We start from the raw sequence: 47636 nt of genomic DNA, 5'->3' as shown, positions 1-47636 counted from the left end.
GGACGGGGACCGGGCGTTGGTCGGCTTAACCCGCCGCCAGGGTTATCCGTAAGGGGCGCGGCTCCTGGCCTGGAGCCGCGCCCTTTCCCTGTGCCCGTATGCCGCCCTACGACGGATTCGCGCCCCGGTGCTCGGCCACGATGCCGAACCGGCGGTGCTCGGGCGCCGCCGAGGCGACCTCGCGCACCGCCGAGACCGAACCGACGACCTGCTCCTCGGCAGGCTCGCCGAGGTCGCCGAGTTCACCGAGATCGCCGATTCCGTCGAGTTCATCGAGTCGTTGCAGGTCGGCCGCGGAGACCAGGGCGACGAGAGGCTTGCCGTGCCGCGTCACCACCACGCGCTCACCGCCGTAGACCACGCGGTTGATCAGTTCGGCTAGCTCGGCGCGGGCTTGCGTCACCGGAATCTCGTAGGCCATGCCCCCCAGTTTACGGAGCGGGGCTCGCGGACGGCGGGTCGGCGGAACAAGCATCGACGAGCTAACGTACGTCCTGTACATTTTTTACAGAGAGCCCCGCCCTGCGCGAGGAGGCGCCCGTCATGCACCGCCCATCCGCCCGACATGTCCTGCCCGAGTTCACCGAGCGCACCGGCTACGGTCACAAGACGCTCGATCCCTACGCGAAGCTCCTGGAGGAGCGGATCGTCTTCCTGGGCACACCCGTGGACGACATCGCGGCCAACGATGTGATGGCGCAGTTCATGCATCTCGAACACCAGGACCCGGACCGTGACATCTCGCTGTATCTCAATTCGCCCGGCGGTGCCTTCAGTTCGATGACCGCGATCTACGACACCATCCAGTACGTGCGCTGCGACGTGGAGACGATCTGTCTGGGGCAGGCCGGTTCCATGGCGGCGGTGCTGCTGGCGGCCGGCACGCCGGGCAAGCGGCTGACGCTGCCCGGCGCCCGGATGACGATCCGTCAGCCGTCGCTGCCCGAGCCGGTCGAGGGACGGACCAGCGATCTGGCGATCCAGGCGGCGGAACTGGCGCGGGTGCGCACCCGGCTGGAGGAGATGCTCGTACGGCACACCGGGCGGCCGCGGGACCGGGTGAGCGCGGACATGGAGCGGGATCTGGTGCTCACGGCGCCCGAGGCGCTGGAGTACGGGCTGGTGGACCGGATCGTCGGCAGCCGCCGGACGTCGGGGACGGGGTGAGCCGGGGATGCTGCCTCCCGAGTATCCGCCGCTGCCCGCGCTGACCCGCGCGGAGGGCGAGTTGATCGACCGTTATCTGGACGCGGTCGATCTGCTGGGCCGGATCAATCCGGCACGGCCCGGCGACACGTATCGCGCGCTGCGGGCCGCGCAGGCGCTGGTGACGAAGGCGGCCGAGCTGCGTGACGCGCTCGCGCTGATGCACCACCGGGGCGAGTCGGAGCTGTCCTCGCCCACGCTCGCGCGGGCGCTGCGCGTGCTGGACGGTGAGCGCCGCACCGCGCGGGTCTCGCTGCCCCCGCGCTCCGACAGTTGAGGCGTCGACAGACGCGTGCGCGGATTCGTCCGGCTACTCGGAACGACGGACTCCGGTGTCAAACGGACCAAATGGCTTACGTCCATTCGGCGTATCAGATGGTCATTTTGCCGAACCGGCACGCTCGCCCAACGCGCCCCCGACGGGGCGGAAGCGAGGGCTCCGGTGCTGGTCCGGGGCTCGCGCGCACCTTGACACGCGTTCGCACACCAGGTTGTCCACCCGAACGGATGAGTGGTGAGTAACGCCACAAATCCCCGATTCTATTGGGTTTTTAGGTCACGTGTAGGTGAAGATCCCTGACTGACGACAAGACCCCGCCACCGCGGCGGGGCGGTCCGGGCGGACGCCGAATCCTGCCGCCGCCCGGATGCCCGGTCGACAGGAGTGGATCGGCAGGAGTGGAGGACCCAGGCACGACGGGTCGCCGGAGCGCAGTTCGGCTTCGAGCGGTCCTTGGGGTGAAGCCGTCTTCGGGCGGCCGGGCTACTTCGCCAGCCCGAATCCGACAGGTCATCCTTCACAGGCGGCTGACGAAGGGTTGCGCATGACCGCGCTCAATCGTGTCCCGTCGCTCATGGCACGGGCCGGTACGGCCTCGGCACTGACGCTCGCCGCCGTCGGTGGCTCTGTCATGGTTCCGGGGTTCGCCTCGGAGGCATCGGCCGCCACACACGCGACCAAGGCACTCCAGGTCGCCGCTTCGAAGAAGGGCTCGCCCTACAAGTGGGGAGCCACCGGCCCCAACCGCTTCGACTGCTCAGGGCTGACGCTGTACGCGTTCAACAAGGCCGGCAAGAAGCTGCCCCGTACGGCCGCCCAGCAGTACAACAAGACCAAACACATCTCGGCCGGCAGCCGCAAGGCCGGTGACCTGGTGTTCTTCCACTCCGGCTCCTACATCTACCACGTCGGCATCTACGCCGGTAAGGGCAAGATCTGGCACTCCCCGAAGTCCGGGGACGTGGTCCGGCTCCAGAAGATCTGGACCAAGAGCGTCTGGTACGGCCGCGTGAAGTGACGCCCGCTCCGCGGGGCCGCCTCCTCTGCGGCACCGGGCCCCCTCGGGCGCGGTGCCGGGGGGCGGCCTGGGCGGGGCGGGCTGGCCGAGGGTGCGGTGGCGCCGTGCGGCGGGCCTTGCTGCTGAGGCTGCGGTGACGCCGTGCGGCGGGCTTGCTGGCCGAGGGTGCGGTGACGCCGTGCGGTGGGCTTGCTGGCCGAGGGTGCGCTGACGCCGTACGGCGGGCTTACTGGCCGAGGGTGCTGGGGCGCCGGGGGCGGTCCGGGTCGGCTGAGGGTGCCGTGATGCCGTGCGGCGGGCCTTGCTGGCTGGGGTGCGGTGGCGCCGTGCGGCGGGCCTTGCTGGCTGGGTTCGCTGACGCCAGGGGCGGCCCGGGGGCGGCTGAAGGTGCCGTGATGCCGTGTGCCGTGCCGGGGGTGTGGGTCGCGGTGACGGTGTGGGCTTGCCTGCGGCGCGGTGCGTCGGCGGGGTGTGGCTGCCCTGCCGGGGTGCGGTCTCGCCAACGGGGTGAGTGCGCCTAGGGTCTGAGGCTGCCTCAGGGGCACGAGGTGCACCTCGATGCCCTGAGCGCTGATCGGGTGTGGCTGCCCGGACGGTGTGGCGATGGCCACGAGGTTCGCTGCCGGGTGGGCTGAGGCCACCTCAGCAGGGTCCGGCAGCCGCGACGGCGGCAACCGAGTGAAGCGACCCCGGCGGGGTGGTGAGGGCGTCTCTGACGCGCCGTCACTGCCCGGGGGTCGTCCCCGACCCCGCGCGGGGCGTCGGCGGCCGGCGGCGTGTGACGGCGCCTCACCGAGCCGCCGACGGGCGCGCGGGGGCAACCGGCCGTGCCCGAGCCGCCGATGGGCACGGGGGCAATCGCCCGGGTCGACCTCGCTTGAGAGCGAAGGCAGCAACACGGCTCGCCCCGTGGGCGCGGACCAGCAACCCGGCGGAACGAATCCGGCCCGGGGCAGCGCCACGCCGTACTGGCATGACGGGCCCGCGGCCGCTGGCACCAGGGCCCGGCCCAGGGGCGCGGACCAGCAACCCAGCGGAACGGCCCCGACGCGGGGCGGCGCCACACCGTACGCGCATGACAGGCACGCTCGGGCCATCTACGGGCCCGCACCGCCGGCACCACGGCCCGCCCCGAGGGCGCAGACCAGCAACCCCGCCGACCGACCTCGGCCCGGGGCGGCTCTACGCCGTACGCGTATGACAGGCACCCTCGGGCCATCTACAGGACCGCACAGCTGGCACCACGGCCCGGCCCGAGGGGCGCGGAACAGCAACCCGGCGGAACGAACCCGGCCCGAGGCGGCCCCACACCGTACGCGCATGACGGGCCCGCACACGGCTCCGGCCCCGCAGAAGCCGCCAGCGGCGTAGCCCGTCACGCCGGGTGGACCTGGCGGTCCGTCGACGGGTGTCGGACGGGCAACGGCCCGGGCGTGACCGGCCTCGCCCCGTATCATCGCAGCGCCGCTCAGGCGGGCAGGCGCCCTGGCGGCACTGCCCAGGGCCGAGCGCCCCGGCAAGGGCGACGCCCGCGTTCGCCGAGCGCAACGGAGGCAACACGCCGGATCGGCCGCTGGCCTCAGGCGACACCGTGCACCTCCAGCCACGCCCCCTCGGCTCATCCGCCCCGCACGGGCCACGCGGCGCCCAGCGACACGCCCGTACGGGCTTGGCCGCGCCCCGCACCTGGTTTCCCGGGCGGGCAGCGCACGGGCGCTCCGACGGCTCGCCCTGGCCGCTGCGAGGGGTCCCGGGTCGTGGCGCGCTCCCGCCGGTTCCGGACCCCACCGCGCCCCTGCCACCCACATCCCCGCCAACCGTCCACCCCACCGATCCGCACCCTTGCCGACCGGCTCGGCCCTCGTCCCTGCCAGCCACTCCACCCACATTCCCGCGTACTGCCACCGCCACCTCCCGCCGAAACGTTTCCTGACCGTCCGGCGGCCCGAAAACAGTCGTCCTTCAGCGAGCCTCGGACTCCCCGCGAAACGTTCCCTCCGGTTGGCCTTGTGCCGTGGTGACCGGGCGGGGCGGGAAGGGCCAGGGGAGTTCGATGGCGACCGTCTTGCCGCCTTCCGGGGTGGGGCGGACTCTGAGTTTGCCGCCGGATTCGGCGGCCAGCCAGCGGATGATGACCAGACCGCGGCCGTTGTCCTGCTGGACCGCGGCGGGGAGGCGCTTGGGGAAACGGGGGTGACTGTCCGTCACACCGATGCGGAGCAGCTCGTCGCGCTCCAGTTTCAGGTCCACCGTGAAGGTGGGTGACTGCCCGAACGTGTGTTGCACGGCGTTGGTGGCGAGTTCGGAGACGATGAGCCGGACGCTGTCCGCGAGGTCGCTGTCCGGTGGCAGCCCCCATTCGGCCAGGGTGTCGACCGCATACCCTCGGGCCCCGGAGACCGAGGCGGGATCGCTCGGCAGAGTGACGGACGCTTCCAGAAGATCTGCCATGGCGACATCGTCCCTTTCCCACGGGACCGCAGTCCGACACGAAGCGGATGGTTCGAGTACGGTCCCGGACTGGTGCTACATCGCCAGCCTGCCACTAGCGCGCCGGTCTAGGCGGCGATCCACCAGGATATGCATATATCTGTCGCTCAATGCGGTGAACTCTGCGACGGCAGAGCGTATTTGGGCGACCCGGAAGGAGTAAGGAGTACCCCATGCAGCACGGTCCCGCGGTGCGCCGCCGGAAACTCGGCGCAGAACTGCGTTCCCTGCGCACCCGCGTGGGGCTCACCAGCGGTGAGGCGGCCGGTCTGGTCGGCTGGCACCAGTCGAAGGTCAGCCGGATCGAGACCGGCGCCAGCGGGGTGAAACCGGCCGATGTGCGGTTGCTCCTGGACGCGTACGGCGTGCAGGACCCCGACCTGCGGGAACTGCTGGTGGTGCTCGCCGGTTCGGAGGAGAGCGGGCGGCATCACTGGTGGCACGCCTACCGGGGTGTGCTGCCGCCGACGTACCGCGATTTCATCAGTCTGGAGTCACAGGCGACCGCCATGCGCACACTGGAGACCTCGGTGATCCCGGGGCTGCTCCAGACCCGGGAGTACGCCCGCGCGGTGACCCGGGCGGCCGTCGAGGGACAGGACGACCAGCGGCTGGACGCGCTGGTGGAAGTGCGCCTGGCCAGGCAGGACGTCCTGCACGGAAGGCCGCCGCTGGAGCTGAACGCCGTACTGGACGAAGCCGTGCTGCGGCGGGAGGTGGGCGGGCCCGGGGTGATGGCGCGGCAGCTCGCGCGGCTCGCGGAGGCGGCGCGACTGCCCCAGGTACGGCTCCAGGTGCTGCCGTTCTCGGCCGGTGCACATGTCGGCGTCACAGGCCCTTTCGTTATTTTCTCATTTTCGCGCACTTCTGATCTGGATGTAGTCGTTCTCGACCACTTGACTAGTAGCCTCTATCTGGAGCGGAAAGAAGACCTAACGGCCTACAGCGAGGCATTCAACACCCTTCGGAGGCACGCCCTTTCACCCGAGGACTCGTTGGATCGCATCGCCGGTATAGCCGGGATAAGTGACGGCTCATATGGCGCATAGGGAGGCACCATGACCGCACTGCCTCGACACGTACTGTCCAGTGACCGACTGCACGGCGTGCGGTGGCTGCGCAGCAGCTACAGCACCGGCGCGAACAACTGCGTCGAGACGGCCCGGCCGCCCCGCGGCCGCTGGGCCGGACTGCTCGCCGTGCGCGACTCCAAGGATCCGGCCGGACCCGCGCTGCTCTTCTCCCCCGAGAGCTGGGCGGGCTTCACGGCCGCGTTCCGCTGATCACGGCGGCACCAGCACCACCAGCACGTGATCTACCGCACCTCCGCTCCCGGGCGGCGCCCGGCCGTGGTCCGCCGACTCAGGGCCGCGTCTCGCCGATGACCCGGACGGCGTGCTCCACCTGTTCCCCGGAGAGGTCCGCGCGGGCTGTCAGCCGCAGCCGTGAGACCCCGTCGGGCACGGACGGCGGGCGGAAACAGCCCACGGCCAGCCCGGCGGCACGGCAGTCGGCCGCCCACCGCACGGCCCCCTCCGGGGACGGCGCCCGTACGGACACGACCGCCGCGTCGGGCCGTACCGCCGCCAGTCCCAGTGCCGTCAGCCGCGCGTGCAGTTCCGCCGCCACGGCTCGCGCCCGCGCCGCCCGCCCGGGCTCGCGGCCGAGCAGCCGCAGGGCCGCGAGCGCCGCGCCCGCCGCCGCCGGGGCAAGGCCGGTGTCGAAGATGAAGGTCCGGGCGGCGTTGACGAGGTGGTCGATGACCGGGGCCGGTCCGAGGACGACGCCGCCCTGACTGCCCAGCGACTTCGACAGCGTGGCCGTGACGACCACGTCCGGCGCGCCCGCGAGGCCCGTCGCGTGGGCCGCGCCCCGCCCGCCCTCGCCCAGCACGCCCAGCCCGTGCGCGTCGTCCACCACCAGCCCCGCCCCGCGCTCCCGGCACGCCTCGGCGAGGCCGGCGAGCGGCGCCGCGTCGCCGTCGACCGAGAACACCGTGTCGGAGACCACGACGGCGGGCCCCGCATGGGTCCGCAGCGCCTTGGCCACCGCGTCCGGATCGGCGTGCGGGACCACCTGGGTGGTGCCGCGCGCCAGCCGGCAGCCGTCGATGAGGGAGGCGTGATTGCCCGCGTCGGACACGATCAGCGTGCCGTGCGGGGCCAGCGCGGTGACGGCGGCCAGATTGGCCGCGTACCCGGAGGAGAAGACGAGGGCCGCCTCGAAGCCGCAGAAGGCGGCCAGTTCGCGCTCCAGGTCGGCGTGCAGGGCGGTGCTGCCGGTCACCAGACGGGAACCGGTCGCGCCCGCGCCCCACGTACGGGCGGCGCCGGCCGCGCCCTCGACGACCTCCGGATGCCGTGCCAGCCCCAGATAGTCGTTGCTCGCCAGGTCCAGGAGCGGCGAGTCGGCGGGACGCGGACGCAGGGTCCGCACGAGCCCGGCCCGGCGGCGCAGCAGCGCCTGCTCGTCGATCCAGCCGAACGCCATGGGCCCTCCGGGATCTGCACGGGTAGACACCCGGGTATCCACCCGGGTATCCACCCGGGTGTCTACGCGGGTGTCTACGCGGGTGTCTGCACGGGATTTTGTAGGCAGTGAACAGACCCTAGCCGTACCATCAGCCGCCCACTGTGTGGCAATACCCACACGTCCAACGCGTCCCTTTGTACGAACTCTCCTTGGCCGGGAGTGCCTCCGTAGGCCAGGATCGGGCCTCATGGACCTGCTGAACACGCTGGTGGACAAGGGGCTGCGGCGCGAGCTGCCGACCCGCGAGGAGGCGCTGGCCGTTCTCGCCGGCTCCGACGACGACGTGCTCGATGTGGTGGCCGCGGCCGGGAAGGTGCGCCGGCACTGGTTCGGGCGGCGGGTGAAACTCAACTATCTCGTCAATCTCAAGTCCGGCCTGTGCCCCGAGGACTGCTCCTACTGCTCCCAGCGGCTCGGCTCCACGGCCGGGATCCTGAAGTACACCTGGCTGAAGCCCGACGAGGCGTCCGCCGCGGCCGCCGCGGGGCTGGCGGGCGGCGCCAAGCGGGTGTGTCTGGTGGCGAGCGGGCGCGGTCCGACGGACCGGGACGTGGACCGGGTCTCGCGGACCATCAAGGCCATCAAGGACGAGCACGAGGACGTCGAGGTGTGCGCCTGTCTGGGGCTGCTCTCCGACGGCCAGGCCGAACGGCTGCGCGAGGCGGGCGCCGACGCCTACAACCACAACCTGAACACCTCCGAGGCGACCTACGCCGACATCACGACCACCCACACGTACGCCGACCGGGTGGACACCGTGCGCAAGGCGCACGCGGCCGGGCTGTCGGCCTGCTCGGGGCTGATCGCGGGCATGGGCGAGTCGGACGCGGAGCTGGTCGACGTCGTCTTCTCGCTGCGCGCCCTGGACCCGGACTCGGTGCCGGTGAACTTCCTGATCCCGGTCGAGGGCACGCCGCTCGACAAGGAGTGGAACCTGACCCCGCAGCGGTGTCTGCGGATCCTGGCGATGGTGCGGTTCGTCTGCCCGGACATCGAGGTGCGGATCGCGGGCGGGCGCGAGGTCCATCTGCGTACGTTGCAGCCGCTCGCCCTGCACCTGGCCAACTCGATCTTCCTCGGCGACTACCTCACCACCGAGGGCCAGGCGGGCCACGCCGACCTGGAGATGATCGCCGACGCCGGGTTCGAGGTGGAGGGCGCGGACCAGGTGACGCTGCCGGAGCATCGGGTGGCCGGCGGGGGTGGTGGCTGCGGGTCGCAGGGGGGTGGTGGCTGCGGGTCTCACGAGGGTGCCGGGTGCGGGTCGTCGCACGAAGGTGCCGGGTGCGGGTCGGAGGCGGGCGGCGGGGGCGTGTGCGGGTCGCACGGGAGTGCCGCGCCGGTCGGGGCGCAGGCTCAGCCCGGTGAGGTCCGTACGGACCTGGTCGCCGTGCGCCGCCGAGGCGCGGGGACGGATCTCGCGCCCAATGCGTGAGCCGACGGTGCCGGAGGCGGCCATTGCTGGGGTGGCTATGGCCGGGGTGAGCACGGCCGAGGAGACCGGTTCCGGGCTGACCGTCGCCGAGCTGCTGGAGTGGGACCGGCGGCATGTGTGGCATCCGTACGGGCCCATGCCGGGCCTGGTCGAGCCGCTGGTCGTGGCGTCGGCCAGCGGGGTGCGGCTGCGGCTCGCGGACGGCTCGGGCGAGCTGGTCGACGGCATGTCGTCGTGGTGGTCGGCGATCCACGGCTACAACCACCCGGTCCTGAACGAGGCCGCGCGCGACCAGCTGGACCGGATGAGCCATGTGATGTTCGGCGGGCTCACCCACGAGCCCGCCGTACGCCTCGCGAAACTCCTCGTCGACATCACGCCGGACGGTCTGGAGCATGTGTTCCTCGCGGACTCCGGGTCGGTGTCGGTGGAGGTCGCGGTCAAGATGTGCCTCCAGTACTGGCGCTCGCTCGGCCGTCCGGAGAAGCAGCGCCTGCTGACCTGGCGCGGCGGCTACCACGGCGACACCTGGAACCCGATGTCGGTGTGCGATCCCGAGGGCGGGATGCACGAGCTGTGGAACGGCGTGCTGCCCCGTCAGGTGTTCGCGGACGCACCGCCCGCCGAGTACGACGAGGAGTACGCCGGGCACCTGCGCGAGACGATCGAGCGGCACGCGCGCGAGGTGGCCGCGGTGATCGTGGAGCCGGTGGTGCAGGGCGCGGGCGGGATGCGCTTCCACTCCCCCGCGTATCTGCGGGTGCTGCGCGAGGCGTGCGACGCGCATGACGTGCTGCTGGTGTTCGACGAGATCGCCACCGGGTTCGGCCGTACGGGCGCGCTGTTCGCGGCGGAGCACGCGGCGGTGACGCCGGATGTGATGTGCGTGGGCAAGGCGCTGACCGGCGGCTATCTGACGATGGCGGCGACGCTGTGCACCGCGCGGGTGGCCGACGGGATCTCGCGGGGCGAGGTACCGGTACTGGCCCACGGGCCGACGTTCATGGGCAATCCGCTGGCTGCGGCCGTCGCCTGCGCCTCGATCGAACTGCTGATCGGACAGGACTGGCGGGCGGAGGTCAAGCGGATCGAGGCGGGACTGCGCGAGGCGCTGGCCCCGGCGGCCGGACTGCCGGGGGTGACCGATGTACGGGTCCTCGGGGCGATCGGGGTGGTCCAGCTCGACCGCCCGGTGGACATGCGGGCGGCCACCGCGGCGGCCGTGCGCGAGGGGGTGTGGCTGCGGCCGTTCCGCGATCTGCTCTACACCATGCCGCCGTACGTCACCGGTGACGCGGACCTGGCACGGATCGGCCGCGCGGTGTGCGCGGCGGCACGGGAGGGCTGAGATGGCCGTACTGGTGATCACGGGCACCGGCACGGAGGTCGGCAAGACGGTCGCGACCGCCGCGATCGCCGCCACCGCGCGTGCCGCGGGCCGGTCGGTGGCCGTCCTGAAGGCCGCGCAGACGGGCGTACGGCCGGACGAGCGGGGGGATGTGCAGGAGATCGTCCGGCTGGCCGGTGCCGTGACGGCCGCCGAACTCGCCCGGTACCCCGATCCGCTGGCGCCCGCGACGGCCGCGCGGCGGGCCGGGCGGACGCCGGTGCATCCGGCCGACATCGCCGAGGCCGCCGCCAAGCTGGCCACCGAGCACGATCTGGTGCTGGTCGAGGGCGCGGGCGGGCTGCTGGTCCGTTTCGACCCGGCGGGCGGCACCCTCGCCGACGCCGCCGAACTGCTGGCCGCGCCGGTCGTCGTCGTGGCCTCCGCGGGGCTCGGCACCCTCAACACCACGGAGCTGACGTCCCGCGAGCTGCGCTCCCGGGGCCTCGCCCCGCTCGGCGTCGTCATCGGCAGCTGGCCCGCCGCTCCCGACCTCGCGTCCCGCTGCAACCTGGCCGACCTGCCGGAGGCGGCGGGTGCGCCGCTGCTGGGCGCGTTGCCTTCGGGGGCCGGGGCGTTCGCGCCGTCCGTCTTCCGGGCCGCGGCGCCGTTGTGGCTCGCGCCGCGGCTGGAGGGGGTGTGGGACGCGGAGGCGTTTCGGGTGCGGGAGGCTCCGCCGGGGTAGCGGGAGGGGGGTGCGCTTGTCGTCCGGGTGCGGGTCGTCCTGGGCTGGTCGCGCAGTTCCCCGCGCCCCTTGGGGGTGGGGGTTGCCGGCGTGGTTCGGGCGCCGTGGCTGTCGACCCGTTTGGGGCAGGGGGTGCGCGGAGCGGGTGCTTGGGGACAATCGCAGTAAGGTCCGCGCGGTTGAGGAGGTCCCATGGCGCTACGGTCCGCGAGGGCGCGCGGGAGGTCGGGCGAGCTCGTGCATCATCCGGTGTTCGCCCGTTACTACGCCCGGATCAGTGTGAGTGCCGAGACCCGGATGGGCATGGCCGGGGTACGGGACCGGCTGCTCGCCGGGCTGGCGGGGCGGGTGCTGGAGGTGGGCGCCGGGAACGGGCTCAACTTCCGGCACTATCCGCGCACGGTGTCCGAGGTCGTCGCCATCGAACCCGAACGGGTGCTGCGCCGGCTGGCGGTGGATGCCGCGCTGCGGGCCGGCGTGCCCGTCGATGTGGTGCCGGGTACGGCGGAGGCGCTGCCGGTCAAGAGCGAGGGTTTCGACGCGGTGGTGCTGTCGCTGGTGCTGTGCAGCGTGCGGGACGTGCCGCGCGCCCTGCGTGAGGTGCGCCGCGTGCTGCGGCCCGGCGGTGAGGTGCGGTTCTTCGAGCACGGGGTCGGCGGCGGCTCGGTGATGCGTTCGGCGCAGCGCGCACTGGACAGCACACTGTGGCCCCGGCTGAACGGCGGCTGCCATCTCTCCCGCGACCCGGTGAGCGCCCTGCGCGCGGCCGGCTTCGACCTGGGTCCGTACCGGCGGGTGCTGCTGCCGGAGAAGGGGCCGGTGCTGCCGGCCTCGTACTGCTCGCTGGGCACCGCCTGGCGACCGCTGTCCGACCGGCGGGCGTCACACGGCTGACCATCGGGTGGGCCGGTCACAGGCTCCACTGGCGCAGCTCGTGCGCGATCTCGTGCACGGACGCCTCTCCGCTCTTGACCAGCCGGGCCAGGTCGCGCACCTGGACGGGCGAGGTGACGACCTTGAGGCCGCTGGCGACGAGGTAGGCGTAGGCGACGGCGGAGGCGAACAGGGCGTTGTTGCGCTCCAGCGCGGGGACGTGGATCAGCTGCTGGAGCAGGGCGGCGGCGCGCGCGTGCGGGGTGTCGTAGACGGGGACGTCGAAGATCTCGGCCTGGTGGCGCGCGACGGCGGCGACCAGCGCGCCCCAGTCGCTGACCTGGGCATCGCCGGGTGTCTTCTGTTCGGCGAGCATCAGCAGCCAGGCGAGGTCGATCCTGAGGTTGCTCAACGGATCAGCGGCGACCTTCGTCGGTACGGCGGGTGCGGCGGGTGGTGTCGTGTCCCTCGCCGTCCGTCCCGAACTCCTCAGCGAACACGGACTCGTACTGCTTCATGAAATCGGCGGCGGCCTCCACGAAGGTGTGGCCGGCCTCTCCGGTGTCCTGCATGACCAGCTCCTCGATGTACCGGTTCACGCTCATCCCGCGAGCCTGGGCGCGTTCCCGCGCGGCACGTGCGGTGTCCTCGTCCACCCGGACGTTCAGCTGGGTCTTCGCCATAGGTTGAAGCTAGCGTCTATGTGCTAGCGGGTGCAAGGGGGCGGGGTGGTGGAGGGGTCGGGGTCGGGGTCGGGGTCGGGTGGAGTGTGCCCCCTGCATGCGTCCTGCGGGGCCCACCCGTGGGTGGAGGGGCGGTCGGGACCTGGGAGGGATACCGGGTGCGGCCGGGGTCACCTTAGGCTCGAACGTGGCGAGGGAGCCGTGCGCACGGAGACGTCCGTGGTCCAGCCACCGGCCACCAGCCACCGAGCCCCGCACCCGCCCCGCATCCGCATCCAAGCCCACGTCCACGTCCACGCCCACGTCCACGTCCACGTCCAAGCCCTCGACCGACAAGGAGAGTTGATGCCCCGACCGTTCCGCTTCGGTGTCAATCTGATGGTTCCGGCGCCCGCCGGCGAGTGGCGGGCCAAGTGCCGGCGGGCCGAGGAACTCGGTTACGACGTGATCCTCGTCCCGGACCATCTGGGCATGGTCGCCCCGTTCCCGGCGCTGGTCGCGACGGCGGAGGCGACCGAGCGCCCCCGGCTCGGCACCTTCGTGCTGAACGCCGGTTTCTGGAACCCGGCCCTGCTGGCCCGCGAGGTGGCCACGACGGACGCGCTGACCGGCGGCCGGCTGGAGCTGGGCCTGGGCACCGGGTACGTCCAGGCGGAGCACGACAGAGCGGGACTGCCGTACGGCTCCCCGGGCGCGCGGGTGGACCAGCTGCGCCGGACCGTCGAGGAGCTGGAGCGGCTGCTGGGGGACGCGGAGCATGTCCCCCGGCCCGCACAGCGTCCCCGCGTGCCGCTGCTGATCGGGGGCAACGGCGATCGCATGCTGCGGCTGACCGCCGAGCACGCGGACATCGCGGCGTTCACGGGAGCGCGGCTCACGCCCGGGAGCACGACCGGGGAGCTGGTGCCGGTCACGGCGGCGGGGCTGGACGAGCGCGTGGCGCGGTATCGGCGGCTGGCGGCGGGGCGCGAGACGGCGGCCGAGCTGAATCTGCTGATCCAGCTGGTGGTGATCACCGAGGACCGCGCGGGCGCCCTCGCCCCGCTGCTGGCGCGGCGCCCGGACATCACCCTGGCGGCGGCGCTGGAGCTGCCCACGCTGCTGCTGGGCCCGGTGGCGGAGGTCGCGGCGCGGGTGCGGGCGCTGCGGGAGCGGTGGGGGTTCTCGTATCTGACCGTGCTGGAGCCCTCGATGGAGGCGTTCGCGCCGGTCATCGCCGAGTTGCGGAGGGAGGGGGACGAAGGGCATGGGTGAGGAGGTGGAGCGCGGTGTGGCCGGTGTCCGGATAGCGGAACCCGGTGTTGCGGGGCCGGGCGCCGTGCTGGGATCACCGGCATGAGCGAACTGCGGATACGGGCCGCGAGCCCGGCCGATCTGGACAGTGTGCTGGCGTTCTGGAAGACGGCCGCCGAGGGGACCAGCATCAGTGATGACCGGGAGGGCGTGGAGCGGCTGGTCGCGCGCGACCCGGGGGCGCTGCTGCTGGCCGAGGCGGACGGGGACCTGGTGGGCACGGTGATCGCCGGTTTCGACGGCTGGCGGTGCCATCTGTACCGGCTCGCGGTGCATCCCGGCCGCCGGCGCCGGGGTATCGGCTCGGCGCTGCTGGCCGCCGCCGAGGAGCGCTTCGTACGGCTCGGCGGGCGGCGCGGCGACGCGATGGTGCTCACCGGCAACGAGCGGGCGCACCACGTCTGGCGGGCGGCGGGGTACGCGCCGCAGGAGGCGTGGCGGCGTTGGGTGAAGTCGCTCACACCCTGATTGCTTTGCCCGTCCTTTACTATTGGGGCACACTTCGGTTTCCCCACTGACTTCGAGAAAGGTGTGAGCGTCCACCCATGGACGAACCTCCCAGTAGCCGGTATCGCGGCTACCGCTGTTCTCCGCACCGCGCGAACCTCCTTGCCCTGTCCGATCCTGGGACGGAGGTGAACCGATGACCGAAGTGCTGTTGCTGCTGGTGGCGATCCTGCTGTCGCTCGCCTGTGGTGTCTTCGTCGCCGCGGAATTCTCGCTGACCACCATCGAACGGGGCGAGCTGCAAAGGGCCGTGGAGCGCGGCGAACGCGGCGCGGCCGGCGCGCTGAAGGCCGTACGGAATCTGACGTTCCAGCTCTCCGGTGCCCAGCTCGGCATCACCGTGACCAATCTGGTCGTCGGCATGCTGGCCGAGCCCTCCATCGCCCGGCTGATCGCCGGTCCGCTCCGCTCGATCGGCATATCCGGCTCCGCGGCGTCCTCGGTCGCCCTGGTGCTGGGCACGGCGCTGTCGACCGTGTTCCTGATGGTCGTCGGCGAGCTGGTGCCCAAGAACTGGGCGATCTCCTCGCCCCTGGCGGTGGCCAAGTACGTGGCCACTCCGCAGCGCTGGTTCACGGCGATGTTCCGGCCCTTCATCACGCATCTGAACAACACCGCGAACCGGATCGTGCGGCGCTTCGGCATCGAGCCCGCCGAGGAGCTGGCCTCCGCGCGCGGCCCGCAGGAGCTGGCCGCGCTCGCCCGGCACTCCGCCAAGGAGGGCGCGCTGGAGGCCGACACGGCCGAGCTGTTCGTGCGCACGCTGAACCTGGCCGATCTGACCGCCGAGAACGTGATGACCCCGCGTGTGCAGGTCATCGCGCTCGAAGCGCAGGCGACCTGCGAGGACGTGGCGAACGCGACGCGCGCGACCGGTCTGTCCCGGTTCCCCGTGTACCGGGGCAGCCTGGACTCGGTGGTGGGCACCGCGCACATCAAGGATGTGCTGGCCGTGCCCGCCGATCAGCGTGCGCGCACTCCGGTGGCCGAGCTGATGCGTGAACCCCTGCTGGTTCCCGAGTCGCTCACCGTGGAGCGGCTGCTGGACCGGCTGTCCGGCAAGCGCACGATGGCCGTGATCATCGACGAGTACGGCGGTACGGCCGGCGTGGCCACGCTGGAGGACATCGTCGAGGAGGTCGTCGGCGAGGTCCGCGACGAGCACGACCCGCACGAGTCGCCCGACCTGGCGCCGGCCGGGATCGACGAGGACGGGCACCAGCTGTTCACCGCCGACGGCGCGGCCCGTGTCGACCAGCTCGCGCGCGTGAACCTCCGGCCGCCGGAGGGCCCGTACGAGACGCTCGCGGGTCTGGTGGCCACCGAGCTGGGCCGGATCCCCGAGGCCGGCGACAGCGTGGAGGTGACCGGCTGGCGGCTCGACGTGGTCGACGCCTCCGGGCGCCGGGCGGCGCGCGTGCTGCTGCACGCCCCGCTGCCGGGTACGCAGGACGAGGAAGAGGAGGAGGCGAAGTGACCGCCGTACAGTTGCTGATCGGTCTCGCGACCCTCGTCGTGAACGCCTTCTTCGTCGGCGCCGAGTTCGCGCTGATCTCGGTGCGCCGCTCGCAGATCGAGCCGCACGCCGAGCGGGGCGACCGGCGGGCCAAGCGGGTGCTGTGGGGCCTGCAGCATGTGTCCGCGCTGATGGCGGCGGCGCAGCTCGGCATCACGCTGTGCACCCTGGTGCTCGGTGTGGTCGCGGAGCCGGCGATCGAGCATCTGCTGGAGCCGGTGTTCCACGCGCTGGGCGTGCCGAGCGGCGCGGGGCACGTGGTGTCGTTCGTCATCGCGCTGTCGCTGGCGACGTATCTGCACATGCTGCTCGGTGAGATGGTGCCGAAGAACATCGCGCTGGCCGAGCCGGTGCGCAGCGCGCTGGTGCTGGGGCCGCCGCTGGTGGCGCTGGCGCGGGCCCTGCGGCCGGTGATCTTCACGATCAACGCGTTCGCCAACACGCTGCTGAAGCTGCTGCGCGTGGAGACCAAGGACGAGGTCACGGCCACGTTCTCGGACGCCGAGCTGGCACGGCTGGTCAGGGACTCCGGCGAGGCCGGGCTGATCGACGACCGGGCGCTGGAGCGGCTGCACGACGCACTGGAGCTGGGCCGCAGACCGGTGAACGACGTGGTGATGCCGCTGGAGCGGGTCGTGTACGCGCGTGTGGGTGTCACTCCGGAGGAGCTGGAGCGGCTGTCGGCGGAGTCGGGCTTCTCCCGCTTCCCGGTGGTCGACGAGGGCCGCCGGATCGTGGGCTACCTCCATGTGAAGGACGCGCTGGACGCCTCGCCGCGCGAGGAGCCGTTCCGGCCGCAGGACATGCGGTCCATCGCGCAGGTGCGGGAGTCCACGCCGCTGGACGACGTCCTCACCGCGATGCGCGGCAGCCGGACCCATCTGGCGGCCGTGCTCGGCGAGGACGGCCGGATGGCGGGTCTGGTGACGATGGAGGACGTGTTGCGGGAGCTGTTCGGACAGCACGCGTAACCGTCCGGGGGGAGGGGCCGCGGCCTGCGGCGATCCGGGCCGCATACCACCGGGTATGCGCCTCGGGATACCATCTCTGCCGCTATGCAGACGAACCCCTCTCCCCCTTCATCCCCTTCACCCCCTTCGCCCCCGTATTCCAGCCTGGTCACGGTCGGTGACTCGTTCACCGAGGGCATGTCGGACCTGCTCCCCGACGGCTCCTACCGGGGCTGGGCCGATCTTCTGGCGGCCCGGATGGCCGCCGAGGCGCCGGGATTCCGGTACGCCAATCTCGCGGTGCGCGGCAAGCTGATCGCGCAGATCGTCGACGAGCAGGTGGAGGTGGCCGCCGCGATGGGCGCCGATGTGGTGACCCTGGTCGGCGGGCTGAACGACACGCTGCGCCCGAAGTGCGACATGGGCCGGGTGCGCGCGCTGCTCACCGAGGCGGTCGAGCGGCTCGCGCCCTCCTGCGGGCAACTGGTGCTGATGCGCAGCCCGGGGCGGCAGGGCCCGGTCCTGGAGCGTTTCCGGCCGCGCATGGAGGAGCTGTTCGGCTGCGTCGAGGAGCTCGCCGCCCGCCATGGCGCGCTGGTGGTGGATCTGTACGGGGCGCCCGCGCTGGGCGATCCCCGGCTGTGGGACGTGGACCGGCTGCATCTGACGGCCGAAGGCCACCGCCGGGTCGCCGAGGCGGTCTGGCAGACGCTGGGCCATCCGCCGACGGACCCGCAGTGGCGCATTCCGCCGCCGCCCGTCGCGCCGCCCGCGTGGGCCGCCCGGCGGGTGGCCGACGTGCGCTTCGCCCGGCGCCATCTGCTGCCGTGGATCGGGCGCCGGCTGACCGGCCGCTCGTCCGGGGACGGCCGCCTGGCGAAACGACCGGAGCTGCTGCCGTACGAGGACCGGTAGGGGCCCGGCAAAGGGAGCACGTCCGGAGGAACGCCGGGTCCATGGCGGCCCGCCTGCGCCGAACGGGGCATGGGTGGAGCCGGAGACCGGCTCCACCCATGGTGGGGGTGTCCGGTCCCGGAACCGGACTTCCGCGGGGGCCGGGTCAGTCGTCGTACGACAGACCGTGACCCGCGGGGTAGAGGACCTTGGCCGGGTCGTCGGCCCGCTGGATCGGCACCGGGAGCTTGCCGCGCGGTTCGACGCGGCCGGCGATCACCCGGGCGACGGCGCGCAGCTCGACATCGGTCCAGCAGTAGGTGGCGAGCGCCGCGCGGACGCCACTGAGCTGGGCGATGTCGTACGGGTTGCGTACGGCGACATTGATCACCGGGATGCCGGTGGCGACCAGCCGGGACACCAGGGTGCGCTGGGTGCTGGTGGCGCCGACGTTGTCGGTGACCACGACGACGGCGTGCCGGCCGGTGGCGGCGGCCACCGCCGCGTCGATGGCCACCGTGTCCGGGGCCCGGCCGGTGGCGATCGAGGTGGTGGTGAAGCCCAGGTCGTCCAGGAAGGCGGTGAGGGACGGGAGGGCGAAGCGGGTGGCGTCGGCGGGGAAGACCGGGTTGGCGCCGACCACCAGGAGCTTGCGCTGTCTGCTGCCCAGCGGGAGCGTGTCGTTCTTGTTGACGAGCAGGGTGGTGGTCCGCTCGGTGATGCGGTCGGCGGTGGCCAGGTTCTTGCGGGTGCCGACGGTCCGGTCGACCTCGTCGTGGGAGACGTACGGGCTGCCGCTGAGCAGGCCGACCTTGTCCTTGAGGCGCAGGATGCGCAGGACGGACTCCTCGATCCGGGCCTCGGTCAGCTCACCGCTGCGGACCGCGGCCACCACGGCGTTGAAGGCGACCTCGATGTTCGGCGGGAAGAGCAGCTGGTCGGCCCCGGCCTTCAGGGCGAGGACGGGCACCCGGTCGTCGCCGTACTTGGTGCGGACGCCCTGCATGTTGAGTGCGTCGGTGACGATCACGCCCTCGAAGCCGAGTTCACCGCGCAGTACGTCGGTGAGGATGATCGGCGAGAGGGTGGCGGGGTCGTTGCTCGGGTCGAGCGCGGGGACCTGGAGGTGGGCGGTCATGATCGAGTCGACGCCGGCGGCGATCGCGGCCCGGAAGGGCGGGGCGTCGATCCGCTCCCACTCCTCGCGGGTGTGGGTGATCACCGGGAGCTGGGTGTGGCTGTCCGCGCCCGTGTCGCCGTGGCCGGGGAAGTGCTTGGCGCAGGCGATGACACCGGCGCGCTGGTAGCCCTGGACCTGGGCGGCGACCAGTTTGCCGACGGCGGTGGGGTCGGCGCCGAAGGAGCGCACGTTGATCACCGGGTTGGCGGGGTTGACGTTGACGTCGGCGACCGGGGCGAAGTTCTGGTAGATGCCCAGCGTCGCGAGTTCCGCGCCGGCTATCTGCCCGGCGGTACGGGCGTCGGAGGCGGAGCGGCCCGCGCCGAGGGCCATCGCGCCGGGCATCTGGGTGGCCGGGCTGCCGATGCGGGTGTTGGCGCCGTGCTCCTGGTCGATGGAGATCAGGGAGGGCACGGGGGTGGGCAGGGCGAGGGAGGCGCGCTGCACGCCGTTGGTGAGGTCGGCGACCTGGTGCAGGTCGATGATGTTCCCGGTCCAGCCGCTGAAGTAGATCACTCCGCCGAGGTGGTACTTGGCGATGGCTTCCGCGGCGCTGCGGACACCCAGTTCCCGGAGGTTGGCGTCCACGTGGGACTGGTTCGGGTTGTCGGCGGAGTGACCGTAGAAGTAGGTCACGAACAACTGGCCGACCTTCGCCTCCAGGCTCATCGACTCGATGAGACCTCGAAGGCTGGCGTCCCCGGCGGCGGGGCGCTCGGCGGCGACGGCGGGGGTGGCGGTGACCCCCAGGGCTCCGGCGCCAGCGACAGCGGTCGCGGAGGCGAGGAGGGTACGCCTGGACAGACTCCGGTCCTGCATACGGAGGAGCTCCTTCCGGCCTTGCACGTCAAGGGAGTTGGCGGAATTTTGAACCAGACCTGGACAGCCGGAAACGTAGCTGTGGATCATTCTCCCCACAAGAGGTCTAGACAAAAAAGGTCTAGACAAAATTTGGGCCCACCGCCGCTACCAGCGGTTTTGCACACCGTGCAGCGCGGGGAACGGAATCTGAGGCCGCGCAGAGACAGCGGGAGGACGGAGAAGAAGACGGCCGAAAGGCGGAGGAGGGACGGCGGGAGGCCGACGGAGGGACGGCGGAGGAACGGCGGAGGGACGATGCGGAGGCGGCGGAGAAACGTCCGAAGGCCGACCGCGAGACGGCTGGGAACCGCCGGGAGACAGCCGGGAGAGCTGGGAGACATCTGGGAGAGCTGGGAGACGGCCGAGAGACGGCCCGCTGAAAGCGCCCTATAGACTCCGTCTACGTGACTTCCGCACCTGCCAAGCCCCGCATCCCCAATGTGCTCGCCGGACGCTATGCCTCCGCCGAGCTGGCCGCACTCTGGTCGCCCGAGCAGAAGGTGAGGCTGGAGCGACAGCTCTGGCTCGCCGTGCTGCGGGCGCAGAAGGACCTCGGGATCGAGGTGCCGGACGCGGCGATCACCGACTACGAACGGGTGCTCGACACCGTCGACCTGGCCTCCATCGCCGAGCGCGAGAAGGTCACGCGGCACGACGTGAAGGCGCGGATCGAGGAGTTCAACGACCTCGCCGGGCATGAGCAGGTGCACAAGGGCATGACGTCCCGCGACCTGACGGAGAACGTCGAGCAGCTCCAGATCCGGCTCTCCCTGGAGCTGGTGCGCGACCGTACGGTGGCGGTCCTGGCCCGGCTGGGCCGGCTGGCCGGTGAGTACGGCGAGCTGGTCATGGCCGGCCGGTCGCACAACGTGGCCGCGCAGGCGACCACCCTCGGCAAGCGGTTCGCGACCGCCGCCGACGAGCTGCTGGTGGCGTACGGCCGGCTGGGGGAGCTGCTCGGCCGCTATCCGCTGCGCGGCATCAAGGGCCCGGTCGGCACCGCCCAGGACATGCTGGACCTGCTCGGCGGCGACACGGCGAAGCTGACCGAGCTGGAGCGGCGGATCGCCGGGCACCTCGGTTTCGCCCACGCCTTCACCTCGGTGGGCCAGGTCTACCCGCGCTCCCTGGACTACGAGGTGGTCACCGCCCTCGTCCAGCTCGCGGCGGGCCCGTCCTCGCTGGCCAAGACGGTCCGGCTGATGGCCGGGCACGAGCTGGTCACCGAGGGCTTCAAGCCGGGCCAGGTCGGCTCGTCCGCGATGCCGCACAAGATGAACACCCGCTCCTGCGAGCGCGTGAACGGCCTCATGGTGATCCTGCGCGGCTACGCCTCGATGACCGGCGAGCTGGCGGGCGACCAGTGGAACGAGGGCGATGTCTCCTGCTCGGTGGTGCGCCGGGTCGCGCTGCCGGACGCGTTCTTCGCCCTGGACGGCCTGCTGGAGACCTTCCTGACCGTGCTCGACGAGTTCGGCGCGTTCCCCGCCGTCGTGGCCCGCGAGCTGGACCGCTATCTGCCCTTCCTCGCCACCACGAAGGTGCTGATGGCGTCGGTGCGGGCCGGGGTGGGCCGTGAGGAGGCCCACGAGGCGATCAAGGAGAACGCCGTCGCCTGCGCCCTCGCGATGCGCGAGCAGGGCGCCGAGCGCAATGAACTCCTCGACAGGCTGGCCGCCGACCCCCGTATCCCGCTCGACCGCGCCCGGCTCGACGCGCTGATGTCCGACAAGCTGTCCTTCACGGGCGCGGCGGCGGACCAGGTGGCCTCCGTCACGGGCCGGATCGAGGAGATCCTCAAGCAGCACCCGGAGGCGGCCGGATACACCCCGGGAGCGATCCTCTGACCCGCTTCACCCCCGCAGAGCTGGAGGCCGCCCGCGAACGTCTGGTGCCGGACGTGATCGCGGGCGGGCTCGATGTGCTGTTCTGCGGAATCAATCCGGGCCTGATGACGGCGGCGACCGGCCACCACTTCGCCCGGCCCGGCAACCGCTTCTGGCCGGTGCTGCACCGGTCCGGGTTCACCCCGAGGCAGCTGAGGCCGGCGGAGCAGGGTGAGCTGCTGTCGTACGGCCTCGGGATCACCAATGTGGTGGCGCGGGCCACGGCACGGGCGGACGAGCTGAGCGCGGACGAGTATCGCGAGGGCGGACGGCTGCTGGCCGAGAAGGTGGGGCGGCTGGGGCCACGCTGGCTGGCCGTGGTGGGGGTCACCGCGTACCGCGCCGCGTTCGACGAGCGGACGGCGCGGGTGGGGCCGCAGGAGCGGGTCTTCGGGGACACGCGGGTGTGGGTACTGCCCAATCCGTCCGGGCTGAACGCGCATTGGTCGGTGCAGGCCATGGCGGAGGAGTTCGGGCGGTTGCGGGGGCGGGTGGGGGCGTAGTCCGGGCTGTTGTGGGGGCGGGTGCGGGCGTGAGTCGGGCTGGTGTGGGTGCTGTGTGCTCCTCATGCCTCCAGTAGACCTGCCGCCACTGACAATCGGCCTGGGCGTCGGGGGCCGGTGTCACGCGTCCCGGTGTCACGCGTCCCGGCGTCGTACGCTCCACGCGCCCGCCGCCAGGGCGGCTGCTGACCAGGCCGCGGTGACCGCCAGGCCGGTCCAGGGGGTCAGGGAACTGTCGGGGTGTTGCTGGAAGGCGAGTTGGCCGGCCCGGTCGGGGAGGTAGTCGATGGCGCCGCCCGCCGCGTCTCCGATGACGAAGGAGATGATCAGGATGAACGGGATGAGGATGCTCAGGGTGGCGACGCCGCTGCGCAGCAGGGCCGCGAGGCCGGTGGCCAGGAGCGCCATCAGGGTCAGGTAGATGCCGCAGCCGATCACGCCACGGGTCAGTTCCGCCGTGCCGAGACTGTCGGCGGCGTCGCCCAGGGCGGCCACGCCCACCGCGGCGGACACGGCGCCGGTGAGCAGGCCCACCAGGAGGGTCGGGAGGGCGACGGCGAGCGCCTTGGCGGCGAACCAGCGACCGCGGCGCGGTACGGCCGTCAGCGCCTGGCGCAGGCCACCGCCCTGGAACTCCGAGGAGACGGCCATCGCACCGAAGGCGATCGCGGCGATCTGGGCGGGCGCCACGCCGAGGAACACGGCGAACAGCGGATCGAAGCCGGGCTCGGCGGTGTCCGATGTCCCGGCGAGCGCGGCGAAGGCCGTGGCCACCGCGAGGAGCGCGACAAGGGAGCCGTACAGCGAGCGCAGGGTGCGGATCTTCAGCCACTCGGAGTGGAGTACGGGTGCGAACGGCATGGTCAGACCTCCTGCGGCGGGGCGGTGTACTCGGTCTCGGACGCGGTCAGATCGAGGTATGCCTGCTCCAAGGTGCCTTCCTCTGCGGCGAGTTCCAGCACGGGCACGCCTGCCTGTGAGATGAGGCGGCCGATGTCGTCCACGCGCGCGTCGCGTACCGTCCACGCCCCGTCCGCGCTCTGCTCGGCGTCGTGTCCGTGCCGGGCGAGCAGGTCCTTCAGGGCGGTGTCGTCACTGGTTCGCACCCGCACAGCGGGCCGCACGCGCCCGTCGATGAACGCGCGCATCGGCAGGTCGGCGAGGAGACGGCCCCGGCCCAGGACGACGAGCTGGTCCGCGAAGGCCGCCGTCTCCGTCATCAGATGGCTGGAGACGAGCACCGTACGGCCCTCGTCGGCGAGCCGGCGCAGCAGCGTGCGGATCCAGATGATGCCCTCGGGGTCGAGCCCGTTGGACGGCTCGTCGAGCATCACCACGGGCGGGTCGCCGAGCAGCGCGGCGGCGATGCCGAGCCGCTGGCGCATGCCGAGGGAGTACGTCCTCACCCGGCGGCGGGCGACCGACGTGAGGCCGGTCTCCGCGAGGACCTCGTCCACGCGCGCGGCGGGGATGCGGTTGCTGGTGGCGAGGATGCGCAGATGGTCGCGGCCGGTACGGGAGCCGTGGGCGGCCTGGGCGTCGAGCAGGGCGCCCACCTCACGCAGCGGCTCGGCGGCGGCCTCGTAGGGGCGTCCGCCGATGGTGGCGGTGCCGGAGGCCGGCCGGTCCAGGCCGAGGACGAGCCGCATGGTGGTGGACTTCCCGGCGCCGTTCGGGCCCAGGAAGCCGGTGACCCGGCCCGGTTCGACGCTGAAGGTGAGGTGGTCCACCGCACGTCTGCCGCCGAACTCCTTGGTGAGGTCGTGCACATCGATCGTGGTCATGGCAGCAGAGTGGCCCGCGCGGTGGGGCGGGGGCCTCCCCCGCGCGTGGAGATCGTCTCCCCCGCCCGGGGGAGGGCCGTTGTCAGTGGCGGCTGTCACGATGGGCGGATGGTCCGTTTGCTGCGCCCGTTGCTCTGGGGGAAGACGTACACCCGCCAGCTTCATCTCCAGGTGCCGGTGCTGCTGGAGGGTGTGTGGCTGTTCATCGACATGTCCCGGCCCTGGGTGCCCGCGGCGCTGCTGATCCCGCTGGGGCTGATCCCCGCCGTGCGCCGCGGCGAGGGCTTGCAGGCCCGGTTCATGCTGGTGCCGGACGAGGCGGAGCCGGGGATCTCGACGGCCTCGGCGGCGACCTGGGGGGACCGGCTGCGGACCGTGGTGTGGCTGGAGACGCGGGCCGCTTTCGCCGTCGTGGCGTCCTTCTCGATCATCTGGCTGCCGCTGACCTCCGTCGACCTCGCACGGGCCGCTCTGGGCAGCCCCTCCGACGACCACCCGCTGCTGCCCATCGAGCAGGGCCACTGGGCCTACGCGCTCCTGGTGCCGTTTCCGCTGATCTGCCTGGCGTTCGTCGTGGTCGGGCAGGGCGCGCTGATCACCGCCGTCGCCCGGCGGCTGCTCGGCCCCTCCCTCGCCGAGCGGATGGCCGCCCTGGAGGAGCACACGGACCAACTGCTGGAGCGCACGCGGATCGCCCGCGAGCTGCACGACTCGATCGGCCACGCGCTGACGGTGGCGGTGGTGCAGGCGGGCGCCGCGCGCACGGCGGGCGATCCGGCGTTCACCGATCGGGCGCTCGCCGCGATCGAGGAGACCGGACGGACCGCGCTGGAGGATCTGGAGCGGGTGCTGGGCGTGCTGCGCGAGTCGGAGCGGCCGTTGAGCGCCAGACCGACACTGGCCGACGCGGACCGGCTGCTGGAGTCGGCCCGTACGTCCGGGGCAAAGGTGGACGCCGAGGTCAGCGGCCCGCTGGGGACGGTCCCGGGCCCGGCCTCCCGTGAGGGCTACCGCATCCTCCAGGAGTCGCTGACCAATGTGCTCCGGCACGCGGGGGCGGTGCCGGTGCGGGTGCGGATCGCCGTCGCCGATGGCGCGCTCGATCTGGAGGTGCGCAATCCGCTGACCGCGGACATACCGGGGCCCGGCCGGGGCAGCGGGCTGCGCGGGATCCGCGAGCGCGCGGCCCTGCTCGGCGGCCGGGCGCACACGGGGCCCGACGAGGGCGACTGGCAGGTACGGGTGGAGCTGCCGCTGCGGTGAGGGGCGGGGTGGGGTGGGTGGGGGTGGGGCTCGGGGCGGCGGGAGCGGAGGCCGGAGTGGCGGGGAGGCGGGGAGGGAGAAGCGGGGAGGGAGGAGAGGGGAGCGGCTGGGAGGGGGCACGAGAACGGGGAATGGGCGCGGGGGCGGGAGCGACGGGGAGGGCAAGCCGGGCGGGGCACGGGGGCGGTGGCGAGGGCGACGGGGGCAGGCCGGGCGGGGGCACAGGGGCGGTGGCACAGGGGCGGTGGCGGGAGCGACAGGAGGGGCAGTCGGGGCGGGACGGCCGGAATGGGGGCGCGGAAGCGGGACAGCCGGAGTGGGGGCGGCAGCGGGACACTGCAGCGGAGGCCGGAGCAGGGGCGGCGCGGGCAGGGCCTAGGCTGGCCCGATGCCGGTCACCGTTCTGCTCGTCGATGACGAACCCCTGGTCCGCGCGGGGCTGCGGGTCGTGCTGGAGGCCCAGCCGGACATCGAGGTGGTGGGGGAGGCCGCCGACGGAGCGGCCGTGATCCCGCTGGTACGGCGGCTGCGGCCCGACGTGATCGCCATGGACGTACGGATGCCGCTGCTGGACGGGATCGAGGCCACGCGCGCGGTGCTGCGGACGGTGGACCGGCCGCCGAAGATCCTGGTGGTGACGACCTTCGAGAACGACGAGTACGTGTACGAGGCGCTGCGGGCCGGGGCGGACGGGTTTTTGCTGAAGCGGGCCCGGCCGGCCGAGATCGTGCACGCGGTGCGGCTGGTCGCGGCGGGTGAGTCGCTGCTGTTCCCCGCGTCCGTACGGCAGTTGGCCGCCGCGTACGGGGACGACGGCGGAAATCGGGCGGCGCGGGCCGTGCTGGACCGGGCGCAGCTCACCGATCGCGAAGCCGAGGTGTTGCGTCTGATGACCCGTGGGATGTCCAACGCCGAGATCGCCGCGCAGTTGGTGGTCGGCACCGAGACCGTGAAGTCGCATGTCAGCGCGGTGCTGGCGAAGCTGGGGGCGCGAGATCGGACGCAAGCGGTGATCACGGCGTACGAATCGGGGTTCGTTTCGCCGGGCTGACAGCCATGATGGAGGCGGAGTTCATCGTTCCGCCACTCGCCGGGGCTCCTCCGCGCCGAGTACCATCCGCCCAACAGGCGCGGGAGCTGGGAGGACGGACGGTGGGGCGGCTGACCGGCGGGGATCCCTCGCTGCTGCGAAGGATCAATTCCGCGGTGGTGCTGCACGCACTGCGTGCCACGGATTCCGTGACACTCACCGAGATCACCAAGCTGACCGGGCTGTCCCGGCCGACCGTAGAGGGTGTCGTCGAGGGGCTGATCGAGAACGGGCTGGTCGTGGAGGCCGCGGCCGAGGAGGGCGCGGCCCGGCGGCAGGGGCGGCCGGCCCGGAGGTTCCGGTTCCGGGCCGAGGCGGGACATCTGCTCGGCCTGGAGATCGGGCCGCACCGGGTGGCGGCGCTGCTGTCCGACCTGGACGGGCGCGTGGTCGGCGCGCAGGCCAAGGACGTGGAGGTGACCGCGTCGGCCGATGAACGGCTGGAGCGGCTGCGGGGCGCGGTGGCCGAGCTGCTGCGCCGGGCCGGGGTGCCGCGCGGGTCGCTGCGCGCGGTGGGCGTGGGCACACCGGGGATCGTGGAGGCGGACGGCACGGTACGGCTGGGGACCGCGCTGCCGGAGTGGACCGGGCTGCGGCTCGGGGAGCGGCTCGGGCGGTCCTTCAAGTGCCCGGTGCTGGTGGAGAACGACGCGAATGCGGCGGCGGTGGCCGAGCACTGGAAGGGCGGGGCGCGCGACTCCGACGACCTGGTGTTCGTCCTGGCGGGGCTGAGCCCGGGGGCGGGTTCGCTGATCGGCGGGCGGCTGCACCGGGGGTTCGGCGGGGCGGCGGGCGAGATCGGCGCGCTGCATCTGCTGGGCCGCGAGGTCACACCGGAACGGCTCCTGTCCACGACGGACCAGCCTCTACAGCCCCTGGACGAGCAGCAGGTGGCCGATGTCTTCGACCGCGCCCGCCGGGGCGACGAACGTGCCCGTGAGGCCGTGGACCGCTTCATACAGCGCCTGATCCACGATGTCGCCGCCCTGGTCCTCGCCCTCGACCCGGAACTCGTCATCATCGGCGGCTGGGCCGCCGGGCTGGACGACGTCCTGGAACCGCTGCGCCGGGAACTCGCCCGCTACTGTCTGCGCCCGCCGAGGGTCGCCCTCTCCCTGCTGGGCGAGGCGGCCGTGGCGACGGGTGCGCTGCGGCTGGCTCTGGACCATGTCGAGGAGGAGCTGTTCGCGGTGGAGGGGGCGGGGACGGCCCGGCAGTGACGGGGGGTGTGCGGGGGCAGGGGTGTGCGGGGGGCGGGGGTGGCCGGGCAGGGTTCCACGGGCCGCCGACCGACGCCCGACGCCTGCTGACTGCTGACTGCTGACTGCTGACTGCTGACTGCTGACTGCTGACTGCTGATGGACGTCTGACGGGTGACGGCTGACGTCCGTACCCCGTGCGCCGTGGCCCAGTGCTCCCCGGGGGGACGGCCGCCGGCCCCGTCCCTCCGCACAACAGCGCGCGTCCTGGGGAATGCTCCCCGGGACGCGCGCTGATTCGGTACCTCACACAGCCCTTGTCCGGTGCTTCAGGCGGTGTCGTCCGTCCCGCCCTGGCGTCCGGAGGCGTGCGGCCGGGCCCCTGGTCCCAGCCGCTGCCTCCGCCCCGTCCTTGAGCCGCTCACAGGCAGCCCTCAGGAAGCCCTTCGCTCGGGCCCCTGATGGATCTCCACGCCTCCCGAGTCCCCGAAGGTCAGCCGGCAGGTGTCCGCCCGGTACGTGGCCACGGAGAGCGCGGCCGTGCGGCCGTCGGCGAGGTAGCGGGTGGTGACGACCAGGACCGGCGCGCCGGGAAGGCGGTCGAGTGCCTTGGCGTCGTCCGCGCCGGCCGAGCCCAGCTCCACCGCGCTCTCGCCGCCCTCCAGCTCCAGGCGCTGCAACTCGCGCAGCACCGCCCGCGCGCGTGCCGCCCCCGAGGGGGCGTCTATGGCGCTCAGCTCGGGCACCGAGGACCGCGGGATGTAGAGCAGCTCGGCGGCGACGGGCTGGCCGTGCGTCATCCGCGTACGGCGCACGATGTGCACCGGCTCCGCGCGGTCGGTCTCCAGGGCCTCGGCGACGGTCGCGGGCGGCTCGGCGAGCGTGCAGTCGGCGCTCTGCCAGGCGTCCTCCCCCGCTCCCGGCCAGGTGTGCTGCTCGGTGCCGACGTCCACGCCCATGCGCGGCGGCGCCACGGTCGTGCCGACCCCGCGGCGGCGCTGGAGCCTGCCTTCGAGTTCGAGCTGTTCGAGTGCCTGCCGCAGGGTCGCGCGGGCGACACCGAAGCGGGCGGCGAGGTCGCGCTCATTGGGCAGGATCTCGCCCACCGCGAACTCGGAGTCCAGTGCCTCGGTGAGCACTGTTCGTAGATGCCAGTATTTCGGTTCCGGTACCGATTCCAGCTGCGTGGTCCCCACCCTGTCCTCCGCAATCGCCGTGATCCGGCAGCGTTTTAAGCGCCCTTGTTTATTAAAGGTTGTTGCACTAAGAGCGACCATAAGGCTGCCTTAACCCTTGGTCAATACCAATCCTCCGTCCCCCGCGTGCCGTGGGCGGCTCCCACAGCGGAGCGTTCATGACGCGTTCGCAAAGGGTCGCATTCGTGACGTAGCAGCAAAGTCCCCGTCGTGGGACGGGGACGTCGCGGCCGGCCACCGGTCGGGCAAACGTTCGCCAGGAAACCTACCTAGTCGGGATGGCGTAGGCGAACTCAGACGTCGGCCAGCGACCGGAGCTTGTCCGGATTACGGATGACGTAGACGGCCTGGATCCGCCCGCCCACGATATCCAGCTGGAAGACGGCGTCGGGCGTGCCATCTGAGAGGACGAGCAGAGCGGGCCCGGCGTTCAGTTCCACCGACCGGAAAGTCAGGCCGGGAATGCTCTGCCGGCCAGCGCCGACAAGGAAGCGGCCGACCTTGTCGGCGCTCTCCAGGACGCGGAGCGGCGCCTTCGCCTTGCCGCCGCTGTCGCCGACGAGCCGGACATCCGGGGCGAGCAGTTCCAAGAGGCCGTCGAGATCACCCTCTGTGGCTGCGGCCAGAAATCGCTCGGTCAGCTCACGGCGCCGGACCGGGTCGACGTCGTAGCGCGGCCGGCGCTCCTCGACATGTCTGCGGGCACGCGCGGCGAGCTGGCGCACGGCGGGCTCGCCCCGGTCGAGCATCACGGCGATCTCCGCATAGGGGAAGGCGAACGCCTCGCGCAGCACGAAGACCGCGCGCTCCAGTGGCGAGAGCGACTCCAGCACGACGAGGACGGCCAGGGAGACGGTGTCGGCGAGTACGGCTCGCTCGGCGCTGTCCGGGGCGCTCTCCCCGAAGTGGGTGGCGTACGGCTCCGGCAGCCAGGGTCCGACGTACGCCTCGTCGCGGGCGCGGATCTGGTTCAGCCGGTCGATGGCCAGCCGGGTGACGATCCGTACGAGGTAGGCGCGCGGCTCGCGCACGTCCGCGCGGTCGGCGGCCGACCAGCGCAGCCAGGCGTCCTGGACGGCGTCCTCCGCGTCGGTCACCCGCCCGAGCATGCGGTAGGCCACGCCGAGCAGGACGGGGCGGTGCCGCTCGAAGAGATCGGTCGCGATGTCGGTGGTCACCGTTCCATCCCATCCCGGCCGGCCGGGCCGTGTCCAGACGATATCGCCACGGGCTACCCGCGAGTAGCAATTGCTGACAGGCTGTCCACCACATGCTCGCCGACAACCTGCCGAGGAGCAGACTTGGCCTCCGACTCCACCCCCGCCGCCTCGATGGTCTCGTTCGAGGTCCCCGCCCCGCACGGATCGCGCAGGGCGATCGTCGCCTACGCGCGCGTGGGCGCGGGCGAGCCGTTGCTCCTGCTGCACGGCATCGGGCATCACCGGCAGGCGTGGGATCCGGTGGTGCACATCCTCGCGACCGAACGGGACGTCGTCGCGGTGGACCTCCCCGGCTTCGGGGCCTCCCCCTCCCTGCCGGAGGGGCTCCCCCACGACCTGCCCACCACCAGCGCCGTCCTGGGCGCCCTCTGCGCGGCGCTGGGGCTGGACCGGCCCCATGTCGCGGGCAACTCCCTGGGCGGGCTGCTCGCCCTGGAGCTGGCCCGCGAGAAGCGCGTCCGCTCCGCGACCGTCATCTCCCCGGCGGGGTTCTGGACCCAGGCGGAGCGGCGCTACGCCTTCGCCGTGCTGCGGACCATGCGGCACACCGCGCGGCGGCTGCCCGAGCCCATGGTGCGGCGGATGGCCCGTACGGCGGCCGGACGCACCGCGCTCACCAGCACGATCTACGCCCGCCCGGCCCGGCGCTCACCGGACGCGGTGGTCGCCGAGACACTCGCCCTGGCGCACGCCACGGGGTTCACGGAAACCCTCCGGGCCGGTACGGCCGTCCGGTTCACCGGCGACGTCACGGGGGTCCCGATCACCGTCGCCTGGGGCAACCGGGACCGCCTCCTGCCGCACCGCCAGGGCGTCCGCGCCAAGCGGATCATCCCCCACGCCCGCCTGATCCGGCTCCCAGGCTGCGGCCACGTCCCCATGAACGACGACCCCGCGCTCGTGGCCCGCGTAATCCTGAACGGCAGCCGGTGACCCACTGCGCGGGGCGGTGCGGGTGCCGCTGCGTGGGGCTGTGCCGGTGGGGGGCGTACTCCCGCGTGGGCTGGCGGGTGTCTTCCAGCCCGTCGTTGCGGCTTGCTTCGAGCGTGGCCCCACGGCATGGCCTCTGGCGTCGGCCCTAGGCGTGGTTTCCCGCGGAGGCCATGGGTGACTTCCGTGACGACGCTACGGGGCATCCGGCGCCATCCTGGACTTCCGGGGCGGCGCCCTGCGCAGGGCCTCAGGCGCCGCTCACGCATGGCTTCCCTTCCCGCAGCCCCATCAGGTCGGGGGGTGCTTCGGCGGCTGCCGCCGGGTCCGCCAGGTCGGTCGTCCAAGTGCTGCGTACGGCGGTGGGCCGGGCTGCGTCCCGCGCGGGCGGCGCAGCGGCCGGAGCCCACGCCCGAGGACCCACGCGGCGCCCGGGGTGGCATCCGACGCCGCCCCAAGCCCGCTCTCCGGCACCGCCCTGCGCATGGCCTCGGCGCCGCCCTGGGCGGCGCCCTTGGCGTGGCTTCCCGCAGCCCACGGGTGGCTTTCGACGCGGACGGCTACGGGGCCTCAGGCGGCGCCCTACGCGTGGCATCCGGCGAGACGCCACAGGAGGCTTCGGCGGCGCCCCAACGGCACACTTTCCAGCACAACCCTCCGCACAGCCCCGAGGCCCGACACGGGGCGGCCAGCAGCCCTACGGATGGCGTCCGACGCGACACCACGGGGCCCCCGACGCCGCCCTAGACCCGGATTCCGACGCCCCGCCCTACGCACCACCTCTGGCACCGCCCCACTCGTCGCTTCCCGCGCGGCTGCGCACATGGCTTCCCGCTCGGCTCTACAGGTGGCTTCCGCCGCCCCACAGCACGGTTTCCGCCGCCGACCAACGCATGGGCCTCTCGCGCGCCGCCCCGCGCGCCACGCATGGCTCCCCCTCGGCCCTACCGGCGACTTCCTGCGCCGCGCCAAGCTCGCCTTCCGGCGTGCCGCCCACCCCGTGCCGCCGGCGCGGCATCGCACAACGCTCCCGGCACGACAGCGCCGAAGAGGCTCCGGCGGCGTGCCGCCCGTGCGGCCTCCTCGGGGTGGCCCGGGTCGCCCGTCGGCCTCAGGGCGTGTGGCCCGTCCCACGGGTGACCTCCGGCGCGGCGCCCCGCATTCCCTCACGCTCCGCCCCAGGCGTGGCCTCCGGCGCGGTGTCGCGTGCCGCCGGCCGGGACCGCTCCCTCCTCGCGCGCCGGGCCGCCCGCAGCGCTCCCGACCCCCACCCCACCCCCGCCCCCACAAGGGCACTGCCAACGCCCTGGGCGAGGCCGTAGGACCCCGTCGCGACCAAGGGGGCCGTGGCGGCCGCGGCGACCGGGATCAGGCCGGAGAACAGCGTCGCGCGCTCCGCGCCGATCCGCTGCATGCCCATGTACCAGCAGACGAAGCCGATGACGGTGACCACGACCGCCTGCCACAGGAGCGCCAGCGTCTGTGGGGTGTCCGGACGCGGCAGCCAGGCCGAACCGTCCACCAGCAGCCCCACGGCCGCCGACTGGGCCGCCGCCAGCCCGCACACGGTGGCCGACAGCAGACGCGGCCCCAGAGGCCGCAGCACCGGCACCGCCAGGACCGCGAAACCCACCTCGCCGAGCAGAGCGCACACCGAGAACGCGATCCCGGCGCCATCCGTACGCCCCCACCCCTGCACGGCGAACGCGCCGACCGCCACCAGAAGCGCGCCATACAGCACCGCCCGCTGGGGCCTGCGACCCGCCGTCAGCGGCACGATCACGGCCACCACGATCGGCGCGCAGCCCACGAACACGCCCGGCACCGCCGGTTCCGCCGTGCGCTCCGCGGCGAGGACGGCCAGGTTGAAGCCGACCATCCCGACGGCCGCGAGCACGGCCAGGCGAACCCACTGGCGCGCGGTCAGCGCCCCGAGCCGGGCCCTCGCACCCGCGCCCGCGAGCGGGATCAGCAACAGCCCTGCCAGTGCGTAGCGCAGGAACTGGCCGCCCGCGTAGGGGTAGTCCCCCAGGACGCTGTTCGCGGTGAAGGATGCCCCGACGAGAACACAGGCGAGCGCGGCGAGCAGGGCTCCGCGCACGGTGGTGGCGTTCATGGCAGCGACGCTAGGTACGCGGGCGGTCCGGATTAAGGTCCATTCCCATGAACGCATCGGAGACCAATTCCCCTGACGGGGCCGAGCGGGGTCCCGCCGAGGGCACCGCGCGGGGGGCGGGCGGCGGTACGGGTGGGGAGGAGGAAGCGGCGGGCGGGCCGCCTATGACCGGTACGCCAGGCTCGTCCGGCCCGTTCGGGATGTCTGGAATGTCCCGAACATCCGGGACCCGCGACACATCCAACGCCGCGATCACCTCCGAGACCTCCGGCACCTCCGAAACCCCCTCCACCCTCAGGCCCCCCAACACCCCCACCAAAACCGAACCCACCCCACCCCCCACCAAAACCTCCCCCGCCTGGGAACTCCTCCTCCCCGCCGCCTCCGCCCCCGCACGCGCGCGTGGCCGGTCCTTGCAGGCTGCGTTGCGGGAGGCCGTGCGGTCCGGGCGGCTGGCGTCCGGGACGCGGTTGCCGTCCAGCCGGGATCTGGCGGGCGATCTCGGCGTGTCGCGGGGGCTGATCACCGAGGCGTACGAGCAGTTGACGGCCGAGGGGTATCTGCGCAGCGGGCGCGGCGCGGGTACCTGAGTCGGGGACGCCGTACGGGCCGCCCGGCCCCCCGCGCGGGACCTCGCCCCGCGTACGCCGGGCGCGCGGGCCGACTTCGTGCCCGGCACGCCGGACCTGGCGCTGTTCCCGCGTGCCGCGTGGGCCGCGGCACAGCGCGCCGCCCTGGCGGACCTGCCGCACGACGCCCTCGGCTACCCCGACCCGCGCGGGCTGCCCCGGTTGCGCACCGCCCTGGCCGGGCTGCTGGCCCGGCGCCGGGGCGTGGTCGCGGACCCGGAGCGGATCGTGGTCGTCTCCGGGGTCGCCCAGGCGTCCGCGCTGCTCGGTTTCGTGCTGCACGCGCGCGGGGCGAGCGCCATCGGCGTCGAGCACCCCGGCAGCCCCCAGCACGACGCGCTGTACGCGGCGGCCGGCGTGCGCACCGTCCCCATACCGCTGGACGGCGAAGGGCTCGACGTCGGGGCGCTGCGGGCGTCCGGGGTGCGGGCCGTGGTGACGACGCCGTCGCACCAGTTCCCGACCGGGATCGCGTACTCCGCGCGGCGCCGCGCCGAACTGCTCGACTGGGCGCGGTCCGTGGACGGGCTGGTCCTGGAGGACGACTACGACGGCGACTTCCGGTACGACCGGGCGCCGGTCGGCGCGCTCCAGGGGCTCGATCCGGAGCACGTCGCCTACTCGGGCTCGGTCAGCAAGTCGCTCGCGCCGGGGCTGCGGCTGGGCTGGCTGCTGGTGCCGGAGCGGCTCGCCGAGGAGACGGTGGAGCGCAAGCGGACCATGGACCTCGGGCATCCCACGCTCGACCAGGAACTGTTCGCCCGGTTCGTGGAGCGCGGCGACTACGACCGCCAGTTGCGCCGCTGTCAGCGCGCGTACCGCGAACGCCGGGACGCCCTGGTGGCCGCCCTGGACGAGCACTTCCCCGGCGCCGAGGTCTCCGGCATCGCCGCGGGACTCCATGTCATCGCCACCCTGCCCGCGCGGTACGGCCCCGGAAATCGCTTCCTCGCGCGCGTGCGCGATGCCGGGGTCACGGTGCGCACCCTGGACGCGTACGCGCACCCGGACGCCGCTCCCGGGCGGCCACCGGCCCGCACCTCCCCCGCCGTACGGCTCGTCCTCGGGTACGCGCATCTGACGCCCGCGCGAATCAGGGCGGGCGTGCGGCTGATGGCAGAGGCGGCCGGCAGCTGAACGTACGCCTCGCGGCCCGTTGTTCACTTCCGGTTCGCGTGGGCGCTGTGCCGCCCCAGTAGGAGTGGCAGCGCACGTTGACGTTGGCCGATGCGTGTCGCTCACGCGTCGCTGGACATCACCGGAGGCCCTGCCATGTCCCACCCCGCGCCCCACCCGGGCTCTCCCGGCCCGTTCCCCGGTCGCCGCACCCTGCTGCGCGGCTCGCTCGCCGCCTCGGCGGCCCTGGCCGCCCTGCCCGCCGGTCTCGGCGCGGCGCCCGCCCTCGCCCTGTCGGGGCGCCCACGAGCCGCCTGGGGCGTGCAGAGCGGCGATGTGACGACGGACTCCGGCCTGGTGTGGGTCCGCGCGGACCGCCCGGCCCGGATGATCGTGGAGACCGCTGCCACCGACTCCTTCCGCGCAGCGAAACGCTGGTACGGGCCTCTGCTCGGCTCCGGCTCCGACTTCACCGGCACCGCACAACTGCGCGGGCTGCCGTCCGGCGAGCAGATCCACTACCGGGTGCTGCTGGCCGACCCGGACGACCCGCGCCGCACCGGCGAACCGGTCACCGGCACCTTCCGTACCGCCTCGGCGAGCCGTCGCGACGGCGTGCGGTTCCTGTGGTCCGGGGACCTGGCCGGGCAGGGCTGGGGCATCAACCCGGAGATCGGCGGCTACCGGATCTACGACGCGATGGCCCGGCTGGACCCGGACTTCTTCCTGTGCAGCGGGGACAACGTCTACGCGGACGGCCCGATCACCGGGAGCGTGACGCTGCCCGACGGGCGGGTCTGGCGGAACGTCACGACCCAGGAGAAGGCGAAGGTCGCGGAGACGCTGGCGGAGTTCCGCGGGAACTTCCGCTACAACCTGCTGGACGAGAACCTGCGCGCGTTCAACGCCCAGGTGCCCTCGATCATCCAGTGGGACGACCACGAGGTCACCAACAACTGGTATCCCGGCGAGATCCTCGGTGACACCCGGTACACCGAGAAGCGGGTCGACGTGCTCGCCGCGCGGGCCCGCCAGGCGTTCTCGGAGTACTTCCCGATCTCGACTCTGCGCCGCCCCGACGGCCGGGTCCACCGGGTCCAGCACCACGGGCCGCTGCTGGACGTGTTCGTCCTGGACATGCGGACGTACCGCAACGCCAACTCGCCCGGCGACCAGGCCACGGACACCCAGGGCATCCTCGGTGCCGAGCAGCTGGCGTGGCTCCAGCGGGAGCTGTCACGCTCGCGCGCGGTGTGGAAGGTGATCGCCTCCGACCTGCCGCTGGGCCTCGTCGTGCCGGACACGGGCGACGGCAAGCCGCACATCGAGGCGGTCGCGCAGGGCAACCCGGGGGCGCCGCTCGGCCGGGAACTCCAGATCGCCGAGCTGCTGCGGTACATCAAGCACCGGCGGATCACCGGCACGGTGTGGCTGACGGCGGACGTGCACCACACGTCGGCGCAGCACTACCAGCCGTCGCGGGCCGCGTTCGGCGACTTCGAGCCGTTCTGGGAGTTCGTGTCCGGTCCGCTGAACGCGGGCGCGTTCCCGGCGAACACACTGGACGCCACCTTCGGCCCCGAGCGGGTGTTCCTGAAGGCGCCGGCGGTCGCCAATGTATCCCCGGCCGAGGGCTACCAGTTCTTCGGCGAGGTCGACATCGACGGCGACAGCGCGGAGCTGACCGTACGGCTGCGCGAGCAGGACGGGACGGTGCTGTTCACCAAGGTGCTCCAGCCGGGGCGGGTCGGGCAGTGAGCCCGCGACACCAGCAAGCCGAAACCGGCGATACGCCCGACACTCAGCAGAATCAACAAGAAGGACAGAATCAACAAGAAGGACATAAGCACCTTTTACCGATCAGTCACAGAGCGTTTGTGATCACGCAACACCCCTCCTCCACAGTGGCCGCATGACGATGAAGCGGAAGATGTCCGAAGTGACGCGCACGCGGCACGGCCGGCCGGTGCACCACTGGCGACGGGACGTGGTGGAGCTGGCGGCCCTGTTCACCGCGGTCGCGGTCGCCGACGCGGTGGCCAATCTGATCGGCCACGGACCCGACGGTCCGGCGCTGCTGCTGATCTCGGCGGCGGTACTGGTGGCCACGGCGGCGTTCCACATCTGGTGGGCACGGAGCCTCGGCCACGCCCCGCCCGGCCACGGCCACGCGCCGCCGCCCTCCGAAACCGGTACCCGGCCCCGCTCCCCGCAGCGGCAGGCCGGGCCCGCGCGGCAGGCGCCCGCCACCGGGGCACGCCCCACACTGTGGCGGATGCGCACGACCGTACGGGACGAACCGGGCGCCCTCGCCGCCCTGTGCACGGCCCTCGCCGAACGCCTGGTCGACATACTCAGCCTCCAGACGCATCCGCTGGGCGCGGACACCGTGGACGAGTTCCTGCTGCGCGCCCCGGGCGATCTCAGCGCCGCCGATCTCACCCGCGCGGTGGCCCTGGCCGGCGGCACCGGCACCTGGATCGAACGGGCCGACACCCACGATCTGGTCGACGCCCCGACCCGGGTTCTCGGCCTCGCCACCCGCACCGCACTGGACGCCGCGGAACTTCCGCTGGCCCTGCGGCAGTTGTTGGGACGGTGCACCATCCGCTCGCTGCCCTCGCGGCCCGCCGGATCCGGCCCTGTGCCGGACGGCGTGCCCGTGGAAGGCGCGCTGGAGGACACCGTGATGCGACTGCGAGCACCAGAAGGCGGGGTGATCACCGTGGAGCGGCCCTATCTGCCGTTCACACCCACCGAGTTCGCGCGGGCACGCGCGCTGGTCGAGCTGGATGCCCGGCTCGGCCCCCGCGTCCCGCGCGGCCATGACGTACTGACCCTGCCCGAGGGCGATGCCATCACCGTGCGCCGGGCCGGGCCCGAGGACCTCGACGCGGCGAAGGCCATGCACGAGCGCTGCACCCCGCACACGCTCGGCCTGCGCTACCACGGCCCGGTCGGCGACGCCGACCGCTATCTCGACCACCTGCTCAGCCCCCGTTTCGGCCGCACCCTGGCGATCGAGACGGACTCCGGCCGGATCGTCGGCCTCGGCCATCTCCTGTGGGACGGCGACGAGACCGAGGTCGCCCTGATCGTCGAGGACGCCTGGCAGCGGCGCGGCCTCGGCGGCGAGCTGCTGGGACGGCTGGTGGCCATGGCCGTGGAGGCGGGCTGCGAGAGCGTGTACGCCGTGACCCGGTCCGGCAACACGGGCATGGTCGCGGCGATGCGCGCCCTGGACCTCCCCCTCGACTACCAGATCGAGGAGGGCACCCTGGTCATCACGGCCCGCCTGGAGGCGACCCCGGTCACCTCCCGGCTGCCGTACGACTCGGCGCGGGGGCGGAGCGTACGGGACTGAGATCGGCCGGGGGACCCGGCGCACCTGGGATGCCGGGTCGCCCGGCGCACCTGGGATGCCGGGCCGCCCCGGCGCACCTGGGAACGGCCCGGCGTCCCTCGCCGGGCCGTTCGCGTGGGTGTACGACGCCTGCCCGCTTCCGTGGCGATCGGCGGCTCCCCGCCGGGGGCTCCGGACTGTGCCGGAATCGCTGACGCCGTTCCATCCGAGGTGCGTCGGAGTTCCGTCAGAGGTCCGTCGGAGTTGGCGTTCGGGTTCCGTCCGAATGCCCTCCTGGTGCCCTCCGAATGGCGTCCGACTCCCGTCCGGGTGCCCTCTGATCGAACCGGCGCCTGCGGTGGGGCCGCGGGTCGCTTCCGCCACGGGCGCAATCGGGGTGACGTGCGGCGGGCCCTCGTACGAGGATGGTCGGCATGTCTCAGACCAAGAGCCCGCAGCTGCCCCGCGAGGTCGCCGACGCCTATGTCGACGCTCTCATCGCCCTCGACCCGGTCATCGGTACCTACCTCGGCGTGCAGGAAAGTTCGAGCCGGCTGCCCGATCTGTCACCCGCGGGCCAGGAGGCGCTCGCGGAGCTGGCGCGGGCCACCCTCGCGCGGCTCGACGAGGCGGAGCGGCTGCCCGGCGCGGACAGTGACATCGAGCGCCGCTGCGCCCGGCTGCTGCGCGAGCGGCTGACCGCGGAACTCGGCGTGCACGAGGCCGACGAGGGCCTGCGCACGGTCGGCAATCTGGGCACGCCCCTGCACCAGGTCCGCGAGGTGTTCACGCTGACGCCGACGGAGACCGAGCAGGACTGGGCGGCGATCGCCGAGCGGCTGCGCGCGGTGCCAAAGGCGCTGGCCGGCTACCGGGCCGCCCTCCAGCTGGGCCTGGACCGCAAGCTGTACGCCGGGCCGCGGCCGACGGGCACGCTGATCGAACAGCTCGGCGAGTGGGCGGACACCGACGGCAACGGGCGCGGCTGGTTCGAGGAGTTCGCCGACGCCGGGCCGGACGCGCTGCGCACGGAGCTGGACGAGGCGGCCGGGCGGGCCACGGCCGCCGTGGTGGCGCTGCGGGACTGGCTGCGCGAGGTGTACGCGCCGGCCATCGAGGGCGCCCCCAACGCCGTCGGCCGGGAGCGGTACGCGCGCTGGTCGCGCTACTTCAACGGCACGGATCTCGACCTGGACGAGGCGTACGCGTACGGCTGGGCCGAGTACCACCGGCTGCTCGCCGAGATGCGGCAGGAGGCCGAGAAGATCCTGCCGGGCGCGGCGACGCCCTGGGTGGCGCTCGCACACCTGGACGAACACGGCCGGCACATCGAGGGCGTGGACGAGGTCCGCGACTGGCTCCAGGGGCTGATGGACCAGGCGATCGAGGCGCTGGACGGCACCCACTTCGAACTCGCCGAGCGGGTGCGCAAGGTGGAGTCCCGGATCGCCCCGGCCGGCAGCGCCGCCGCGCCCTACTACACGGCTCCGTCGGAGGATTTCTCCCGACCGGGCCGCACCTGGCTGCCGACCATGGGGCAGACCCGTTTCCCGGTGTACGACCTGGTCTCGACCTGGTACCACGAGGGCGTCCCGGGCCATCACCTCCAGCTCGCGCAGTGGGCGCATGTCGCCGAGAACCTCTCCCGCTACCAGGCCGTCATCGGCGGGGTCAGCGCCAACGCCGAGGGCTGGGCGCTGTACGCCGAGCGGCTGATGGACGAGCTGGGCTTCCTCACCGACGCCGAGGAGCGGCTCGGCTATCTGGACGCGCAGATGATGCGGGCGGCGCGGGTGATCGTGGACATCGGCATGCATCTGGAGCTGGAGATCCCCGCCGACTCCCCCTTCCATCCCGGGGAGCGGTGGACGCCGGAGCTGGCGCAGGAGTTCTTCGGCGCGCACAGCAGCCGGCCGGCGGACTTCGTGGAGAGCGAGCTGACCCGGTATCTGACGATCCCGGGTCAGGCGATCGGCTACAAGCTGGGCGAGCGGGCGTGGCTGCTGGGCCGCGAGAAGGCCCGCGAGCGGCACGGCGACGCCTTCGACCTCAAGGCGTGGCACATGGCGGCGCTGTCTCAGGGCTCGCTGGGGCTGGACGACTTGGTGGATGAACTGGCGCGGTTGTAGGGGCGCCGGGGGCGGACGGGTGCCCCCAGACCGCCGGGGGATGGACGGCTGCCCCTGGGCCCTCCGGGGCTGGACCGCTGCCCCCAGGCCCCAGGCCCTGACGGCGGCCCCGAGCCCCCCAGGCCCTGACGGCTACCCCAAGCCCCCCAGGCCGGAGGGCTGTCCCATGCCCCCCGGGCCCGGACGGCGGCCCGCAGCCCGCCCAACGGCTCCCGGGCCCGCCCGACGGCTCTCAAGCCGCATCCCGCAGCCCTCAGGCCACGCCCGACTCCTCCGCACCCGATCCTCCGCGCCCGTCCGACTCCCCGCCTCCGGGCGGGGGCGGGACCGGTCCCGCCCCCGCGCGGAGGCCGGTCCGTGGCCCGCGCGGAGGCCGGTCCGGGCCCCGCCCGGAGACCGCTCAGCGCCGGAGACCGCTCAGCGCCGGAACCCGCCCTCCGAGTCGATGACCTGACCGGTGATCCAGCCCGCCTCGTCCGTGGCCAGCCACGCGATGAGGCGGGCTGGGTCGTCCGGCATCCCCCAGCGGCCGGCCGGGAAACGGGCCGCGACGGCGTCGTAGTCCTCGCCGGACAGGTAGTCGGTGTCGACGGGGCCCGGGTTGACCGTGTTCACAGTGATCCCGCGCTCGGCGAGCGTCGTGGACAGGGACCGGGTGACCGAGGCCAGAGCACCCTTCTGGAGTGCGTAGGCGAGTTCACCGGGCATGCCGCCCGCGATGTCCTGTCCGGACGTCATCATCATCACCCGCCCCCCGCGCGGCGGCTCCGGCTGCCGCGCGAACGCCTGCGCCAGCAGCAGCACCGAGCGGGTGTCGACGGCCCAGTGCGCGTCGAGCATCTCCGCGTCGATCTCGTCCAGCGTGCCGTCCCGGCCGCTGCGGGCGTGGTTGGCGACCAGGATGTCCAGCCGCCCGCCCAGCGCCCCCGCGGCGGTGGCGATCAGCGCCGCGGGCGCCGTCGGGTCGGACAGATCGGCGGGGCCGTCCACGACCGTCGCCGCCGGGTCGCCGAGCGCCTCGCGCACGGAGGCCACGACGTCGGCGGGACGGTCGGCGCCCCAGGGCAGTTCGGCGTCGTGCGGCACATGGTGGTGCAGGTACACGCTCGCGCCGTACGCGGCCAGCCGCCGGGCCACCGCGTGCCCGATGCCACCGCGCCTGCTGGCACCGGTGACGAGGGCGGTACGGCCGCGCAGGGGCAGCGGATCACGGCGGAGGGACTCGGGGGTGGGGTGGGGAAACCTGGGCATGGACGACCATCATGGGGAGGGGGACGGTTCGCCGCACCTGGTTTTCTCAGCAGCCGCACACCCCCGCGACCGGCCCCGTCAGCGGATCCACCGTCTTCCGCCGGTCCCCCTCCCCCTGGGCGGTCTCGTACGCGAACCCCTCCCGGACCCAGTACTCGAACCCGCCCAGCATCTCCTTGACCCGGTGACCGAGTTCGGCGAGGGCGAGGGCGGCACGCGTGGCCCCGTTGCAGCCGGGGCCCCAGCAGTACGTCACCACCGGCACGGACGGGTCGAGCAGCCGCGCGGCCCGCTCGGGGATCAGCGCGGTCGGCAGATGCAGGGCGCCGGGCACATGGCCCTGGTCCCATGCCTCGGTGGAGCGGGAGTCGAGCAGGACGAAGCCGGGGCCCCCGTCGGCGGCCAGCGCGGCGGCGACATCGGAGACATCGGTGTGAAAGGCGAGGCTCGCCCGGAAGTGGGCGGCGGCCTGGGCGGGGGTGGGGGCGTGGGTCATAGGAGTGCGCGGGCCTTCCGGGTCATGCGCGTGGGCGCGACTGCCAGGTCATATCCATGGGCAGCGGGACGTCCGTCCGATGGACACGTCCCCAAATCTACGGCCGTCCCACCGCCACCTGAAGGCGAGATCCCCGGCACTCTCCTTGCTCCGCCGCCGATTCCCCTGCTATCTCTCCCCCATGACCACGTTTTCCCCGGACGCCACCGACTGGCGCATTCTCGATGTCCTCCAGCGCGAGGGGCGGGCCAGCTTCGCCGAGCTGGCGCGGGCCGTGTCGATGTCGCCGAGCGCGGTGACCGAGCGGGTGCGGCGGCTGGAGGAGGCGGGGGTGATCCAGGGGTACGCGGCGGTCGTGGACCCCGAGCGGCTGGGGCTGTCGATCCTGGCGTTCGTCCGCCTGCGCTATCCGCACGGCAACTACAAGCCGTTCCACGACCTGGTGGCCGCGACGCCGGAGATCCTGGAGGCGCATCACGTCACCGGGGACGACTGTTTCGTCATCAAGGTCGCCGCCCGTTCGATGCGGCATCTGGAGGAGGTGTCCGGCCGGATCGGCGCGCTGGGCTCGGTGACGACGAGCGTCGTGTACTCGTCGCCGCTGCCGCGCAGGCCACTAGGCCAGTAGGCCGAGTACATCCGCAGGTCAGTGCGCGCGCTGCCGCAGCACCGACCCCGATCTCCCCTTCACCACCTCCAGCTGCGCGTGGATGCGCCGCCGCAGATCGGCGACATGGCTGACGATGCCGACGCTGCGGTCCCGTTCGCGCAGGGAGTCCAGGACGTCCAGCACCTCGTCCAGCGTCTGGTCGTCGAGGCTGCCGAAGCCCTCGTCGATGAAGAGGGTGTCGAGCCGGACGCCGCCGGTCTCGTCGGTGACGACGTCGGCGAGGCCGAGGGCGAGCGCGAGGGAGGCGAAGAAGGTCTCGCCGCCGGACAGTGTGGCCGTGTCCCGCTCGCGGCCGGTCCAGGCGTCCACGACATGCAGGCCGAGTCCGCTGCGTCCGCGTCCCGTGCGGTCGTCGGAGTGGACCAGGGTGTAGCGCCCGGAGGACATCCGGCGCAGCCGGACGGTCGCGGCGGCGGCGACCTGTTCGAGGCGGGCGGCGAGGACGTACGACTCCAGCCGCATCCGACGTTCGTTGTCGGCGGCCGTGCCCGCGGTGAGGGCGGCCATGCGGGCCACCCGGTCGTACTCCTCGCGCAGCGGGGCGAGTCGTCGTACGCCGTCGGCCGCGCGCGTGGAGAGCGCGTCCAGCTCGGTGCAGCGCCGGGTGGCGGCGTCGCGGGTGGAGGCGGCCTCACGCGCGCGGCGGGCGGCGTCGGCGGCGGCCCGTTCGGCGGTGGCGAGGTCGGCCGGGGGCCGCTGCGCGGCGGCCACGGTGTCGGGCTCGGCGAGCACCGCGCGGACGGCGGCCTCCTCCGTCTGCCAGGCGTCGAGCCGGTGTTGCAGTTCACGGTGGGCGGTGTCGTCGAGGAGGGCGCCCGCCGCGGCCTGCGGGGTGTCGAAACCGGCGCGGAAGGCGGCGTCGGCCAGGCGTGCGTCGGCCTCCTTGAGGCGGCGGGCGGTGTCCTCGGCGTCCCGGGCGGCGTCGGCGGCCTCGGTGAGCAGGGCGGCCTGCCGTTCCAGTTGAGCGGCCCGCGCGGTGACGCTCCCCGACGTCCCGCGCGCCTGCGCCACCTCGCTGTCCAGCGTCTGCCGTTCGCGCTCCAGGGCGTCGCGGCGGGCCGTGCGGGACGCGGTGCTCACCTCGGCGCGCTGCCGGTCCGCGATGCGCCGCTCGTACTCCCGTTCGGCGTGGCGCAGTTCCTCCTGCGCGGCATGCAGGTCGGACGCCTCACGCCGGGCCTGCGTGAAGAGCCGTTCCAGTTCCTCGGTCTCGGCGGCGAGCCGGTCGGTCGGCGTGTCCCCGGCCTCCGCGGAGGCGGCGGCCAGCGCCTCGCGTACGACGCCCAGGCGCCGTTCGTCCTCGGCGCGCGTCTCCTCCGCGCGCTGGTGGGCCGTCAGGGCGCTTTCCTCGGTGTCGCGGTCGACGTGTCCGGCGACCTTGCGGGCGGGTGCGGGGTGGGTGGTGGCGCCGCAGACCGCGCAGGGTTCGCCGCTCTGGAGGTGGGCGGCGAGTTCGGCGGCGATGCCGTTCAGCCGCTGTTCCTTGAGGTCGAGCCAGTGGGCGCGGGCGGCGAGGGCGCGCTCGGCGGAGGCGAGGGCCCGGTGCTGGGCGTCCTCGGTGTCGTGGGCGAGCTGGTCGCGCTGCCGGGCCGCGGTGAGCCGCCGCCGGGCGGGGTCGCGCTGGACGCCGAGCTGTTCGGCCCGGGTGGCGGCGTCCTGCGCGGTGTCGATCCGCGACTGGAGCCCGGTCCGCAGGGTGTCCCAGCCCGCGAGCCAGGTCCCGCTCTCCGCGAGGATGTCCTCGTCGGCGCGTTCCTGGCGGTCCAGACCGTCCCGTTCGGCGGCCAGCGCGGTCAGCCGGTGCTCCGCGCGGCGGGCGGCTTCCAGGCCGCCCAGTTCCTCGGTGGCGCGGCGGGCGGCGGTGGCGAGCCCGGTGGGTCCCGCGCCGCCGAAGGTGTCGGGGAGCGGCCGGCGCGCGTGGGTCTCGGCGGCTGCCGCGCGGCGGTGCAGGGCCTCGGCGTCGTCCCGCAGCTCCAGGGCGGGCGCGACCTTCTCGGCCTTGCGGGCCCGCTCCATGCGCGTCTGCGCGTCCCGGTGGTCCCCGGCGCGCTCCTGCATCGCCCGCGCCCGCTCCTGGGCTTCGGCGAACCGCCGCTGCAGCCGCGCCGCTTCGCGTACGCCGTCCAGGGCGCGGTCGGCGGCCAGCTGGGCGGACTCGGCCGCGAGCAGCCCCGCGCGGGCAACGGCGAGCTGTTCGCGGGCGGTGCTGCGGGCTACGGCGGCGGCTTCGAGGACGGCGTCGGCGAGCCCGGGTTCGCCGGGTGCCAGGCCGGGCAGCTCCATGGCGTCCCCGGCGGCCTGCTGCATGCGGTGGGCGTCGGCGAGGAGGGCCGTGTCGCCGTCGCGCACCTGGGTCTCGGTGGTCCGGCGCCGGTCGGCGAGGCGTTTTTCGACCTCGCCGAAGCGGTGGGTGTCGAAGAGGCGCCCGAGGAGCTTGGCGCGTGCCTCGGCGTCGGCGCGCAGGAACCGCGCGAAGTCGCCCTGCGGCAACAGCACGACCTGGCAGAACTGCTCCCGGCTCATGCCGAGCAGTTGGGTGATCTCCTCGCCGATCTCCTGGTGGGAGCGGCTGAGGTCCCTCCAGGCACCGGCACCGTGCTCGCGCAGCCAGGTCTGCGCCTTGTCGAGGGTGGTGCCCGCGACGCGTTTCTTGGGGCGTACCCAGGGTGGCTGGCGGGTGATCTCCAACCGGCGTCCGGAGACGGTCAGTTCGAGGGTGACGGAGGTGCGGGTGCCGGGCGCGGCGTGGTCGCTGCGCAGCGTCAGGCCCTGGCTGCTGTGGCGGGCGCCGGGGACAGACCCGTACAGGGCGTAGCAGACGGCGTCCAGGACGGAGGTCTTTCCGGCGCCGGTCGGGCCGTGCAGCAGGAACAGTCCGGCCGCCGACAGGTCGTCGAAGTCGACGCTCTGGGTGGCGCCGAACGGGCCGAAGGCGGTGAGGTCGAGGCGGTGCAGCCTCATGGGGCCACCTCCCGGACGGTCCGGTCGGCGCGGACCGTGTCGAAGGCGTCGCGCAGCACGGCCTGTTCATGGGCGTCGGGTCCGGCGCCGCGCACATGGGCGACGAAGTCCTCCGCGATCTCCTGGTCGCTGCGGCCCGCGAGACGGCGGGCGTAGGACACGTCGGGGTCCTCGGGCGGGCGGTCCGGGTCGAACACCAGGGCGAGGGTGTGCGGGAAGCGCTCGGTGAGCTGTGCCATGGGGTCGGCGGGGCGGACCGGGTCGGTGAGGGTCGCCTCGGTCCAGGAGTCCGTGTGCCGGTCGAGCGCGGGGTCGGCGAGCAGGTCCGCCAGGGTGCCGCGCAGCCGGGCGAGCGGACGCGGGACCGGGCAGTCGATCCGCTCGGCGCCGACCGAGCCGTCGGCGCCGAGGTCGATGAGCCACATGCTCTTGCGGTGGGCGGCCTCGGAGAAGGAGTACGCGAGCGGGGACCCGGAGTAGCGCACCCGCCCGGTGAGGGTCTGGCAGCCGTGCAGGTGTCCGAGCGCCACATAGTCCACGCCGTCGAACACCCCGGCGGGAACGGCCGCGACCCCGCCGACCGTGATGTCCCGCTCGCTGTCGCTGGCCTGACCGCCGGTGACGAACGCATGCGCGAGAACCACCGACCGGGTGCCGTCGGCCCGCGCGGCGAGATCGGCGCGGACCCGCTCCATGGCGGCGGCCAGCACCGTCCCGTGCCCCGCCCGCTCCACTTCGAACTCGTCCTTCACCAGGGCGGGTTCGAGATACGGCAGCCCGTAGAAGGCCACCTCTCCCCACGCGTCCCGCAGCACCACGGGCGTCCCGCAGCCGGCCGGATCCGTCCGCAGATGGACCCCGGCCCGCCCGATCAGCCGCGCCCCCACCCCGAGCCGACGCGCCGAGTCATGGTTCCCGGAGATCATCACCGTCGGCACCCCGAGGTCGGCGAGCCGGTGCAGCGCGTCGTCGAACAGTTCGACCGCCGCCAGCGGGGGCACCGCGCGGTCGTACACATCTCCGGACACGACCACCGCGTCCACCGCGCGCTCCCGCACGGTCACCACGAGATGCCCGATGAACTCGGCCTGGGCACCGAGCATGTTCACCCGGTGGAAGGGCCGCCCCAAGTGCCAGTCGGACGTGTGCAGGATCCTCATGACACCGCTCCGACCAGCAACGCGCTCCCCCTGCTTCACTTCGCCTCGACCCGGGCACGGAACCGGTACGGTCCTCGCCCCCAGCACCGGCCACGCCGGCACCTGAGCACCTGGCCCACCACGCATGTCATTCTGCCACCGGGGTGTGACATCGAGGGCTGTGGGTGGCGTGGGCGGGCGCGGCCGGCTGCGGGGACTCTTTGCGGATTCGGCGGTGCGGCGCGTGCGCAGTGCGGGATCGTCGTACCCAGCGGCCCCATCGGGGGGCGGCAGCGGGCGAGGGAGGGCCGCCATGAGGGACCGGCGGGAGACCTGGACAACGGACGAGTTCGGCAGCTCACACGAGGGCGCGGTCGGTGTACTGCTGGCCGACGGCACCGTCCCGTCCCCCGTCTACTTCGACATAGGGTCGGGCTCGAACGGGCAGTCCGTCTCGGAGTGGAGCATCTACGACGGCACCCTCGGCGCACCACGGGCAACCGCCGTACGGGCGGTGTGCTCCTGCGGCTGGACCGGCACCGCGTACCCGCTGGACTGGGACGAGATCGGCGACGGGGACCTGGAGGACGCGGCCTCGGAGACGGCGGACCGGTGCCTGCGGGACTGGGACGCGCACACCGTGAAGGTCGCGGGATCCGCCCTCCCCGTACCGGAGTCGGTCACCACGCTCCTGGAGCAATTGCGCGAGGAGATGGAGAAGCTGGGGAAGTCCTCCCCGCTGGCGGCCGTCCGCGCGGTACGCCACCTGGAGATCGTCGCCATGGACGTCGGGTACCGAGCGGCGCACGACTCCCGTGCGGACGCCACCGATGAACAGGCCGCGTCCGCCCTCGGACTGGACGAACACGCGGCACGCTCCCTGCTGGCCCGCCTGGGCGGCCGGCACCCCTACCTCTGACACGGG

The 47636-nt window shown here is 73.2% G+C and carries 40 protein-coding genes, 1 pseudogene and 1 riboswitch; of the genes and pseudogenes, 26 read left to right on the top strand and 15 right to left on the bottom strand.

All coding sequences use genetic code 11. The annotated features are described in order from the left end of the window. Positions 1 to 106: 106 nt before the first annotated feature. The gene (locus ACFRFC_RS30535) at positions 107 to 421 is read right to left on the bottom strand and encodes a type II toxin-antitoxin system Phd/YefM family antitoxin (RefSeq protein ID WP_382691270.1); all 315 of its coding nucleotides are present in this window, start codon (positions 419 to 421) and stop codon (positions 107 to 109) included. A gap of 122 nt (positions 422 to 543) precedes the next feature. Here ACFRFC_RS30535 and ACFRFC_RS30530 point away from each other — a divergent pair, with 122 nt between their 5' ends. The 3 genes from ACFRFC_RS30530 to ACFRFC_RS30520 all read left to right on the top strand — a co-directional run bounded on the left by ACFRFC_RS30530 (position 544) and on the right by ACFRFC_RS30520 (position 2504). Continuing rightward, positions 544 to 1167: an ATP-dependent Clp protease proteolytic subunit gene (locus tag ACFRFC_RS30530; protein WP_382691267.1), complete on the top strand. Its 624-nt coding sequence runs from the start codon at positions 544 to 546 to the stop codon at positions 1165 to 1167. Between the two features lie 7 nt (positions 1168 to 1174). Further along, on the top strand, positions 1175 to 1483 hold the full coding sequence (locus ACFRFC_RS30525) for a hypothetical protein (protein ID WP_382691265.1): 309 nt from the start codon (positions 1175 to 1177) through the stop codon (positions 1481 to 1483). 337 nt (positions 1484 to 1820) lie between these two features. Next, positions 1821 to 2027, top strand: a riboswitch (cyclic di-AMP (ydaO/yuaA leader). Positions 2028 to 2030: 3 nt separating this feature from the next. Continuing rightward, a complete protein-coding gene (locus tag ACFRFC_RS30520; RefSeq protein ID WP_382691262.1) occupies positions 2031 to 2504 on the top strand; it encodes a C40 family peptidase in 474 nt (157 codons plus the stop codon). A gap of 1962 nt (positions 2505 to 4466) precedes the next feature. On the opposite strand, the gene ACFRFC_RS30515 is transcribed toward ACFRFC_RS30520, so the two are convergent. Next, positions 4467 to 4955, bottom strand: a complete 489-nt coding sequence (locus ACFRFC_RS30515) for an ATP-binding protein (protein WP_382691259.1) — start codon at positions 4953 to 4955, stop codon at positions 4467 to 4469. A gap of 212 nt (positions 4956 to 5167) precedes the next feature. Here ACFRFC_RS30515 and ACFRFC_RS30510 point away from each other — a divergent pair, with 212 nt between their 5' ends. Then, a complete protein-coding gene (locus tag ACFRFC_RS30510; RefSeq protein WP_382691256.1) occupies positions 5168 to 6043 on the top strand; it encodes a helix-turn-helix domain-containing protein in 876 nt (291 codons plus the stop codon). Between the two features lie 9 nt (positions 6044 to 6052). Then, positions 6053 to 6277 carry a DUF397 domain-containing protein gene (locus tag ACFRFC_RS30505; RefSeq protein ID WP_382691254.1) on the top strand — a complete coding sequence of 75 codons (225 nt, stop codon included), beginning with the start codon at positions 6053 to 6055 and terminating at the stop codon, positions 6275 to 6277. A 79-nt stretch (positions 6278 to 6356) separates the two neighbouring features. Here ACFRFC_RS30505 and ACFRFC_RS30500 read toward each other — a convergent pair whose 3' ends face one another. Further along, positions 6357 to 7484, bottom strand: a complete 1128-nt coding sequence (locus ACFRFC_RS30500) for an 8-amino-7-oxononanoate synthase (RefSeq protein WP_382691251.1) — start codon at positions 7482 to 7484, stop codon at positions 6357 to 6359. Between the two features lie 229 nt (positions 7485 to 7713). On the opposite strand from ACFRFC_RS30500, the gene bioB reads away from it, so the two are divergent. From bioB to ACFRFC_RS30480, 4 genes are all read left to right on the top strand, one after another. After that, on the top strand, positions 7714 to 8961 hold the full coding sequence (gene bioB / locus ACFRFC_RS30495) for a biotin synthase BioB (RefSeq protein ID WP_382691248.1): 1248 nt from the start codon (positions 7714 to 7716) through the stop codon (positions 8959 to 8961). A 37-nt stretch (positions 8962 to 8998) separates the two neighbouring features. Continuing rightward, entirely contained in the window at positions 8999 to 10309 is a 1311-nt protein-coding gene (locus tag ACFRFC_RS30490) for an adenosylmethionine--8-amino-7-oxononanoate transaminase (protein ID WP_382691302.1), read from the top strand. Between the two features lies 1 nt (position 10310). Further along, the gene (gene bioD / locus ACFRFC_RS30485; protein WP_382691245.1) at positions 10311 to 11033 is read left to right on the top strand and encodes a dethiobiotin synthase; all 723 of its coding nucleotides are present in this window, start codon (positions 10311 to 10313) and stop codon (positions 11031 to 11033) included. Between the two features lie 192 nt (positions 11034 to 11225). Continuing rightward, complete coding sequence (locus tag ACFRFC_RS30480; RefSeq protein ID WP_382691242.1) at positions 11226 to 11927, top strand: class I SAM-dependent methyltransferase; 702 nt, start codon at positions 11226 to 11228, stop codon at positions 11925 to 11927. 16 nt (positions 11928 to 11943) lie between these two features. Here the strand turns inward: ACFRFC_RS30480 and ACFRFC_RS30475 are convergent, their stop codons facing one another. Next, entirely contained in the window at positions 11944 to 12318 is a 375-nt protein-coding gene (locus tag ACFRFC_RS30475; RefSeq protein ID WP_382691239.1) for a fic family toxin-antitoxin system, toxin component, read from the bottom strand. A gap of 4 nt (positions 12319 to 12322) precedes the next feature. Further along, a complete protein-coding gene (locus tag ACFRFC_RS30470) occupies positions 12323 to 12589 on the bottom strand; it encodes a toxin-antitoxin system HicB family antitoxin (protein ID WP_382691236.1) in 267 nt (88 codons plus the stop codon). A gap of 345 nt (positions 12590 to 12934) precedes the next feature. Here ACFRFC_RS30470 and ACFRFC_RS30465 point away from each other — a divergent pair, with 345 nt between their 5' ends. From ACFRFC_RS30465 to ACFRFC_RS30445, 5 genes are all read left to right on the top strand, one after another. Next, complete coding sequence (locus ACFRFC_RS30465; protein WP_382691233.1) at positions 12935 to 13843, top strand: LLM class F420-dependent oxidoreductase; 909 nt, start codon at positions 12935 to 12937, stop codon at positions 13841 to 13843. Positions 13844 to 13924: 81 nt separating this feature from the next. Beyond that, positions 13925 to 14350: a GNAT family N-acetyltransferase gene (locus ACFRFC_RS30460; protein WP_382691231.1), complete on the top strand. Its 426-nt coding sequence runs from the start codon at positions 13925 to 13927 to the stop codon at positions 14348 to 14350. A 175-nt stretch (positions 14351 to 14525) separates the two neighbouring features. Further along, on the top strand, positions 14526 to 15866 hold the full coding sequence (locus ACFRFC_RS30455; RefSeq protein ID WP_382691228.1) for a hemolysin family protein: 1341 nt from the start codon (positions 14526 to 14528) through the stop codon (positions 15864 to 15866). Further along, a complete protein-coding gene (locus ACFRFC_RS30450) occupies positions 15863 to 16876 on the top strand; it encodes a hemolysin family protein (protein ID WP_382691226.1) in 1014 nt (337 codons plus the stop codon). Before ACFRFC_RS30455 ends, ACFRFC_RS30450 begins: the two co-directional genes overlap by 4 nt. 84 nt (positions 16877 to 16960) lie before the next feature. Next, a complete protein-coding gene (locus tag ACFRFC_RS30445) occupies positions 16961 to 17770 on the top strand; it encodes an SGNH/GDSL hydrolase family protein (RefSeq protein ID WP_382691223.1) in 810 nt (269 codons plus the stop codon). Between the two features lie 145 nt (positions 17771 to 17915). Here ACFRFC_RS30445 and ACFRFC_RS30440 read toward each other — a convergent pair whose 3' ends face one another. After that, positions 17916 to 19748: a glycoside hydrolase family 3 protein gene (locus tag ACFRFC_RS30440; protein WP_382691220.1), complete on the bottom strand. Its 1833-nt coding sequence runs from the start codon at positions 19746 to 19748 to the stop codon at positions 17916 to 17918. 446 nt (positions 19749 to 20194) lie between these two features. On the opposite strand from ACFRFC_RS30440, the gene purB reads away from it, so the two are divergent. Together purB and mug are read left to right on the top strand one after the other, a co-directional pair. After that, positions 20195 to 21637 carry an adenylosuccinate lyase gene (gene purB, locus ACFRFC_RS30435; RefSeq protein ID WP_382691218.1) on the top strand — a complete coding sequence of 481 codons (1443 nt, stop codon included), beginning with the start codon at positions 20195 to 20197 and terminating at the stop codon, positions 21635 to 21637. After that, positions 21634 to 22179 (top strand): G/U mismatch-specific DNA glycosylase, encoded by a 546-nt coding sequence (mug, locus tag ACFRFC_RS30430; RefSeq protein WP_382691299.1) that lies wholly within the window; start codon positions 21634 to 21636, stop codon positions 22177 to 22179. Before purB ends, mug begins: the two co-directional genes overlap by 4 nt. 135 nt (positions 22180 to 22314) lie before the next feature. On the opposite strand, the gene ACFRFC_RS30425 is transcribed toward mug, so the two are convergent. Both ACFRFC_RS30425 and ACFRFC_RS30420 read right to left on the bottom strand, forming a co-directional pair. Beyond that, complete coding sequence (locus ACFRFC_RS30425; protein ID WP_382691215.1) at positions 22315 to 23040, bottom strand: ABC transporter permease; 726 nt, start codon at positions 23038 to 23040, stop codon at positions 22315 to 22317. 2 nt (positions 23041 to 23042) lie between these two features. Next, on the bottom strand, positions 23043 to 23963 hold the full coding sequence (locus tag ACFRFC_RS30420) for an ATP-binding cassette domain-containing protein (protein WP_382691212.1): 921 nt from the start codon (positions 23961 to 23963) through the stop codon (positions 23043 to 23045). 108 nt (positions 23964 to 24071) lie between these two features. On the opposite strand from ACFRFC_RS30420, the gene ACFRFC_RS30415 reads away from it, so the two are divergent. The 3 genes from ACFRFC_RS30415 to ACFRFC_RS30405 all read left to right on the top strand — a co-directional run bounded on the left by ACFRFC_RS30415 (position 24072) and on the right by ACFRFC_RS30405 (position 27536). After that, complete coding sequence (locus tag ACFRFC_RS30415) at positions 24072 to 25226, top strand: sensor histidine kinase (RefSeq protein WP_382691209.1); 1155 nt, start codon at positions 24072 to 24074, stop codon at positions 25224 to 25226. A gap of 388 nt (positions 25227 to 25614) precedes the next feature. Next, the gene (locus tag ACFRFC_RS30410) at positions 25615 to 26277 is read left to right on the top strand and encodes a response regulator (RefSeq protein ID WP_382691206.1); all 663 of its coding nucleotides are present in this window, start codon (positions 25615 to 25617) and stop codon (positions 26275 to 26277) included. Positions 26278 to 26378: 101 nt separating this feature from the next. Further along, a complete protein-coding gene (locus tag ACFRFC_RS30405) occupies positions 26379 to 27536 on the top strand; it encodes an ROK family protein (protein WP_382691203.1) in 1158 nt (385 codons plus the stop codon). 413 nt (positions 27537 to 27949) lie between these two features. Here the strand turns inward: ACFRFC_RS30405 and ACFRFC_RS30400 are convergent, their stop codons facing one another. Together ACFRFC_RS30400 and ACFRFC_RS30395 are read right to left on the bottom strand one after the other, a co-directional pair. Next, positions 27950 to 28711, bottom strand: a complete 762-nt coding sequence (locus ACFRFC_RS30400; protein ID WP_382691200.1) for a GntR family transcriptional regulator — start codon at positions 28709 to 28711, stop codon at positions 27950 to 27952. A gap of 293 nt (positions 28712 to 29004) precedes the next feature. Then, positions 29005 to 29889 carry an RNA polymerase sigma-70 factor gene (locus ACFRFC_RS30395; RefSeq protein ID WP_382691197.1) on the bottom strand — a complete coding sequence of 295 codons (885 nt, stop codon included), beginning with the start codon at positions 29887 to 29889 and terminating at the stop codon, positions 29005 to 29007. Positions 29890 to 30042: 153 nt separating this feature from the next. Between ACFRFC_RS30395 and ACFRFC_RS30390 the strand changes: the two genes are divergently transcribed. Then, positions 30043 to 30864, top strand: a complete 822-nt coding sequence (locus ACFRFC_RS30390; protein WP_382691296.1) for an alpha/beta fold hydrolase — start codon at positions 30043 to 30045, stop codon at positions 30862 to 30864. A gap of 1108 nt (positions 30865 to 31972) precedes the next feature. Here the strand turns inward: ACFRFC_RS30390 and ACFRFC_RS30385 are convergent. Beyond that, the gene (locus ACFRFC_RS30385) at positions 31973 to 32977 is read right to left on the bottom strand and encodes a DMT family transporter (RefSeq protein WP_382691194.1); all 1005 of its coding nucleotides are present in this window, start codon (positions 32975 to 32977) and stop codon (positions 31973 to 31975) included. Between the two features lie 251 nt (positions 32978 to 33228). Between ACFRFC_RS30385 and ACFRFC_RS30380 the strand changes: the two are divergent. The 4 genes and pseudogenes from ACFRFC_RS30380 (at position 33229) to ACFRFC_RS30365 (ending at position 40194) form a co-directional block, all read left to right on the top strand. Further along, positions 33229 to 34743: pseudogene (locus ACFRFC_RS30380) on the top strand (PLP-dependent aminotransferase family protein). Positions 34744 to 34878: 135 nt separating this feature from the next. Further along, complete coding sequence (locus ACFRFC_RS30375; RefSeq protein ID WP_382691293.1) at positions 34879 to 36480, top strand: alkaline phosphatase D family protein; 1602 nt, start codon at positions 34879 to 34881, stop codon at positions 36478 to 36480. Positions 36481 to 36640: 160 nt separating this feature from the next. Further along, positions 36641 to 38086 (top strand): GNAT family N-acetyltransferase, encoded by a 1446-nt coding sequence (locus ACFRFC_RS30370; RefSeq protein WP_382691290.1) that lies wholly within the window; start codon positions 36641 to 36643, stop codon positions 38084 to 38086. Positions 38087 to 38499: 413 nt separating this feature from the next. Continuing rightward, positions 38500 to 40194, top strand: coding sequence for a DUF885 domain-containing protein (locus tag ACFRFC_RS30365; protein WP_382691192.1), 1695 nt, complete (start codon positions 38500 to 38502; stop codon positions 40192 to 40194). Between the two features lie 417 nt (positions 40195 to 40611). Here ACFRFC_RS30365 and ACFRFC_RS30360 read toward each other — a convergent pair whose 3' ends face one another. Together ACFRFC_RS30360 and ACFRFC_RS30355 are read right to left on the bottom strand one after the other, a co-directional pair. After that, positions 40612 to 41445 (bottom strand): SDR family oxidoreductase, encoded by an 834-nt coding sequence (locus ACFRFC_RS30360; RefSeq protein WP_382691189.1) that lies wholly within the window; start codon positions 41443 to 41445, stop codon positions 40612 to 40614. Between the two features lie 46 nt (positions 41446 to 41491). After that, the gene (locus tag ACFRFC_RS30355; protein WP_382691187.1) at positions 41492 to 41941 is read right to left on the bottom strand and encodes a rhodanese-like domain-containing protein; all 450 of its coding nucleotides are present in this window, start codon (positions 41939 to 41941) and stop codon (positions 41492 to 41494) included. Between the two features lie 181 nt (positions 41942 to 42122). On the opposite strand from ACFRFC_RS30355, the gene ACFRFC_RS30350 reads away from it, so the two are divergent. Next, positions 42123 to 42569 (top strand): Lrp/AsnC family transcriptional regulator, encoded by a 447-nt coding sequence (locus ACFRFC_RS30350; RefSeq protein WP_382691184.1) that lies wholly within the window; start codon positions 42123 to 42125, stop codon positions 42567 to 42569. Positions 42570 to 42587: 18 nt separating this feature from the next. Here ACFRFC_RS30350 and ACFRFC_RS30345 read toward each other — a convergent pair whose 3' ends face one another. Together ACFRFC_RS30345 and ACFRFC_RS30340 are read right to left on the bottom strand one after the other, a co-directional pair. Next, positions 42588 to 45572, bottom strand: coding sequence for an AAA family ATPase (locus ACFRFC_RS30345; RefSeq protein ID WP_382691182.1), 2985 nt, complete (start codon positions 45570 to 45572; stop codon positions 42588 to 42590). Next, positions 45569 to 46732, bottom strand: a complete 1164-nt coding sequence (locus ACFRFC_RS30340; RefSeq protein WP_382691179.1) for an exonuclease SbcCD subunit D — start codon at positions 46730 to 46732, stop codon at positions 45569 to 45571. Before ACFRFC_RS30340 ends, ACFRFC_RS30345 begins: the two co-directional genes overlap by 4 nt. Positions 46733 to 47024: 292 nt before the next feature. Here ACFRFC_RS30340 and ACFRFC_RS30335 point away from each other — a divergent pair, with 292 nt between their 5' ends. Further along, a complete protein-coding gene (locus ACFRFC_RS30335; protein WP_382691176.1) occupies positions 47025 to 47630 on the top strand; it encodes a hypothetical protein in 606 nt (201 codons plus the stop codon). Positions 47631 to 47636 lie beyond the last annotated feature (6 nt).

This window comes from Streptomyces sp. NPDC056734, from assembly GCF_042790455.1.
In the GTDB taxonomy this organism is placed as follows: domain Bacteria; phylum Actinomycetota; class Actinomycetes; order Streptomycetales; family Streptomycetaceae; genus Streptomyces.
The sequence above is the reverse complement of the archived record's forward strand: the minus strand, read 5'-3'. Positions and strand labels throughout refer to the sequence as shown.

What these genes read in the sequence shown, in the direction of transcription:
- ACFRFC_RS30535 (WP_382691270.1), bottom strand. Translation starts at nt 421, where the DNA reads ATGGCCTACGAGATTCCGGTGACGCAAGCCCGCGCCGAGCTAGCCGAA.
- ACFRFC_RS30530 (WP_382691267.1), top strand. Translation starts at nt 544, where the DNA reads ATGCACCGCCCATCCGCCCGACATGTCCTGCCCGAGTTCACCGAGCGC.
- ACFRFC_RS30525 (WP_382691265.1), top strand. Translation starts at nt 1,175, where the DNA reads ATGCTGCCTCCCGAGTATCCGCCGCTGCCCGCGCTGACCCGCGCGGAG.
- ACFRFC_RS30520 (WP_382691262.1), top strand. Translation starts at nt 2,031, where the DNA reads ATGACCGCGCTCAATCGTGTCCCGTCGCTCATGGCACGGGCCGGTACG.
- ACFRFC_RS30515 (WP_382691259.1), bottom strand. Translation starts at nt 4,955, where the DNA reads ATGGCAGATCTTCTGGAAGCGTCCGTCACTCTGCCGAGCGATCCCGCC.
- ACFRFC_RS30510 (WP_382691256.1), top strand. Translation starts at nt 5,168, where the DNA reads ATGCAGCACGGTCCCGCGGTGCGCCGCCGGAAACTCGGCGCAGAACTG.
- ACFRFC_RS30505 (WP_382691254.1), top strand. Translation starts at nt 6,053, where the DNA reads ATGACCGCACTGCCTCGACACGTACTGTCCAGTGACCGACTGCACGGC.
- ACFRFC_RS30500 (WP_382691251.1), bottom strand. Translation starts at nt 7,484, where the DNA reads ATGGCGTTCGGCTGGATCGACGAGCAGGCGCTGCTGCGCCGCCGGGCC.
- bioB (WP_382691248.1), top strand. Translation starts at nt 7,714, where the DNA reads ATGGACCTGCTGAACACGCTGGTGGACAAGGGGCTGCGGCGCGAGCTG.
- ACFRFC_RS30490 (WP_382691302.1), top strand. Translation starts at nt 8,999, where the DNA reads ATGGCCGGGGTGAGCACGGCCGAGGAGACCGGTTCCGGGCTGACCGTC.
- bioD (WP_382691245.1), top strand. Translation starts at nt 10,311, where the DNA reads ATGGCCGTACTGGTGATCACGGGCACCGGCACGGAGGTCGGCAAGACG.
- ACFRFC_RS30480 (WP_382691242.1), top strand. Translation starts at nt 11,226, where the DNA reads ATGGCGCTACGGTCCGCGAGGGCGCGCGGGAGGTCGGGCGAGCTCGTG.
- ACFRFC_RS30470 (WP_382691236.1), bottom strand. Translation starts at nt 12,589, where the DNA reads ATGGCGAAGACCCAGCTGAACGTCCGGGTGGACGAGGACACCGCACGT.
- ACFRFC_RS30465 (WP_382691233.1), top strand. Translation starts at nt 12,935, where the DNA reads ATGCCCCGACCGTTCCGCTTCGGTGTCAATCTGATGGTTCCGGCGCCC.
- ACFRFC_RS30460 (WP_382691231.1), top strand. Translation starts at nt 13,925, where the DNA reads ATGAGCGAACTGCGGATACGGGCCGCGAGCCCGGCCGATCTGGACAGT.
- ACFRFC_RS30455 (WP_382691228.1), top strand. Translation starts at nt 14,526, where the DNA reads ATGACCGAAGTGCTGTTGCTGCTGGTGGCGATCCTGCTGTCGCTCGCC.
- ACFRFC_RS30445 (WP_382691223.1), top strand. Translation starts at nt 16,961, where the DNA reads ATGCAGACGAACCCCTCTCCCCCTTCATCCCCTTCACCCCCTTCGCCC.
- ACFRFC_RS30440 (WP_382691220.1), bottom strand. Translation starts at nt 19,748, where the DNA reads ATGCAGGACCGGAGTCTGTCCAGGCGTACCCTCCTCGCCTCCGCGACC.
- ACFRFC_RS30425 (WP_382691215.1), bottom strand. Translation starts at nt 23,040, where the DNA reads ATGCCGTTCGCACCCGTACTCCACTCCGAGTGGCTGAAGATCCGCACC.
- ACFRFC_RS30420 (WP_382691212.1), bottom strand. Translation starts at nt 23,963, where the DNA reads ATGACCACGATCGATGTGCACGACCTCACCAAGGAGTTCGGCGGCAGA.
- ACFRFC_RS30415 (WP_382691209.1), top strand. Translation starts at nt 24,072, where the DNA reads ATGGTCCGTTTGCTGCGCCCGTTGCTCTGGGGGAAGACGTACACCCGC.
- ACFRFC_RS30410 (WP_382691206.1), top strand. Translation starts at nt 25,615, where the DNA reads ATGCCGGTCACCGTTCTGCTCGTCGATGACGAACCCCTGGTCCGCGCG.
- ACFRFC_RS30390 (WP_382691296.1), top strand. Translation starts at nt 30,043, where the DNA reads ATGGTCTCGTTCGAGGTCCCCGCCCCGCACGGATCGCGCAGGGCGATC.
- ACFRFC_RS30385 (WP_382691194.1), bottom strand. Translation starts at nt 32,977, where the DNA reads ATGAACGCCACCACCGTGCGCGGAGCCCTGCTCGCCGCGCTCGCCTGT.
- ACFRFC_RS30375 (WP_382691293.1), top strand. Translation starts at nt 34,879, where the DNA reads ATGTCCCACCCCGCGCCCCACCCGGGCTCTCCCGGCCCGTTCCCCGGT.
- ACFRFC_RS30370 (WP_382691290.1), top strand. Translation starts at nt 36,641, where the DNA reads ATGAAGCGGAAGATGTCCGAAGTGACGCGCACGCGGCACGGCCGGCCG.
- ACFRFC_RS30365 (WP_382691192.1), top strand. Translation starts at nt 38,500, where the DNA reads ATGTCTCAGACCAAGAGCCCGCAGCTGCCCCGCGAGGTCGCCGACGCC.
- ACFRFC_RS30360 (WP_382691189.1), bottom strand. Translation starts at nt 41,445, where the DNA reads ATGCCCAGGTTTCCCCACCCCACCCCCGAGTCCCTCCGCCGTGATCCG.
- ACFRFC_RS30355 (WP_382691187.1), bottom strand. Translation starts at nt 41,941, where the DNA reads ATGACCCACGCCCCCACCCCCGCCCAGGCCGCCGCCCACTTCCGGGCG.
- ACFRFC_RS30350 (WP_382691184.1), top strand. Translation starts at nt 42,123, where the DNA reads ATGACCACGTTTTCCCCGGACGCCACCGACTGGCGCATTCTCGATGTC.
- ACFRFC_RS30345 (WP_382691182.1), bottom strand. Translation starts at nt 45,572, where the DNA reads ATGAGGCTGCACCGCCTCGACCTCACCGCCTTCGGCCCGTTCGGCGCC.
- ACFRFC_RS30340 (WP_382691179.1), bottom strand. Translation starts at nt 46,732, where the DNA reads ATGAGGATCCTGCACACGTCCGACTGGCACTTGGGGCGGCCCTTCCAC.
- ACFRFC_RS30335 (WP_382691176.1), top strand. Translation starts at nt 47,025, where the DNA reads ATGAGGGACCGGCGGGAGACCTGGACAACGGACGAGTTCGGCAGCTCA.